Annotated in this window: 52 protein-coding genes (2 of these 52 cut by a window edge); 14 read left to right on the top strand and 38 right to left on the bottom strand. The window is 55.6% G+C overall.

What is annotated here, in order from left to right:
* The 3 genes from ACYVHC_RS07455 to ACYVHC_RS07445 all read right to left on the bottom strand — a co-directional run.
* On the bottom strand, positions 1–686 hold the 5' portion of the coding sequence (locus tag ACYVHC_RS07455; RefSeq protein WP_460613041.1) for a YjjG family noncanonical pyrimidine nucleotidase. Its footprint begins 10 nt before the window's first position; only the first 686 of its 696 coding nucleotides appear in the window; the start codon lies at positions 684–686; the stop codon falls past the left edge of the window.
* A 139-nt stretch (positions 687–825) separates the two neighbouring features.
* Positions 826–1,152, bottom strand: a complete 327-nt coding sequence (locus tag ACYVHC_RS07450; RefSeq protein WP_460613040.1) for a (2Fe-2S) ferredoxin domain-containing protein — start codon at positions 1,150–1,152, stop codon at positions 826–828.
* A gap of 37 nt (positions 1,153–1,189) precedes the next feature.
* Positions 1,190–1,588 (bottom strand): ArsR/SmtB family transcription factor, encoded by a 399-nt coding sequence (locus ACYVHC_RS07445; protein ID WP_460613039.1) that lies wholly within the window; start codon positions 1,586–1,588, stop codon positions 1,190–1,192.
* A 126-nt stretch (positions 1,589–1,714) separates the two neighbouring features.
* Between ACYVHC_RS07445 and ACYVHC_RS07440 the strand changes: the two genes are divergently transcribed.
* Together ACYVHC_RS07440 and ACYVHC_RS07435 are read left to right on the top strand one after the other, a co-directional pair.
* Positions 1,715–2,398: a carboxypeptidase-like regulatory domain-containing protein gene (locus ACYVHC_RS07440; protein WP_460613038.1), complete on the top strand. Its 684-nt coding sequence runs from the start codon at positions 1,715–1,717 to the stop codon at positions 2,396–2,398.
* Positions 2,399–2,556: 158 nt separating this feature from the next.
* Positions 2,557–3,939: an NAD(P)/FAD-dependent oxidoreductase gene (locus tag ACYVHC_RS07435; RefSeq protein ID WP_460613037.1), complete on the top strand. Its 1,383-nt coding sequence runs from the start codon at positions 2,557–2,559 to the stop codon at positions 3,937–3,939.
* Positions 3,940–4,665: 726 nt separating this feature from the next.
* Here ACYVHC_RS07435 and ACYVHC_RS07430 read toward each other — a convergent pair.
* The 5 genes from ACYVHC_RS07430 to ACYVHC_RS07410 all read right to left on the bottom strand — a co-directional run bounded on the left by ACYVHC_RS07430 (position 4,666) and on the right by ACYVHC_RS07410 (position 9,757).
* Entirely contained in the window at positions 4,666–5,307 is a 642-nt protein-coding gene (locus tag ACYVHC_RS07430) for a beta/alpha barrel domain-containing protein (protein ID WP_460613036.1), read from the bottom strand.
* Between the two features lie 88 nt (positions 5,308–5,395).
* Positions 5,396–5,770 carry a PH domain-containing protein gene (locus ACYVHC_RS07425; protein WP_460613035.1) on the bottom strand — a complete coding sequence of 125 codons (375 nt, stop codon included), beginning with the start codon at positions 5,768–5,770 and terminating at the stop codon, positions 5,396–5,398.
* 194 nt (positions 5,771–5,964) lie between these two features.
* The gene (locus tag ACYVHC_RS07420) at positions 5,965–6,276 is read right to left on the bottom strand and encodes a hypothetical protein (RefSeq protein WP_460613034.1); all 312 of its coding nucleotides are present in this window, start codon (positions 6,274–6,276) and stop codon (positions 5,965–5,967) included.
* 316 nt (positions 6,277–6,592) lie between these two features.
* Entirely contained in the window at positions 6,593–8,953 is a 2,361-nt protein-coding gene (locus ACYVHC_RS07415) for a M1 family metallopeptidase (protein ID WP_460613033.1), read from the bottom strand.
* Positions 8,954–9,145: 192 nt separating this feature from the next.
* Entirely contained in the window at positions 9,146–9,757 is a 612-nt protein-coding gene (locus tag ACYVHC_RS07410) for a HupE/UreJ family protein (RefSeq protein ID WP_460613032.1), read from the bottom strand.
* Between the two features lie 150 nt (positions 9,758–9,907).
* On the opposite strand from ACYVHC_RS07410, the gene ACYVHC_RS07405 reads away from it, so the two are divergent.
* Positions 9,908–10,852, top strand: coding sequence for a hypothetical protein (locus ACYVHC_RS07405; protein WP_460613031.1), 945 nt, complete (start codon positions 9,908–9,910; stop codon positions 10,850–10,852).
* 688 nt (positions 10,853–11,540) lie between these two features.
* On the opposite strand, the gene clpB is transcribed toward ACYVHC_RS07405, so the two are convergent.
* The 11 genes from clpB to ACYVHC_RS07350 all read right to left on the bottom strand — a co-directional run bounded on the left by clpB (position 11,541) and on the right by ACYVHC_RS07350 (position 22,882).
* Entirely contained in the window at positions 11,541–14,156 is a 2,616-nt protein-coding gene (gene clpB, locus ACYVHC_RS07400; RefSeq protein ID WP_460613030.1) for an ATP-dependent Clp protease ATP-binding subunit, read from the bottom strand.
* A 203-nt stretch (positions 14,157–14,359) separates the two neighbouring features.
* Positions 14,360–14,947 (bottom strand): hypothetical protein, encoded by a 588-nt coding sequence (locus tag ACYVHC_RS07395; RefSeq protein WP_460613029.1) that lies wholly within the window; start codon positions 14,945–14,947, stop codon positions 14,360–14,362.
* 403 nt (positions 14,948–15,350) lie between these two features.
* Positions 15,351–15,815, bottom strand: coding sequence for a hypothetical protein (locus ACYVHC_RS07390; RefSeq protein ID WP_460613028.1), 465 nt, complete (start codon positions 15,813–15,815; stop codon positions 15,351–15,353).
* 50 nt (positions 15,816–15,865) lie between these two features.
* Positions 15,866–16,441, bottom strand: coding sequence for a hypothetical protein (locus ACYVHC_RS07385; protein WP_460613027.1), 576 nt, complete (start codon positions 16,439–16,441; stop codon positions 15,866–15,868).
* A gap of 87 nt (positions 16,442–16,528) precedes the next feature.
* Positions 16,529–17,380, bottom strand: coding sequence for an MBL fold metallo-hydrolase (gene bla / locus ACYVHC_RS07380; RefSeq protein WP_460613026.1), 852 nt, complete (start codon positions 17,378–17,380; stop codon positions 16,529–16,531).
* A gap of 210 nt (positions 17,381–17,590) precedes the next feature.
* On the bottom strand, positions 17,591–17,920 hold the full coding sequence (locus ACYVHC_RS07375) for a hypothetical protein (protein WP_460613025.1): 330 nt from the start codon (positions 17,918–17,920) through the stop codon (positions 17,591–17,593).
* 92 nt (positions 17,921–18,012) lie between these two features.
* Positions 18,013–18,750, bottom strand: a complete 738-nt coding sequence (locus tag ACYVHC_RS07370; RefSeq protein WP_460613024.1) for a glycosyltransferase family 2 protein — start codon at positions 18,748–18,750, stop codon at positions 18,013–18,015.
* Positions 18,751–18,795: 45 nt separating this feature from the next.
* Positions 18,796–20,868, bottom strand: a complete 2,073-nt coding sequence (locus ACYVHC_RS07365) for a hypothetical protein (RefSeq protein ID WP_460613023.1) — start codon at positions 20,866–20,868, stop codon at positions 18,796–18,798.
* A gap of 428 nt (positions 20,869–21,296) precedes the next feature.
* Positions 21,297–21,479 carry a hypothetical protein gene (locus ACYVHC_RS07360; RefSeq protein WP_460613022.1) on the bottom strand — a complete coding sequence of 61 codons (183 nt, stop codon included), beginning with the start codon at positions 21,477–21,479 and terminating at the stop codon, positions 21,297–21,299.
* Positions 21,479–22,426 carry an ATP-binding cassette domain-containing protein gene (locus ACYVHC_RS07355; RefSeq protein ID WP_460613021.1) on the bottom strand — a complete coding sequence of 316 codons (948 nt, stop codon included), beginning with the start codon at positions 22,424–22,426 and terminating at the stop codon, positions 21,479–21,481. Before ACYVHC_RS07355 ends, ACYVHC_RS07360 begins: the two co-directional genes overlap by 1 nt.
* A gap of 24 nt (positions 22,427–22,450) precedes the next feature.
* Positions 22,451–22,882 carry an ATP-binding cassette domain-containing protein gene (locus tag ACYVHC_RS07350; protein ID WP_460613020.1) on the bottom strand — a complete coding sequence of 144 codons (432 nt, stop codon included), beginning with the start codon at positions 22,880–22,882 and terminating at the stop codon, positions 22,451–22,453.
* A gap of 226 nt (positions 22,883–23,108) precedes the next feature.
* Between ACYVHC_RS07350 and ACYVHC_RS07345 the strand changes: the two genes are divergently transcribed.
* Positions 23,109–23,393 carry a TIGR03643 family protein gene (locus ACYVHC_RS07345; protein WP_460613019.1) on the top strand — a complete coding sequence of 95 codons (285 nt, stop codon included), beginning with the start codon at positions 23,109–23,111 and terminating at the stop codon, positions 23,391–23,393.
* A gap of 214 nt (positions 23,394–23,607) precedes the next feature.
* The gene (locus ACYVHC_RS07340) at positions 23,608–23,982 is read left to right on the top strand and encodes a cupin domain-containing protein (RefSeq protein ID WP_460613018.1); all 375 of its coding nucleotides are present in this window, start codon (positions 23,608–23,610) and stop codon (positions 23,980–23,982) included.
* 113 nt (positions 23,983–24,095) lie between these two features.
* Here ACYVHC_RS07340 and ACYVHC_RS07335 read toward each other — a convergent pair whose 3' ends face one another.
* From ACYVHC_RS07335 to ACYVHC_RS07300, 8 genes are all read right to left on the bottom strand, one after another.
* Positions 24,096–24,887 carry an SDR family NAD(P)-dependent oxidoreductase gene (locus ACYVHC_RS07335; RefSeq protein ID WP_460613017.1) on the bottom strand — a complete coding sequence of 264 codons (792 nt, stop codon included), beginning with the start codon at positions 24,885–24,887 and terminating at the stop codon, positions 24,096–24,098.
* Between the two features lie 281 nt (positions 24,888–25,168).
* Positions 25,169–27,406: a xanthine dehydrogenase family protein molybdopterin-binding subunit gene (locus tag ACYVHC_RS07330; protein ID WP_460613016.1), complete on the bottom strand. Its 2,238-nt coding sequence runs from the start codon at positions 27,404–27,406 to the stop codon at positions 25,169–25,171.
* A gap of 12 nt (positions 27,407–27,418) precedes the next feature.
* Positions 27,419–28,402: an FAD binding domain-containing protein gene (locus ACYVHC_RS07325; protein ID WP_460613015.1), complete on the bottom strand. Its 984-nt coding sequence runs from the start codon at positions 28,400–28,402 to the stop codon at positions 27,419–27,421.
* A gap of 12 nt (positions 28,403–28,414) precedes the next feature.
* A complete protein-coding gene (locus ACYVHC_RS07320) occupies positions 28,415–29,059 on the bottom strand; it encodes a (2Fe-2S)-binding protein (RefSeq protein ID WP_460613014.1) in 645 nt (214 codons plus the stop codon).
* Between the two features lie 318 nt (positions 29,060–29,377).
* Entirely contained in the window at positions 29,378–30,328 is a 951-nt protein-coding gene (locus tag ACYVHC_RS07315; RefSeq protein ID WP_460613013.1) for a 1-phosphofructokinase family hexose kinase, read from the bottom strand.
* A 127-nt stretch (positions 30,329–30,455) separates the two neighbouring features.
* Positions 30,456–31,229: a DUF3891 family protein gene (locus ACYVHC_RS07310; protein WP_460613012.1), complete on the bottom strand. Its 774-nt coding sequence runs from the start codon at positions 31,227–31,229 to the stop codon at positions 30,456–30,458.
* A 77-nt stretch (positions 31,230–31,306) separates the two neighbouring features.
* Complete coding sequence (locus ACYVHC_RS07305) at positions 31,307–31,708, bottom strand: NUDIX hydrolase (RefSeq protein ID WP_460613011.1); 402 nt, start codon at positions 31,706–31,708, stop codon at positions 31,307–31,309.
* Between the two features lie 92 nt (positions 31,709–31,800).
* Positions 31,801–33,924: a prolyl oligopeptidase family serine peptidase gene (locus ACYVHC_RS07300; RefSeq protein WP_460613010.1), complete on the bottom strand. Its 2,124-nt coding sequence runs from the start codon at positions 33,922–33,924 to the stop codon at positions 31,801–31,803.
* Positions 33,925–34,168: 244 nt separating this feature from the next.
* On the opposite strand from ACYVHC_RS07300, the gene ACYVHC_RS07295 reads away from it, so the two are divergent.
* Entirely contained in the window at positions 34,169–34,909 is a 741-nt protein-coding gene (locus ACYVHC_RS07295) for a DUF72 domain-containing protein (RefSeq protein WP_460613009.1), read from the top strand.
* 84 nt (positions 34,910–34,993) lie between these two features.
* On the opposite strand, the gene ACYVHC_RS07290 is transcribed toward ACYVHC_RS07295, so the two are convergent.
* Entirely contained in the window at positions 34,994–35,287 is a 294-nt protein-coding gene (locus ACYVHC_RS07290; protein WP_460613008.1) for a hypothetical protein, read from the bottom strand.
* Between the two features lie 506 nt (positions 35,288–35,793).
* Between ACYVHC_RS07290 and ACYVHC_RS07285 the strand changes: the two genes are divergently transcribed.
* Both ACYVHC_RS07285 and ACYVHC_RS07280 read left to right on the top strand, forming a co-directional pair.
* Positions 35,794–36,288 carry a DUF2243 domain-containing protein gene (locus tag ACYVHC_RS07285; RefSeq protein ID WP_460613007.1) on the top strand — a complete coding sequence of 165 codons (495 nt, stop codon included), beginning with the start codon at positions 35,794–35,796 and terminating at the stop codon, positions 36,286–36,288.
* Positions 36,289–36,306: 18 nt separating this feature from the next.
* Positions 36,307–37,074, top strand: coding sequence for a DUF72 domain-containing protein (locus tag ACYVHC_RS07280; protein ID WP_460613006.1), 768 nt, complete (start codon positions 36,307–36,309; stop codon positions 37,072–37,074).
* Here the strand turns inward: ACYVHC_RS07280 and ACYVHC_RS07275 are convergent.
* Positions 37,046–37,627, bottom strand: coding sequence for an HPP family protein (locus ACYVHC_RS07275; protein ID WP_460613005.1), 582 nt, complete (start codon positions 37,625–37,627; stop codon positions 37,046–37,048). The two genes, ACYVHC_RS07280 and ACYVHC_RS07275, sit on opposite strands and share 29 nt — an antisense overlap.
* Positions 37,628–37,826: 199 nt before the next feature.
* On the opposite strand from ACYVHC_RS07275, the gene ACYVHC_RS07270 reads away from it, so the two are divergent.
* Positions 37,827–37,967, top strand: a complete 141-nt coding sequence (locus tag ACYVHC_RS07270; RefSeq protein ID WP_460613004.1) for a hypothetical protein — start codon at positions 37,827–37,829, stop codon at positions 37,965–37,967.
* 96 nt (positions 37,968–38,063) lie between these two features.
* On the opposite strand, the gene ACYVHC_RS07265 is transcribed toward ACYVHC_RS07270, so the two are convergent.
* The gene (locus tag ACYVHC_RS07265; RefSeq protein WP_460613003.1) at positions 38,064–38,648 is read right to left on the bottom strand and encodes a hypothetical protein; all 585 of its coding nucleotides are present in this window, start codon (positions 38,646–38,648) and stop codon (positions 38,064–38,066) included.
* A 917-nt stretch (positions 38,649–39,565) separates the two neighbouring features.
* Between ACYVHC_RS07265 and ACYVHC_RS07260 the strand changes: the two genes are divergently transcribed.
* Together ACYVHC_RS07260 and ACYVHC_RS07255 are read left to right on the top strand one after the other, a co-directional pair.
* On the top strand, positions 39,566–40,450 hold the full coding sequence (locus ACYVHC_RS07260) for a hypothetical protein (protein ID WP_460613002.1): 885 nt from the start codon (positions 39,566–39,568) through the stop codon (positions 40,448–40,450).
* Between the two features lie 204 nt (positions 40,451–40,654).
* Positions 40,655–41,704, top strand: a complete 1,050-nt coding sequence (locus ACYVHC_RS07255) for a class I SAM-dependent methyltransferase (protein WP_460613001.1) — start codon at positions 40,655–40,657, stop codon at positions 41,702–41,704.
* An 83-nt stretch (positions 41,705–41,787) separates the two neighbouring features.
* Here the strand turns inward: ACYVHC_RS07255 and ACYVHC_RS07250 are convergent, their stop codons facing one another.
* From ACYVHC_RS07250 to ACYVHC_RS07230, 5 genes are all read right to left on the bottom strand, one after another.
* A complete protein-coding gene (locus tag ACYVHC_RS07250) occupies positions 41,788–42,081 on the bottom strand; it encodes a glycine zipper domain-containing protein (protein ID WP_460613000.1) in 294 nt (97 codons plus the stop codon).
* Positions 42,082–42,263: 182 nt separating this feature from the next.
* Positions 42,264–44,711, bottom strand: coding sequence for a S9 family peptidase (locus tag ACYVHC_RS07245; RefSeq protein WP_460612999.1), 2,448 nt, complete (start codon positions 44,709–44,711; stop codon positions 42,264–42,266).
* Positions 44,712–44,913: 202 nt separating this feature from the next.
* Positions 44,914–45,624, bottom strand: a complete 711-nt coding sequence (locus ACYVHC_RS07240) for a pirin family protein (protein WP_460612998.1) — start codon at positions 45,622–45,624, stop codon at positions 44,914–44,916.
* 2 nt (positions 45,625–45,626) lie between these two features.
* Positions 45,627–46,205, bottom strand: coding sequence for a nitroreductase family protein (locus ACYVHC_RS07235; protein WP_460612997.1), 579 nt, complete (start codon positions 46,203–46,205; stop codon positions 45,627–45,629).
* A gap of 191 nt (positions 46,206–46,396) precedes the next feature.
* Positions 46,397–47,110, bottom strand: coding sequence for a pirin family protein (locus tag ACYVHC_RS07230; RefSeq protein ID WP_460612996.1), 714 nt, complete (start codon positions 47,108–47,110; stop codon positions 46,397–46,399).
* A gap of 342 nt (positions 47,111–47,452) precedes the next feature.
* Here ACYVHC_RS07230 and ACYVHC_RS07225 point away from each other — a divergent pair, with 342 nt between their 5' ends.
* From ACYVHC_RS07225 to ACYVHC_RS07215, 3 genes are all read left to right on the top strand, one after another.
* Complete coding sequence (locus ACYVHC_RS07225) at positions 47,453–48,160, top strand: response regulator transcription factor (protein ID WP_460612995.1); 708 nt, start codon at positions 47,453–47,455, stop codon at positions 48,158–48,160.
* Positions 48,157–49,512: a sensor histidine kinase gene (locus ACYVHC_RS07220; protein ID WP_460612994.1), complete on the top strand. Its 1,356-nt coding sequence runs from the start codon at positions 48,157–48,159 to the stop codon at positions 49,510–49,512. Before ACYVHC_RS07225 ends, ACYVHC_RS07220 begins: the two co-directional genes overlap by 4 nt.
* A gap of 123 nt (positions 49,513–49,635) precedes the next feature.
* Positions 49,636–50,556 carry a nucleotidyl transferase family protein gene (locus tag ACYVHC_RS07215; RefSeq protein ID WP_460612993.1) on the top strand — a complete coding sequence of 307 codons (921 nt, stop codon included), beginning with the start codon at positions 49,636–49,638 and terminating at the stop codon, positions 50,554–50,556.
* Positions 50,557–50,658: 102 nt separating this feature from the next.
* Here the strand turns inward: ACYVHC_RS07215 and ACYVHC_RS07210 are convergent, their stop codons facing one another.
* The 3 genes from ACYVHC_RS07210 to nfi form a co-directional block, all read right to left on the bottom strand.
* Positions 50,659–52,143 (bottom strand): RagB/SusD family nutrient uptake outer membrane protein, encoded by a 1,485-nt coding sequence (locus tag ACYVHC_RS07210; protein WP_460612992.1) that lies wholly within the window; start codon positions 52,141–52,143, stop codon positions 50,659–50,661.
* A gap of 13 nt (positions 52,144–52,156) precedes the next feature.
* Positions 52,157–55,351 (bottom strand): SusC/RagA family TonB-linked outer membrane protein, encoded by a 3,195-nt coding sequence (locus ACYVHC_RS07205; protein ID WP_460612991.1) that lies wholly within the window; start codon positions 55,349–55,351, stop codon positions 52,157–52,159.
* 317 nt (positions 55,352–55,668) lie between these two features.
* Positions 55,669–56,279, bottom strand: the 3' portion of a protein-coding gene (nfi, locus tag ACYVHC_RS07200) for an endonuclease V (RefSeq protein WP_460612990.1). Its footprint extends 76 nt past the window's final position; only the last 611 of its 687 coding nucleotides appear in the window; its start codon lies off the right edge, out of view — the gene reads right to left on this strand; it ends in the stop codon at positions 55,669–55,671.

The following is a 56,279-nucleotide window of genomic DNA, read 5'->3' as shown; positions in this document are numbered from 1 at the left end:
TCCTTCAGTTCGCTGAGGCAGCTGATTTCGTAGGTTATTTCGTTGAAGTGGCGGCGCTTGTCGGGGTTAAAATACACCTGGTCGAGGCCAGCGTTGTAGGCGCCCAGCACGTCGCACTCCAGGTTGTCGCCAATCATAAGGCTTTCTGGGGCGGTGGCGCCGGTACGCTCCAAGGCGTGCTGAAAAATGCGGGTATCGGGCTTAAGATGGCCGCAGCACTCCGAGGTCACAATTTCCTGGAAGTAATCAGTCAGCTTCGAGGAGTTGAGTTTGACGTACTGAATGTCTCGGAAGCCGTTGGTAATCAGGTGCAGCTCGTAGCCTTTGTCGCGCAGGTAATCCAGCACCTCGTAGGTGTGCGGAAACACGGCCGTTTTCAGCGGCAGCAAATCAGTAAACTCCGAGGAGATGTTGGCCGGAGAGTCGGCCTCCGTGAGGCCTAGCTTCACGAAGGTGCGCGGGAAACGGGTGGCCCGCAGCTGCTCCTGCGTGATCTTGCCGCCCTGGTACAGGCGCCACAAGCCGTGGTTAATGTCAGAATAGACCTGAATAAACTGCTCCACGGTGAAGGCACGGTGGCGCTCTAGCTTGTGCAAATCGTAGAGGTGGCGCAGGGTTTCATCGGCGTTGGTTTCAAAGTCCCAAAGCGTATGATCCAGATCAAAAAAAAGATGACGGTATTTCAAGAGACGAGTAGGTCAGAGGAAGGATGATATACTAGGTGCTGGGGCAAGCTAAACCGCTGCAACGAACGGCAGAAGCGCCGCCTAGGTGCCGCCTGTTTGAGCGGGAATAAGGTAGCGTAAGGGTAGTTGAGATGAATACTTAACTTTCTAGCACTAGTCTCTTTACAACCCGGCCCTCGCCCAAGTGTTCGTGTACAATTTCGGCGGCGTCTTTGGGCTTTACGTCGCCGTACACGGTGCCTTCGGGGTAGATGATGAGCGCTGCGCCAGAGCCTTTTTTGCAATGCTTACATAGGTCGAGGCAGTTGCAGGTTTGCACGCGGGTTTTGCGTTTTTCACCCCCTAGCAGCAGGCTTTTTAGGCCTTGTTTTTTCAGCTCGAGTTTCAGGGCCCGGGCTACGTCTTTGCCCACTTCATTTTTTTGGGCGGTGCAAACGAACAGGCGGGTAACGGCGACAGACTTCACAGAATTGGGGTTAAGCAGGAGAGGAGACCTAGCCAACTCAGCGCGGCTCGGGGCTGCCGGTCCAGCGGCGGTTTTGCAGCTTATACGCCGCCAGCTCCCGATTCGACCAGAGCGTTTGGTAAATCTTCTGGTCGTGCACCAACTGTGGGTCGCGCTCCATGTAGCTCAGCAGTTGGTTCAGAAAATCCTGCGCTTCGTCTTTGATGAAATAAAATACCCAATTATCAAGGCGCTTGAAGTTTACGAGGCCCGCATTTTTCAGGTACGCTAGTTGCCGGGAGGTTTTGGTCTGGGTGAAGTCAAGCACCTGCTCGAGGTCAGAAATGCACATTTCCTGGTTGCGCCACAGCAAATGCAGGATGCGCACGCGGCTTTCATCGCCGAGGGCTTTGAATAGTTGCTGGCCGAATGCAACGGTAAAGTGTTTGAGGCGCATCTTTAGACGAAAGCGGGAAATTGAGGAAGCTGAACCAAAGTGGCTAGGCCCGAATTTAGGTTAAACCCACCAGCGGCCCCCGAAAGTGCCGTATCTTTGTCGTCTGTAATGCCTTGTATGTCTGCTGTGGCTCGAATTCATGTTTCTTTTTTGCCGGCCCTGCTAGGGTTTTTGCTGGTAGCGTTGCTGCTAGCTCCCGGTCGGGTGCAGGCGCAAGGCCAGCGCAAAGTGGTGCAGTTTACCGGCATTGTGGCCTCCGGCGACTCCTTGCTGGGTGTGCAGGGTGCCGCCATCTTCGTGCCCAAAGCCGGACGCGGCACCATTTCCAACCCCTACGGCTACTTCTCCCTGCCCGTGTTGGCCGGCGACAGTATAGTTATCCGGAGTTTGGGCTACCGCAATCAGTACGTGGTTATTCCGCCTGATTATCAGCGCCAGAGCTACTCTGTCATCGTGAACCTGAAGGAAGATGCTACTATACTGCCGGAAGTACGCATCTTCCCGTATGCCACCGAAAAGGCCTTTAAAGAAGCCTTCCTGGCCATGAAGGCCCCCGCTGAGCAAGACCGGACCGCCGCCGAAAAGCTCAACGAGCAGGTGATGCGCCGCATGTTCAACACGCTGCCGGCCTCCAGCATGGGCAACTACCGCCAGGCCATGCAAAACCAGCAGTACGATCAGCAGCGGCGCATGGGCTTCGGGGCCACCCCGGCTACCAACAACCCGTTGCTCAACCCTTTCAGCTGGCTTCAGCTTATCAAGCAGGTGAAAGACGGGGAGTTCAAGAAAAAAGAAGGGGTAGACTACTAGCCCTTTTCGCGCGCCAAACCGCTTGTGCCCGCCACGCTGCCTTCGGGCCAGCGTGGTGGGCTTTTTTTATAACCTCAGCCCTGCTTTTTCGGTACAGGATTTTGGCACTGTCGCCTGGGGTTGGTCTCGTCCTGTCCCATCACCTTCTGATACCGATTATGGATACCAATCTTCCGGTTACCTCTCAGCCGCGCGTTGTTATCATTGGCTGCGGCTTTGCGGGGTTGCGGCTGGCCAAAGACCTAGCCGATTCCCCCGTGCAGGTGGTTGTCATCGACCGCAACAACTACCACAACTTCCAGCCCCTGCTGTACCAGGTAGCCACCGGCGCCTTGGAGGCCGACAGTATTGCGTATCCTATCCGAAAGATTTTTGCGGGCCAGACCAACTTCTTTTTTCGCATGGCAGATGTGCAGCGCATTGAGGCCGAGCGCAACACTGTGGTAACCAACATCGGCGACATCCACTACAACCACTTGGTGATTGCCACCGGCTCGCTTACCAACTACTTCGGGTTGGAAAGCATTGAGCGCAACTCCATGCAGATTAAGAGCGTGCCAAATGCCCTGAACCTGCGGAGCTACCTGTTTCAGAATTTCGAGAAAGCCCTGCTCACCGAAGACCCCGCCCAGCGCCAGGCCTTACTGAATGTGGTAGTGGTAGGCGGCGGCCCTACGGGTGTTGAAATATGTGGCTCACTAGCTGAGATGCGCAAAGACGTGCTGCCCCAGGACTACCCCGAGCTGGACCTGAAACAGATGGAAATTTACTTGGTGGAATCAGGTGGCGAAGTGCTGGGGCCGATGTCGAAGGACTCGCAGGTGAAAGCCAAGAAATACCTGGAGGAAATGGGCATTCACGTGCGCCTCAATACCCAGGCCAAGCGCTTCGAGGATGGAAAACTATTCTACTCCGACACCGAATTCATCCGGAGCGAAAACCTGATTTGGGCGGCCGGTGTGAACGGCGCGGCCGTAGAAGGCCTGCCCGAGGAAGTAGTAGCCCGCAACAAGCGCATCAACGTGGATACAGTGAACCGCGTGATGGGCGCCAAAAACATCTATGCCATCGGTGATGTGGCCAACATGGTGACCGAGGAAATGCCGCGCGGCTACCCCATGCTGGCGCCGGTTGCCATTCAGCAGGCCGAGCAGTTAGCCGACAACCTGAAGCGTTTCCTGCGGGGGGACGCACTTAAGCCGTTCAAGTACGTGAACAAAGGCAGCATGGCCATTGTGGGCCGTAACCGCGCCGTAGTAGACCTGCCCGGCGACAAGCACTTTGGCGGTTTCTTCGGGTGGCTTACCTGGCTGTTTGTACACCTCATGACCCTAGTAGGCTTCCGCAACAAAGTCGTTACGTTCATTGGCTGGGCCATCAGCTACTTCAGCTCCGATAAAGCATTGCGCCTTATTATCCGGCCCTACAAGCGCAATGATTTCAAAGATGACAAAGGCAAAACCACGGCTCAGCATAACGCCTCTACGCCTGAGTACAATCCATCCGTACCCGTCCCGAATGCGGCAGTAGTAGGAGGATAGTTGTTCAATTGGTTTGTATAAAAAAACACCCTAGCGTAAGAGCTAGGGTGTTTTTTTGTGGTAGTAGCACTAGCAAGTTCTTTCACCTAACAGTAGCAGCGTGTCTTTTAGGTTGTGTCTGGAAACTCAAGTCCAGTCATGCTTCGGCTGCGCTCAGTATGACCATCAGGAGGATCACAACAACTTTGCAGTCACTTACTTTTTACTGTCTCTCAGGCATAGTTTGCCCAGTACAATCTGTCTCGAGCTACTTTGGGCAGCGTGGGCTCTCTACCACCATTTGCGGTACATCGTAGGTTTGGTAGATGGCTAGGCAGGGGCGGGGTGTCGCTTCAGTAGCCGTTGCCGTTCGCAGCGCAACTACTAGCTCGTCTCCAGCAACAAGGGTGTCAGGCAACGCAGAATAAGTGCCAACTACATTCGGGTAAAGGGTGCCTTGATAGGTAATAGTTTTACCTCCCTTATTGTCTTCCTGAATCTGAAGTAGGGTTCCGTTGCAGCTTGGCCCTAGCATCTTCACACGGGTGCACGGCACTACTACCGAGGGCGCGGGGTCCTCGCGGCAGCTTGCAAAGCTCAGGACACATAAGCCAACTAGTGCAATGGAGTAAGTAAGCTTCATAATTTCTTGGGTAGAGGTATGCTCCCAAGAGTCGCTAGGCCTGAGGCAGGTTGCATCTTGCTGAGTCTGCTAGTTCAACAGAACATAACCCACCAGCAACTTGGCTACCGCAAGGCACCTAGTAGCTCAGTCACTTGCGCAGTAAGGCGGCTAGGGTCAGCAGTATCCAGCAGGCGCGCATCCAGGCCAACGCAGGTAGCTCCTGCTTCTTTCCATGCGCTCAGGCTTTCGTGAGTGGGCTGAATGCCGCCCGTCACCATAAGGGGCACGTGGGGCAAGGGGCCGCGCAGAATTTGAAGGTAAGCAGGCGTGAGATACGCTGAGGGAAACAACTTTACCAACGTAGCACCCAAACGGTGGGCCTCATACACTTCGTTCAGGGTTTGGGCGCCAGGTAGCCACGCCAAATCATGGCTGCGGCAAGTGGCAGCCACATCGGGGCTTGTAATCGGCTGAATGATAAAATCAGCTCCAGCATCAATGAAGCGGCCCGCTTCTTCGGCCGTGAAAATGGTGCCGGCGCCGAGCAGCAAATCGGGATAATCAGACTCTACAAAGCGCTGCAGGTTAGCAAAAATGGTGTGCGCCTCGGGGCCCCGGTTGGTAAACTCAAAGAGGCGTACGCCGGCGGCGTAGCTGGCGGCCAGTACGGTGCGCGCATATGCTTCCTGCGCATGGTAAAAAACCGGAATCAGTGGGTGCTGCTGGGCCTGTTTAAGCGTGTAAGCAGCTGGAAAACGAGCCATAGGCAAAAAGAGAAAGCATGGTTGAGCTACCCTCCCTTACGGAGGTTTTCGCATCAGCGCCTTAATCCGGCCGATTTACTAGCCCCGTTTATATCGCAAACTCACTAAGCGCCCGGTACACGTCGTACACGTTTTTGTCGCCGCGGAAGGTTTTGTTGATGGGCTCCGTTTGGCCACGCACCCAAATTTTGAGTTCTGCATCGAGGTCAAAATGGCCGGTAGTTTCCATGGAAAATCGCTCGATGCTGCGGTACGGAATGCTTAGGTACTCGCGCTTTTTGCCCGTTACGCCTTGCTTATCAATCATGATGAGGCGCTTGGTCGTGAACACCATCAGATCGCGGATAACGGCGTAGGCATTGCGCACCTGCTCACCGGGCGCCAGCAGCTGGCTCAGCTCCAGTTGAATTTCATTGGCATCGGTTTGCGAGGCATTACCGAGTAATCCGTCGAGAAGTCCCATGAACATTTCAATTAGATGGAAGGAGCACCAAGCTATAAAGAAAACCCAGACGCAAGCAATTCACGGCACTCACAACCATAGGTTGGCTGACACATAACACTAGCTAAACACCTTCCTTACTATCTCCTTTCACTTGAGCAGGTGCTGTTAATGATACAGCGAGCAGTTCACGGTATGTCTGCCCTGGTAACAAGTTATTGAGTGATGTCAAAATACTCTACTTCAAAAAAATCGTGCTCAACACTTGGCTTGCCTTTTCTCTTAATTACTCTGTTTGCTGTACCAGTAGTGTTATGAAAATTATCTACTTTATAAGTTGTTCGTTGCATATAATTTTTATCCCATAATACTATTTTAGACAATATAGTAGGGTTGAATATTTTGTAAGTGATAGTGTCTATTGAGTTGTCAAAATCATTGTAATAATATTGGAGCCATTTTTTATTAAAGTAAACAGCGCCGTAAACATTGCCATTTTCAAAATTTAAAGCTTCCGCGAAATACATAGTATCAGGAATAATAGTAGTTAAGTTAGCTATTTGGCTGACTCTAATTCTTGCTTTGTGAAATTTGTTCGTGTAATAGCTGTTATTTCCAGTTGCGTTAGAAATGAAATTATCTCTCTTAATTCGTTTGGATGTCTTATGAAAATATTCACTACTGCAGGAGGTCGAAATAAGGCAGAGTACGATGAAAAAAAAATTTCATTTGCGGTAAGCATAAATAGTAAGAACAGAGTAGCCAGGGTTAATGTAGGAAGTTAAACAAATAAAAAAGCCTCCCTTATTAAAGGAAGGCTTTTTTAATGAGCATATCAGGAGGCTAGTTGCCGCCGGCACCCGTAGTGCCACCGCCTTGCTTGGGCTGCTGCGACGACACGTTGCGCTGCTGCATGGGGTTAGTAGCGGGCTGCTGCTGCTGCTGGAACAGCTCGAAGCGCGACGGCGCCAACTTGCGCGGGAAGCCGTTGTTCGAGAGGTCCGTATCGGCGGTTTGCAGGTAGGGGTCGAGGGTGAACGAAGCCACGGGCTTTTCGGTCACGAACACTTTGGTTACCTCTACGTTGTTTTTGCGCCAGATTTCAGCCGGAATGTTCACCACTTCCTGGGTGCCATCGGCGTAGGTCATCTGCACGATAACAGGCATTACGAGGCCACCCAGGTTCTTTAGGCTCATCTGGTAGAAGTTGAGGCCTTTGTTGAGCACTTCTTGCTGCTCGGGCGTGAGTTTGGCTACGTACTGCTGGTAGCGCGCTTTGTCGGCGTCGGTGGTAGTCAGCGGGTCGTAGCCGTTGTAGAAGTCCTTCAGCTCGGGCTTGTCGTCCAGCAGGGTTTTCTTGATGTCCTGCAGGTTGCGCTGCTGCGACAAGGTTTTAGGAGCAGCATTCAGCTCCTCGCGGCGGGCAGCATTCTCAATGTCGGGGTTCTTGGAGTCAACCTTGTACCACTGCACACCTTCGATGCTGATATCGGTGTGCTCGTTGCCGTAGAACCAGCCGCGCCAGAACCAGTCGAGGTCCACGCCGGAGGCGTCTTCCATGGTGCGGAAGAAGTCGGCGGGGGTAGGGTGCTTGTAAGCCCAGCGCTGGGCGTAGGTCTTGAACGCATAGTCGAACAGCTCGCGGCCCATTACCGTTTCGCGCAGAATGTTCAGGGCCGTGGCGGGCTTGCCGTAAGCGTTGTTGCCCAGCTGTAGCACCGACTCCGAGTTGGTCATGATGGCGTTCTGCATGTTCTGGTTCATGCTCATGTAGGGCACGATCTGGGCGGGTTCGCCGCGGCGCGAGGGGTAGCCCCGTTCCCATTCCTGCTCCGTGAGGTACTGCATAAACGTGTTCAGCCCTTCGTCCATCCACGTCCACTGGCGCTCATCGGAGTTCACAATCATCGGGAAGAAGTTATGGCCTACTTCGTGGATAACTACCGAAATCAGACCATACTTCGTGGCTGCCGAGTACGTGCCGTCGGCTTCAGGGCGGTAGCCATTAAAGCTCAGCATCGGGTACTCCATGCCGCCAATGGGGCCGTGCACCGAAATAGCCACGGGGTACTCGTAAGGAATGGTGAATTTCGAGTACGTTTTCAGGGTGTGCGCTACAGCCTGCGTAGAGTACTGACCCCACAGCGGGTTCGCCTCCTTGGGATAGTACGACATAGCCACTACGGGCTTGCCTTCTACTTTCACACCCATGGCATCCCAAATGAACTTCCGCGAAGAAGCCCAGGCAAAGTCACGCACATTTTTGGCCGAATACACCCAGGTTTTAGTGCCTTTGGCGCGGCCTTGCTCGGCTTTCGTAGCCTCCAGCTGCGTTACAATAGCAATGGGCTTGGAGGACGATTTGGCATCATCAAAGCGCTTGCGCTGCGTAGAGCTCAGTACCTGATCGGCGTTCTGGAGCGTACCGGTAGCCCCTACCACGTGGTCGGCGGGAGCGGTGATGGCTACTTTGTAGTCGCCGAAAGGCAAGGTAAATTCGCCTTGGCCCAGGAACTGCTTGTGCTGCCAGCCGTTCACGTCGTCATAAACGGCCATGCGCGGATAGAACTGGGCAATTTCGTAGAGGTAGTTTTTGTCCTGCTCGAAGTACTCGTAGCCCGAGCGGCCGCCAGTAGCCTTCTGGTCGTTCACGGTGTAGTGCCACTTCACCGTGAAGGTTACCGACTGCTTGGGGGCTAGGGCCTGCGGCAGATCCACCCGCATCATGGTGTAGTTCACGGTGTACGGCAGCTGCTTGCCGGCACCCTTCATCCGGATGTCGTCAATCTTAAACGAACCATCGAACCCGGAGCGCTTAATGTAATCCAGCGCCTCAAACGACATCTTGTTCCGCAGCTCCGCCGTCTGGGTCGAGGTCGTCATGGAGTTGGGCGCGTAGATGTTCGCATCCAGCTGCAACCACAGGTAGCTGAGCTTATCAGGCGAGAGGTTGGTGTAGGTAATGTCCTCAGTACCCGTGATGCTCTGGTTGGCGTCGTTGAGCGTGACTTTGATGTTGTAGTCGGCACGCTGCTGCCAGTAGTCGCGGCCCGGAGCGCCCGATGCCGTCCGGAACGAGTTCGGCGTGGGCAGCTCCGTACCGAGCTGGGCAAATTTGTCGGTTCCAGAGTGGGTATTCTGCGCCAGCGTGGGTGTAGCTAGCAGCGCTACCAGTCCGGCAACCAGCAGAGTAGGTTTCAGCATAAAAGAAGGGGAGAAAAGAAGTCGCAAGGAAAAGCGAAGATACATACCAATGGCGCAGTTACCCGCGCGTGCCGCGAAAGACACCAAGTGGCCCGGAGCGTTGCACAATGCTGCAAGTAAATTGCTGCTTAGTAGGCCCCACATGACTAGGCCAACAGGAACGTCAAACCGTCGGTTCGCTAGGGCACTTGGCTACTGCAACTGCCCTAGCAACAGCACCACGGCAATGCCCAGCGCTGCGCCGCTCGTAACCAGCAGCCAGTCGCGGCGCGAAACGTTGAGGATACGCAGCAGCACAAACCCCACCAACAGAATAATGCCCACAATCAGCAGCTGGCCGAGCTCTACGCCTAGGTTAAAGCTCAGCAGTTCCAGCACCGGTCGGCTTTGACGGCCCAGCAGTTCGCGCAGGTAGCTGGAAAACCCTAGGCCATGGATCAGGCCAAACACAGCAGCTAGCAAGTTGGGCAGCGTCAGGAGCAGGGAAGTGGATTTGCGCCGGTCAGTGAGGCGAGCGTTGGCTTTACCAGCCTGCGCCAGGTTCAGGATGCACGTCAGCACAATCGTGACAGGTATTAGCATTTCGATGGCCTTCGCCGAATAGCCTATGCCCCCCAGCGTAGCTAAGGCCAGCGTTATGGAGTGGCCGATGGTAAAGCTCGTTACCAACGCCACTACCTTCCGCCAATCCTGCAGCACATACGGCGCGCACAAGGCCAGCAGGAACACCATATGGTCGTAGGCCTGCAGGTTGAAAATGTGGTGGAACCCGAGCTGAAGGTAGGTAGTGAAAACAGATGGCATCGGGCAAATCTACAAGGTGTTCTTTACTTGGAATAAGGTTTTAAAAAGGAAATCTATACTTCGTTTAAGAAGCTTTGTACGTCACTTTTATGCCCTACCAAACGGGGGTAGTATTGTGGGTTGCATTTACTACTTACTACCTCGTTTTACATGATTACACGTGTACTCTGTTCTGGGTTTCTTGCCAGCATTATGTTCACCGCAAGTACTTTCACCGCAAATGCGCAAGAAATGCCTGCTGTGGGGTCTTCAGCTCCATCGGCCATTCAAGTGCCAGTTACAGCACCTCTCCTGACTCGTGCCGACACCGCGCGGGCCGTACATGAACTGTTTCGGAGCCGGCGCGGAGGTGGCATCGGGTGGTTAGCACTGGGTACGGTAAGCATGCTGGCCTCCATCTTACCCGCGCAGCAGTCTACCAGCGCCGGAGTCTGGACACCCGGGGTAGTAGCTGGTACTGCGTTTGCTGGCATTGGACTAAACAAGCGTATTCAGTTCCGGCGAAGCCGAGAGCGGCTCATACTGCAGGAACTGGCCGCCACCGGCCACTTGCCTGTTGACATCAGCCGACGTTTGAAGGGCAATTTTCTTCCTGTACACGGCACTGCTTCCGAAGAGAATCCACTGCTGTCAACAGAGGTAGCACCTAGTGGTCAGGTGCCTTCTGTCTCGGTTCCTACTCACGCCCAAATGTTGGCTGATGCTCGGCAAGACACACTCGATGCTGTACAGGGGTTTTTCAATGCCAAGCGCCTTGGTGGGCAGCTGCCCATTCTACTGGCGTTGCCAGGGTTACGCCTCATGACCGGGGCCGACGCCAGCAGTAGTTCTGGATCTTCGTATGGACAGCCCCAAAACAGCGAGCCTTCTGGGGGCCAAGTTGCCGCTGGCCTACTGTTGACAGCAGGTGGGCTTACATACATGTTCGTGCACAACGCTCCTTACTCAGATGCTAAGTTTGCTGCGCTACGTGCCAGTTACTTGGCTGGTGCGCCGTTGCCACCAGCTATCCGGTCCCGGCTAAAAGAAAAGCACATTGCTTCAGGACGAACCTACCGCGCAAGGATGGAACGTAAAGCTGCCCGTCGGCGCTAGGCAAGTCATTTTGCTGAAGCAGCTTCCCTACGCAAGGCGCTGTGCCAGCAAATGGAGTGGGAAAAACTGCAAACGTAGATTATGCCTCGCTAATGCTTTCAACAAAGTGTAACTAGTCAAGCATCGTAGCAAGTTTATATATTAGAGGCAGCTAGTTATGCATCTATTTCCCCTTCGTTTATATGAAAAAGCTTATCCTCCTCTTCACCCTAGTAGTAGCACTAGGCGGTGCTAGTTTTGCCCAAACTACAGTGCCTGTAACCGGCTGGTACCCCGTAGATTCTCCGGGCGCCACCGCTGTTCGTGCTCCCTTACTTGATAGCGTCCGGCAAGTGGTGCACAAGCTCTTTAAATGGGGCCGACTATATAGCACAGTTGGGGCCGTTAGCGGGGGCGTTATGGTGGCCAGTGCTATTTCGTACATCGCCAGGCGTGATGATAACTGGACAACCGGAGTAGACCTGGTCTTAGGGGCCAACGCGTTAGCCTTTGGTACAGTAAGTATGGTACGCTTTAGTCGTAAGCGTGAGCGGAAGGTTATCGCTGATTTAGAGCAAGGTCAACCTCTACCGCCCGACGTAGCGGCCTGGGTGCACTTGGTGAGAAATAACCGACGGAAAAATAAATGACTTACTAAAAAGCCCCGCCGACGTAACGTTAGCGGGGCTTTTTAGTAAGTCATTTGCAATTAGCCAACGGCCGGAATCTCCACGTTGTTGAAGCGGATCTGATGACCGTCTTCCAGCACAGCTTCTACCACGGCATCCTTGCTTACGCGGCCCGAGAGGATGTCTTTCGACAACTCATTAAGCACCAGGCGCTGCAGCACGCGCTTGAGTGGCCTAGCACCAAACTGCGGGTCGAAGCCTTGCTCGCCGAGGAAGTCCAGCACCTCGTCGGTAGCCTCCAGTCGGATGCCGGCTTCTTCCAGGCGGTGCTGAATCTGCTTGAACTGGATGTCCACAATCTTGCGAATCTCCTTGCGCTTGAGCGGCTGGAACATCACAATCTCGTCGATGCGGTTCAGGAACTCGGGTCGCATATGCTGCTTCAGGCGCTCCACTACTTCGTCGCGGGTGCGGTCCACCACTTCGTCGTGGTTGTATTCATTCAGCTCTTTAAAGTTCTTCTGAATGATATCAGCCCCCGTGTTCGAGGTCATGATGATGATGGTGTTCTTGAAGTTCGCCACCCGGCCTTTGTTGTCGGTGAGGCGGCCATCATCGAGCACCTGCAGCAAGATGTTGAACACGTCGGGGTGAGCCTTCTCGATTTCGTCGAGCAGAATCACGGAGTACGGCTTGCGGCGCACGGCCTCCGTCAACTGGCCACCTTCATCGTAGCCCACGTAGCCGGGAGGTGCCCCAATCAGGCGCGACACAGCATGGCGCTCCTGGTACTCGCTCATATCAATGCGAACCATGCTGTTCTCATCATTGAACAGGTACTCGGCCAGGGCCTTGGCCAGCTCAGTTTTACCCACGCCGGTGGTGCCCAGGAAGATAAACGAGCCGATGGGCCGCTTAGGGTCCTGTAGGCCTGCCCGGGAGCGGCGCACCGCATCCGAAATAGCCGCAATGGCCTCACTCTGACCCGCTACCCGCTTGCCCAGCTCTTGCTCCAAGTTCAGCAGCTTCTCGCGGTCCGACTGCAGCATTTTGCTTACCGGAATACCAGTCCACTTGGCCACTACTTCCGCAATGTCCTCCTGCGTCACCACTTCCTGCAGCATTGTGCCGCCATCTTTGTTCTCGTTGGCTTCGTCCTGCAGGGCTTTCAGCTTGGCTTCAGCTTCCTGAATCTTGCCGTAGCGCAACTCCGCCACGCGGCCGTAGTCGCCCTGACGCTCGGCTTGGTCGGCTTCCAGCTTGTAACGCTCTATGTTTTCCTTCTCGGTCTGAATGCTGGTGAGGGCCGATTTCTCATTTTCCCACTGGGCTTTCAGCGTGTCGCGCTTGGCGGTCAGCTCGCTGAGCTCCTTACTGAGCACGGCTTCCCGGTCGCGGTTGTCTTCGCGGCGGATGGCTTCGCGCTCAATTTCCAGCTGCATAATGCGGCGCTGCACCTCGTCCAGCTCGGCAGGCATAGAGTTCAGCTCGATACGCAGCTTGGCTGCGGCCTCGTCCATCAAGTCGATGGCTTTGTCGGGCAGGAACCGGTCGGTGATGTAGCGCGAGCTAAGCTCTACGGCCGCAATTACAGCGTCGTCGGTGATGCGCACGCCGTGGTGCAGCTCGTACTTCTCCTTAATGCCGCGCATGATGCTGATGGCGTCCTCAATGCTCGGCTCATCCACCATCACGGCCTGGAAACGGCGCTCTAGGGCCTTATCCTTCTCAATGTACTTCTGGTACTCCTTGAGAGTAGTAGCCCCGATGGAGTGCAGCTCGCCGCGAGCCAGAGCAGGCTTGAGCAGGTTCGCGGCGTCCATGGCGCCTTCGCCACCGCCGCCAGCACCAATCAGGGTGTGCATCTCGTCGATGAACAGGATGATCTGGCCTTCGGAGTCGGTTACTTCCTTGATGACGGACTTGAGGCGCTCCTCAAACTCGCCCTTGTACTTGGCACCCGCAATGAGCAGACCCATATCCAGGGACATAATGATTTTGTCCTTGAGGTTTTCGGGCACGTCGCCGGCCACAATGCGCTGGGCCAGGCCCTCCACAATGGCGGTTTTACCGACGCCGGGCTCACCGAGCAGTACGGGGTTGTTCTTGGTGCGGCGGCTCAGAATCTGGAGTACCCGCCGAATTTCCTCATCGCGGCCGATAACCGGGTCCATCTTGCCGGTACGCACCTGCTCGTTGAGGTTACGGGAGTAGCGGTTGAGGCTCTGGTATTGGTCTTCGGCGGTCTGCGAGGTCACCTTGCGGCCCCCACGCAGCTCCTTAATGGCCGCTTTTAGGTCTTTCTCGTTGAATCCTGCGTCTTTCATCAGGGTAGCCACGGCGTCTTTACCGCCCAGCAGCCCCAGCAGCAGGTGCTCCACCGATACATATTCATCGTCGAACTCCTTCAGGAAGCCAGTAGCGCGCTGGAGAGCGGCAGCAGCTTCGTTGGAGAGGTAGGGCGAGCCCCCGCTTACTTTAGGGTAACCCGCTACAAGAGCATCGAGGCGAGGCGTGAGAATGTTGAGGTTCACACCTAGCTTCTTGGCCAGAAACGACAGCACGTTCTCGTCGCTCTGGAACAGGCCCTTCAGCAGGTGGCCGGTTTCAATGGCTTGCTGCTGGTTGCCCCCGGCAATCTCGGTGGCCTTCTGCACGGCCTCCTGTGCCTTGATCGTATAGTTATTGAAGTTCATGATTGCTAGGTCGTTAGTAGGTGCTTCGGATTAAGAAGTTCTACGAGTGCCCTAGCAAACGGGGTGCAGAAGATGTTTTACTGACTTTGTGGCTGATAATTGTTGAAATAGTTAGATTTAATGTGACAAAATTGCATAAATGAGCTGCTCTTACTGAGCAGTTCGTGCCATATGTACACGTGCTGGGACGTTTCCTGGTGGCACTATATTCTCGGCAGACCTAACAGATACAGCTTTTTCGCCCGGCCGGTGAGCAAGCCTTTTTCCCACGTATAGTTTTCGGCTTCCAGACCGCTTATCAAAATGTCGAGATCTTCCAGGGTGTAGGTTCGGGCGTTAGAAACGGCGCCATCCCAGGCAAAGGAGAAGGGAATAATAGGCAGTCCGTAGGTAAATAGCAGTTGCTTCCAGGTCAAGGGCCGCACAAACGGCGTAATGCACAAGCACATGAGGAATATCATGGGCAGCGAAACCCACCAGAGCGGGGTAGGAAAGCTGTTGTCGCTTATTTCGTAGATACAGATGGGTTGACGGCTGGCTTGGGCGTTGGCAAGAATACGCCGGGCAGTATAGGGCTCCATGTGGTGGAAGCTCCCGACCATAGTGCGCACGCCCTGTAGCTCCGTAGTAACGTCGGCTGCATCTATCGGAGCCAGTGAGTAAGAAAGACCTGGAGTATGGCTGTTAGTTAGTTGCGTTGCGACTTCCACATTCGGGTACAAGTCGGTGAGCAGTAATGTTAGGTTGGCACCTCCCGGCTGGGCCTTCAATGCCGCGAATACTTCCAGCATGGGGCCGCCGCTACCAGAACAGAGGTCAACAATTGTTGGGCTGGATGAATGCTGGAGGGCTCTGGTTAACAGATGGACTAGCTCATGACGGGTGCCTAGCATGTTGTGCATCACCACCATAAGCCGGGTGAGGCAGTTTCTTAGCCACTTCGGAAACCATGAAAAATCCTCTAGCTCAAACAGGTGTATTCTCTTCATGCTACGGGATGTGCGGTGAAGCTGATGCACAAAAATATAGCGGTTAATATATAGAGCATAAATGAGTAGCAATCTATTCAATGCCCTAGCCGATAGTAGTGGAAGCAGCAAACAGCAACGCCCCGGAACCTGAGTGGTCGCGGAGCGTTGCTGTTTGTTGGTTTAAGAGAATGTTTAGCCCATATAGGCCTAGAGATCTACTTTACTAGGCCACCTGCTGGTTTAAGCCTAGGCCACTACCATTGGCGCGGCGAAACAGCAGACCCGATGCCACCCACAGACCGGCAAAGACGGTGTTTAGCACAATAACCCATAGCACACCCAAGTTCATCTCGGGCCGCCAGATGGCCATGGCCACAAAAGGAACGGCAAACTGCGCAAGCGCCGTAGCAAACATGGCCTTCGACATGCCCTGCGGCTGGAGCTTCGCCAAAATGGCCCCAATGAAGCCGACGGCCAGCACCCCAGCATACAGCAGGTTGGCGGGGTTGTCTTCGCTGCCGATGAAGCCCACGGCCAGGTTGCCCCACACGAGTAGGAGGGAAGCAGCCACCGCTATGCCCGCGGCAAATTTATAGGCGCCACTGCGGCCCCGGCTTGTTACCAGCAGGTACACGAGCCCCAGGACAAGCAGTAGGATGCCAGCCATTACAAAGTGCGCTACGGTCATAGGAGTAGTAGGTAAGGTGTAGAGATGATTCAATTTGAAGCTCCGTACTGCTAGGCCAGTTGTTGGCTGGAACCCGAGCCGGTAGCACTGGCGCGGCGAAACAGCCAGCCCGAAACAGCCCATATCGCGGCGAAAGCTCCATTTGCTACCAACACGTTCACTAAGCCTACATTGGGTTCAGCAGCTGCACCTGCGGGCTTCCAGATAAATAGGGCTATTGCCGTAATTATCACATAAGTAAGCGAGGCCGCAAACATAGCGTTGGACATGCCCAGCGGCCGGAAACGCGCTACAAAGGCCCCGATGAGGGCAACCGCCAGCACCCCGACATATAACAGATTTACGGGGTTGTCTTCGCTCCCAACGAGCCCTACCGCCATGTTCGCCCACACGAGCAGGAGCCCGGCCGCCACCGCCACGCCCACGGCTAGCCGGTACGCGGTACTGTTTCCCATTCGTGCAATCAGAACAAACGTGAGGCCCGCGCCGAAGAGCAGGATGCCGGCCGCCACAAAGTCACCGGGGCTCCAGAGCATGCCAGGGACAAACAATTTGGCCGCTAGGGGAATAAGCAGCAGTAGGCCAGTGCCCAGCGCCACGCGCAAAATGCTTTTGGTGAGTGTCATGACAGGAGTGCTTTGTGGTGGAAATGAGGGAGGAAAACTCTTTGGTCTCTGGTAGGTATTCGGTCTGGGCTTTTGGAAGAGGAGCGGCTATTGCTGCTCCTGAAGTGCTTTGCGAAATGCAGCTTCGGCCTTCGTTATATCCTCCAGATACCCTTTCCGGTCAAGAAATGGAGCCACAGAATCGGTTGCGGTGGTGCGTTCTTCAAACTTGCGCTTCAGGCTAAAAGGCCGCGCATGGGAGGATAGGTAGATATCAGCCGGTAGGCTCCGGAGCGTAGCAAAGCTGCGCTCTAGTTCGCGGCGCAGTGGCGCATCGTATGTCCAATTGAACAGAGAAGTAGGCATAGGCAACGACAGGCTGCCCACACTGACAGCTAGCAGTTCCCGGTTGCCATCCTGGACCGGAAATGCCCAAGTGGTGCAGCCCGGGGTGTGGCCAGCCGTCACGTGTGCCGTGAGGCGAATAGGCCCCAGACTGATCTGGGCGCCGTCTTGGAACCGATGGTCTATGCGGGGCGCCGGGTAGCGCATGAGGCCGCTGTATATAAGCCAGTTCAATGGAGCCATATTCCGGTGGCTAACTCCTCCCGAGGCTACCATGTCGGCATCCCCTTCACTTACCCACAATTGCGCGCCGGAGGCTTGCTGCAGTACTGCTAGGCCACCGGCATGGTCGAAGTGGGCGTGGGAGTTAAGCAGGATTTTTACATCAGTAATGCGAAAACCTAGGGTGGCAATGTTCTTCAGAATCATTGGGGCCGTGCCGGGGTAGCCGCCATCAATGAGCACGTGGCCCGCGGGGCCGGTAAGCAAAAAGGATGTTACATCACGGCTGCCCACATAATAGAGGTTACCAGCAATGCGAAACGGCTCCCGGGGCAGCTGTCCGCCATCGTTGATGGCTGCCTTCCACTTAGGCAGTAAAATGAGTGCAGCCACCGCAAGCACAACCGCAGCACCTACTAGGAATCGGCGCTTTAAGCTCCATCTACTTTTGATCCTTGCGGGGCTGGTCATGGCAACAGGAGGACGGATTCTGTGATGTTGTGCTGGGTGATTTATTACGTGAGTAAAAGTACTTTGTTTTTCAAAGTAAGCAAGCAAATCCAGATAAATTTTGCCTCACTTATCTATCAAGTTTGCTGAGAGTTAATCCAGTCGAATAGTTCGCTCTACCTGAAGCTGCTCCAGATAAGCCTTTTCGTGCGATACCACTAACAGAGTGCCGTAGTAGTCTTGCAGAGTTGCTGTCAGGATGTCGAGGTTATTTGTAGTCTCATCCAGGATAATCAGGTCCGGGGCCTGGTAGCTGATCATCAGGCCGCGCAGGAGCAGCCGCATTTTCTCGCCGCCGCTCAAGGTGCGGCAGGGGTTGTCCCAATAGGCCGAGGTAAATGGGAAGCGGGCCAGCCGAATCTTGATTTCGTGCTCCTGCAGTCCCGACGTGTTGAACTGCTGAGTCTGCTCGCCTCCAAGCAATCTGTTAAGTTAGTTCTTGCCGAAACCCTAGAGGCCCAATTACCGGGCACTAGGATAGCAGAAGCAATAGCAGGATATCCTCCTGGTAACCACTACCGTAGCCAATTTAACCGACGGCTGTTTTTGCCAATAATTTTAAGCAGGTTGTACCCCTCCGTGGCTAGTATGCGAGGGTTCATGCGGGAAAAGATAATGCCCGGTTTAAGTTCTACGGGTACGGCGGCTACCCGCAACTGCGGAACTCGAGCCGTACGAAACAGGAACTCCAGATCAAATAGATACCGGTCAACCTGCGTTTGCAGAAATAGCGCCTTGCCCTGTGTGTTGAATCCTTTAATGCCGCATTGAGTGTCGGACACAGGTAACCGCAGCAAATAGCGGGTGAAAAACCGCAAGGTGCGCGAAATGCCTGTGCGTAAGGCAGGTACCTCAGCATAGTAAGCATCATCGCGTACGCCAACTGCAATGTCACAGCACTGCTCCGCTAGCTTGCGAAACACTGCCGCCACGCTGTCTTCCTGATAGGGAAAGTCAATATCAGTGAAAAGGCAATAGGGGTTGACCGCCTGTTGTACCCCATAGCGTAGAGCGTAGCCTTTGCCCCGATTTTGTTCATAGGATAAATAGTGAAACTGCGGCAGTGCTGCCCGAAGCAACGTGATGTCGGCTTCAGTGGGCGGCCTAGAAGAGCCATCGTTAACGACGTACACCGTAAAATCAGCTTCCGGTAGACGCTGCCGCAACCCCTGCAGGCACGTAATAAGGTTGGATGCCCAGCCTTTCGGTGGATTATAGCAGGGAAGAACTAAGTCAGTTGGGATACGCGGCATGAGTAGGTAAGCAGGGTGTTGGAAACAGCAGCCTGGCGGCAGTTTCTAATCCTGTAAAGGCAGATTGTTTTTGCACGGCCTGCCCGACGCAAGGGTCTCGTATACGTCGGTGTAAGCCGGCCGAATAAGTACATCAGCCGCTTCAAACTTCTCGCCATCTAAGTATACTTCCAACCGATTGGTAGGATGTTGAAGCCGGGTGCTGAGTCTATTGCACAGCCAGCCTTGGTACACGTCGGTGGCCTGGGAAAAGTGTATTTCCTGGTTTCTCAACTCTTGGCCGGTTTGTCCATCCAGTTCGCGCAAGTGCAGTACCGGCAGTCTTTCCATCCCTACAGATCGTACCCATACGGAGGCCTCATACGTAGTAGTATCCTGTGCTTGTGGTACCGTGCCCTTCCATAACACCAGGCTGCCGGCGCCAGCTATGCTGGAGTTGCCTAAGGCGGAGCGCCCAGCTGAAGGTTTCCAGGATTGCAGGCGCACTACATCGGGCCGCGGCACATAGGTGGCTAGGGCGCTCAGTGCGGCTCGTCGATAGGGTTCTGCATTTAGGGCCGACAAGGGCAACTCATAGAGTGAGACGCGTTTATCAGTCAGGAGCAAGCGAGCTTTACTTAACAGGTTCCGTTCTGGCTTGCTCAACGGATCTGGTGTTACCAGTAGCAGCAGCGGCTTTTGGTTGGGGAAGTCATGCAATACTTCTTTTGGAAGTACATCGTTGCTGAGAAGCTGAAGGATAGCCGCCGAGCGGCTACGGGAGGCGCGCGACATGTAAGCAGACACCAAAGGCAGACCAGTCTGGAGCGACGCGCGCATGGATTCGTACGGGGAGCTTCCTCCCCCGGGCTGAACCACTTCCGAGCCAATCAGGTAAAACGGCATAGGAAGAATAGCCTGAAAATCACTAGCAGGATGCTTCCAGCTTAAGTGTGCCATATACGAATCCTGGGGCTCCATAAAGTCTTGGGTTTTTTCAGCACCTGGAAATCGTTTGGCAAAAGATGCCGTAGCATTTCGGCCTTCCCAACCCCAAATTACTATTAGTAGGATAGCCAGCGACAACGCAAAGCGTCCTGCCCGCCTAGTGCGCAGATACCGGAAAAGCATGCTAAAATAAAACACTACATATACCGTGTATATGTAATAAAATATCCAGGCGAAACGACCAATGGAGCGAAACTGTTTGAGTGGCTGCAGATATTCCAGTAGCTCCGTGAGGTCCCAAATAAAGGGTACGCCACTAGCGAACAGTGCACAAAGGATACCAGCATGTAGTCCGATGCGCAGCGGGAGGGGCAACACCGGTTTTAGGATTAGGCGCGGCTTGAGGCGGATAAGGTATTGTACTATTCGAATAATGGTCAGGAGTAGCGTGACTAGGCCAATGAGCCCAACATAGGCCCAGCCTTCCCAAATCTCCGAAGGGGCGGCCTTGAGGGCAGTTTTCCAAAATCCGCGTAGTGGTTCTAGTACGGGATAAAAGATGCTGGCAAAGCCTGAGCGATAATATAAGAACCCCCAGGGAGTAGCAGGCCGGTCGGAAATACTATCAGTGACCGCCATGAAAAGCTGGAAAATACCTACCGCGAGTACCCCCGCCAGCATGACGCGCCCGGCCAGACCTTTGGTATAAGAAGAGGCCTTGTTATGCTGCAGTAAGGCTACGAACCCATAAGCCAAGGCTAGCAGCGCGGCCATCGTAACCCAATAGGGATGGAGCAAACCCGCCAGAAAAGCAACTAAAACATAGAGTGCCAAGGGCCTCCAGCTATAGTTTTCTGTACGGGCAAAGGCCTTTATAAGTAAGTACCAGTAGAGCGGAATGATGAAGCCGTACGACAGCGCGTAGTGCGCCAGGATGCGCTCAAATTGCGGCGACATAAAGCTGATCAAAAGCGACCCAATTACCGCTGACCACACGGGTACCAGGTTGGCCCGCAGAATGCGGTACAGCAGAAGCGCCGAGAGCGGGATAGAGGCCAGCATAAGCGCATTCATAAAGCCGAGGCCCGAATGGGGCAATGGTAGGCCCAGACTCTTTAGATAAGCTAGTGGGATAGATAACAAGGGCTGCCCGTCGGCATACACTACATGGTCGCCATACGGGTACATCATCCCATTGAAGTGAGTGTTGTAGCCGTACAGAACATGATATAGGTAGGTGTAATAATTCTTTAGTCCGTCGCCACCGTCATTGAAAAGATAAGATCCCGGATGAACAAAGACATCTTTGCAGGCTGCCTTCAGAAGGAATAACGCAACAAATACTAGTACTATCTCAGGAAACCTGCGGCGGAGAAGCGAGATTATTTTATGAAGCCAAATGGACACAACTGGCGGATAAAAAGGAAGAGATATAGTACAAATATAGGTGTAGTGACGGGTCTAGGTGGAATCATTTGCTTGTGATTGCAAGGCTGGCCGCAGGTGGGCAGTACCGCTGCTTAGTGCTTTCACCTTTCAGTATGGAAGCTGAGCCGCTGATTGTAAGGTATAAAACCTATGCACTCCTCCAGTGAAAGGTAATGAACCATGGATGTGGATTAAGTAAGCCGAAAGGCCAGCTGTACATGCAATTGCTGCAGGAACATCTCATCGTGCGACACGACCAGCAGGGTGGCGTGGTAGTCTTGCAAAGCCACGGTCAGGATGCCCAGATTCTGCAGGTCGAGGTTGTTGGTGGGCTCATCAAGAATGATCAGGTCTGGAGCTTGATAGTTGATCATCAGGCAGCACAGGAGCCGGCGCATTTTCTCGCCGCCACTGAGGGTGCGGCAGGGCTTGTCCAATCAGCGGCGGTAAAAAGGAAGCGGGCCAAGCAAATCTTGACTTCGTGCTCCTGCAGTCCTGATGTGTTGAACTGCTGAGTCTGCTCGTACACCGAGAGCTGGTTGTTAATGAGGGAATATTGGTCGATGAATACGGCTTTGTTTACGGCGCGATAGAGCGTGCCTTGCATAGGCTCCAGGTGGCCTATTAGAAGTTTGATCAGGGCGCTTTTGCCGGAACCGTTCAGCCCGTGCAGCGCCAGCCGCTCACCGCTTTGAATCTGGAAGCTTAGGGCCTCAGACCACAGTAGGCGCGGGCCGTAGCTGTAGTTTAGGTCAGTGGCGGTGAAAAGTATTTTGCCTTTGTGCAGGCTGGAATCATCGAAGCCGAACTTCATTTTGTCGGTATCAGGAAGCTCCTTACGCAACTCGCTCAGCTCCTGGGAGAGCGCGCCTACTTTCTCAGTGTGGATGCCCTTGAGGCGAGAGGTGCTTTGTTCGGCGCTGTCGCGCATCATGTTCAGCATGATGGTGGGTAGGCCTACTTTGTATTGGTTTTTCTTGCCGCGGGCATCTAGCTTTTGTTTACGTTCCAAGGCTTCGCGTTCCGTTTCACGGGCTTTGCGGAGGGCAGTTGCGCGGCTCCTGATATCCTGGTTGAGCGCCTGACTTTCCACTTGCTTTTGCTCGGCATAGACCTCGTAGTTGCCGCCGTATAGCGCAATTCCTCGCTTGCTCAGTTCCGCAACCGTGTCGAGCAGATTCAGCAATTTCCGGTCGTGGCTGACTACTAGCAGCGTGGCAGAGCTGGTCTCGATGAAGTCGTAGAGTAGTTGCCGGCCGGCGGTATCGCGGTAATTGCTAGTCTCATCGAGCAATATCAGTTCGGTCTGATGAATGGCCATGCCAGCCAGGAAAACCTTGGTTTTCTACCCGCCGCTGAGGCTGGCCAGGGGGTGCGTCAGATTCACCTCGGCCAAGCCCCAGTGCCCTAACACTTCCTGGCTCCGTTCCTCAATGGTCCAGTCATCATCCAGCACGGCCATATTGGCTTCGGTGGCCTGATCATCTAGAATGTCCTGCAGGGCCGTGATTTTTGCCTCAATATGCAGTGCCTGGGCCACGGTCAGGTGGTTGAACTGGCCGAAATGCTGCGGAATGCAGTAGGGCGCAGAGCTAGTCTGTACGTGCCCGCTGGATGGCACCAAGAGCCCCGCCATTAGCTGTAGCAGCGTAGACTTTCCGACGCCGTTGTTGCCGATCAGGGCAATCTTCTGGTGACGGTTCACGGCCAGATTCAGACCGTCGAAGAGCACATCTTTATTGAGGTGTGCATACCCGAGGTTTTGCAGCAGTAGCATGAGTTCTTTCTCTAAAAGCAAAAGGATATAGCTACCCGTAGGGTGGGTTGGCTACTCGATTGAGGAAAGAAATCAGCTATTACATAAACCGGTATTTGGGGTTGGTATATGCAAAAATACGGTGGATGGTAGCGGCGCCTTTATGTAAGCGGCAGAAACACTTACCGCCTGTTCAGCTTATAGAGTAGCTGGCCCGAAAGCCAGTAACACTCAAGAAAAAGCAATTATGAAAGAACAAGGCCTGACGGCGGCGGATATTGACCGCATCATAGAAATGGCCTGGGAAGACCGTACCCCGTTTGAAGCCATAAAGCTGCAATTTGGTCTTTCGGAGCAGGAAGTGATTACGCTGATGCGGCGGGAAATGAAGGCCTCGTCGTGGCGTATGTGGCGGGCCAGGGTGCAGGGCCGCGCCACCAAGCACCGGGCCAAAAGTGCCGTAGACGATGGTCGGTTTAAATCTAGCTTGCAGCGCAGCATCACGCTCAATACTATTTCCAAGCGCAGGTAATCATGTGCATGTGATTGAACATGCTGCGTATTTGTGCCACGTTTAGTTGCTTGAAGATTAGCTGAACATACTTTTTTAGCTTCATACTAAATCAGTCGGAGTCGAAGGGCTTGGGTTATTTGAAAAAGCGCAAAGTCGTTGCTAAGAGTGATTTGCGGTGCGGATCAACTATATTGAAGAAGTTCTTCCCCCGTTCAATCCTGCTTATACACCTATGGAAACTGATAACCTGCTAGGCCCTCTGAAGAATGCAACCCGCCGCGAAGTAGGTGGCGTGCAAGTTGACGTAGTGCGCACCGGCAACTCGCGCGTGAAGCGGGTGGTGTATCCGGCGGGCTTTCGGTGGTCGAAGGATATGAAGCCCATTATCGGGACGGACCTGTGCCAGCACGCGCACGTGGGGTTTCTGGCCTCCGGTCGGCTTGCTATTCAGTATGCCGATGGGGTGCAGGAGGAGTACGTAGCGCCACAGGTAGTAGCCATTGCGCCGGGCCACGATGGGTGGGTGGTAGGAGAGGAGCAAGCCGTGCTCATTGAGTTTGACTTCGAAGGTGAGACGGTGGAGCGCCTAGGCCTGACGCGGCCGTAAACCCCTGCTCATCGGTTGGGCAGCCCCACGGCCCTAGTAAACGGCAGCGCCACACGCCACAACGCCTCCGGGCTACCAAGGCCGGGAGGTGTTGTACAGGCCAACGGGCAAGGCTACCTGTGTACGGCGTGTAGCTGCGTGTTCATGAGAGTAGCCAGCACTGAGTCAGGTAGCAGCAGGCTGGAGAAGAAGTTGACTTTGGCTCCCAGCGTGGGCAAAGAGCGGGCGGCACCTTCCATGAGGGCATCGTAGCCTTCCTCAGCTACGGCGCGGGCCGAGGCGGTGTGGGCGGCGGCGCGGGTGTTTTCGGCGTGGGCGGTGCGGAAGAAGTTGGTATCAGTAGGCGGCGGGCACAGAATGGTCATGGTCACGGCTGAGCGTTGCTGCTTAAGCTCGTGCTGCACGGCCTCGGTAAAGCTGAGCACAAACGCTTTGGTGGCAGCATACACGGCCTGGCAGGGGCTAGGCGAAAATGACGCCACGGAGCCTACCTGCAGAATGCGGCCTTCGTTGCGCGCTACCATGTCGCGCAGGTACAGCTTGGTCAGATACACCAAGGAGGCAGCATTTACCTGAATAATACGCAGCTCGGTTTCAACGTCGGTGTCAGTGAAATAGCCGGTTTCGCCAAAACCTGCGTCGTTTACCAGCGCATCAATCCGCAGTCCTCGTTGCGTGGTTTCGGCGTAAAGTTGCTCGGCGGCATCCGGCTGGCTCAGGTCAAAAGGTAGCAGCACAATGTCTACTCCACCAAACTCCTGATGAATCAGACGGGCTGCTTCCTTCAACTCATCGAGGTGGCGGGCTACCAGCACCACGCGGTAATCATCGCGGGCAAAGCACCGGGCCAGCTCAAACCCGATACCGCTGGAGGCACCGGTTATTAAGGCAGTTTGGTCGTTCATGGCCGTAGGGGGTTAAGGTGAATGACACTATGTTTAATATACTGATAAACAGACAATTTATTCTTGAAAAGGTGGCTTCTGGAAGGAGTGAATTTGGGTTTCCACTTGAACATTACCTAGGTGGACGCGGCCCCTCGTTTACTAGGTGCCAGGCATGCCCAAACCTGCTTTAGTTGCACTTGAGCAAAACGCAAAAGCCGCCGCTGTCCGGCAAATTCACGGGCTAGTGAACTTGCCGGACAGCGGCGGCTTGTATGCTTGCTGAACCTAGTAGCGTGGCGCTACACCAGAAGTTTATCGGGCGTGATGGGCAGCTCCCGAATGCGCTGGCCGGTGGCGTTGAAGATGGCGTTGGCAATGGCCGGCGCTACCCCAATAATGGCAATTTCGCCGATGCCTTTAGTGCCCAGCGGATCCACAATCATGTCGGGCTTGTCCACGAAGGCTACCTGAACGGCCGGGGCATCGGCATGGACTGGTACGTGGTAATCGGCTAGATCTTTGGTGACGTAGCGGCCAAACCGGTGGTCCATCACGGCGCCCTCGGTCAGTGCCATCCCAATGCCACCCACGGCACCACCTATCATCTGGCTGCCGGCAGTTTTGTGGTTGATGATAGTGCCCGCATCGGCGCAAGAAACCATGTTGGTTACGCGCACCTCGCCCGTCATGGTATGCACCCGCACCTCGGCAAAGTGCACCGAAAACGAGTACATCGAGTAGTTCTGCCGCTCGTTGCCGGGTTTGGCTTCCGTGGTCACCTCAATGTCCTGCCCGTTGTTCTGCTTGCGCAAATCAGCAAACGAGACGTTGGTACTTGGGGTAGTGCGGAGGCCTAGTTGGCCATTTGCTAAGGTCAGGTCTTCGGGTTTGGCGGCAGCAAAGGCAGCACCGCCCAGTTGCTGCAGCTTTTGCTTAAGCGCCGTACACGCCACCAGCACCGCTGAGCCTACCGTGTTTACGGTAGCCGAGCCGCCTTGCGAGGGGGCCGTCGGGAACGTGGAGTTGCCCAGCTCAAACCGGATTTTGTTGGCGGGCATGCCTAGTGCGTCGGCCGCAATTTGTACCATCACGGTGCCGGTACCGGGCCCGATGTCGGTGGTGGCGCTTTGCAGCACTACCGTGCCATCGGCGAGCAACGCTGCCCGGGCCTTGGCCGCGCCGCGGTTAGCCCCAAAGGTTCCCACACCCATGCCGTAGCCCACCAGCCAGTCGCCGTCGCGTAAGGAGCCGGGCTTCATTTGGCGCTTATTCCAGCCAATGCGCTCGGCTCCCATCTGGTAGCATTCCTTCAGGTACTTCGTCGACCAGGGCTTGTTGTTGTCGGGGTCCACATCGGCATAGTTGCGTAGCCGGAACTCAATGGGGTCGAGGTTCAGCAGGTGCGCCATTTCGTCCATCGCCGACTCCAAGGCAAAGGCACCCGTCGCTTCGCCGGGGCCCCGCATCCAGATGGGCGTGCTAATGTCAAGCCCCAGAATGCGGTAGCGCGTCGAGACGTTGGGGCAGGTGTACATCATGCGCGTCTGCTGCAGCGTCGACTCGGTGAACTCCTCATAGCTCGAGGTCTGGCCCACACTTTCGTGCGTGATGCCTACCAGCTTGCCATCTTTAGTGGCGCCCATCCCGATGCGCTGCCAGGTGTAGGGGCGGTAACCCACCATCGTGAACATCTGCTCGCGCGTGAGCACCAGCTTCACGGGGCGGTTTGTTTTCTTGGCCGCAATGATGGCAGCCGTTTCGTGGGGCCAGTTGTGCAGCCCGTTACCGAAGGCCCCGCCCACAAACGTGGCAATCACCTTCACATTTTCTTCCGGAATGCCCCAGTCTTTGGCAAAGGCTCGTTGGGTACCTTTTACAGCCTGCACCTTGTCGTACACCGTTAGGCGGTCGGGTGCTTCCCAGTGCGCAATAATGGACTGCAGCTCCATGGGGTTGTGCATCTCGGAGGTGTGCACATACTCCACGTCTAGCTTTACAGGTGCCGTCTCGAAGCCGTTTTTCTGGCCCCGATCATAATCGTTCTGCGACGATTTGGGGTTGCGCTTGGCCTGGGTAGGCAGAAACCCGCGCTGCTTGTTTGCCTCAAAATTGGTGCGGTGCTCCTCGGGCGCGTATTGCGCTTTCACAAGCCGGGCGGCGTAGCGGGCCTGCTCCAGCGTGTTGGCCACTACAATGGCAATGGGTTGGTCGTTGAAGTAGATTTTTTCGTCGAAGAACACCCGTAGCGGCTGCCCAATGGTAGGCGGCTCATCGGGGTTCGACTTGGCCGCGAAGCCCGGTACTTTCGGCGAGTTTAGGTGCGTAATTACGGCTAGCACGCCTGGGGCTTTTTCAGCGGCCTTGGTATCGATGCTGGTAATGCGGCCTTTGGCAATGGTGCTGCCTACCAGCGCGCTGTGCACTAGGCCCGGCAGCTCGTATTCAGCCGAGTATTTGGCGGCGCCCGTCACCTTGAGCCGGCCATCGACGCGGTTCATCCGGTCGCCGACGACTTTATCCTGCAGTTGGTCTTTCATATGCGGGTAGGGCTAAGCCACGGAAGTGGCGTTTTTCAGGGCCTGAATGATGGCATTTGGGGCCATTTTCAGCTTGTAGGCGTTGTGCTTGAAGGCTTTGGCCCCTTGCATGGCTATTTCAGCGGCCTGCCGGAAGGTGGCCTCCGTAGCGGGTTTGCCAATCAGGCTTTTCTCGGCTTCCTGAAAACGCCAGGGTTTATGCGCCACACCGCCCATGGCTAGCCTAGCATCCTTAATCATGTTTCCCTCCAAGCTCAACGCCGCCGCCACCGAAACCAACGCAAAGGCATAACTGGCCCGCTCGCGCACTTTCAGGTAATGCACGTTTTTAGTGAACGGGCCATCGGGAATTTCTACGGCCGTAATCAGCTCGCCGGGCTCCAGGTTAGTGTCTTTCTGAGGTGTATCGCCGGGCAGGCGATGGAACTCCAGGAAGGGAATGCGCCGGTCTCCTTTCGGGCCGCTGACCAGCACGGTGGCATCTAGGGCTACTAGGGCCACACTCATGTCAGACGGGTGCACGGCAATGCATTTGTCGGAGAAGCCAAAAATGGCGTGCATGCGGTTGATGCCTTCCAGCGCGCCGCAGCCCGAGCCCGGCTCACGCTTGTTGCAGGGCAGGGCCGTATCGTAGAAGTAGTGGCAGCGGGTGCGTTGCAGCATATTCCCACCTACAGTAGCCATGTTGCGCAATTGGGCCGAGGCGCCGGCATTCAGGGCCTGGGCCAGCAGTGGCTGCCGCTCCAGTACCAGCTTGTCTTCGGCTACGGCACCGTTCAGAGCGAGGGCACCAATGCGCAGACGGCCGTTGTCGCGTTCAATTTTAGTAAGCGGCAGCCGGTTGATGTCGATGAGCTTGGGCGGCTCCATTATGCCACGCTTCATCAGGTCCAGCAGGTTGGTGCCGCCGGCAATAAACTGGGCGTTGGGGGTGCGAGCCAGGGCCTCAATGGCAGCTTGCTGCTTGCTGGGCCGTACGTATTGAAATTGGTTCATACCTGCTAGGCTTTACACTTTTTGTCCACCATTCTTCACTTCCTGAATGGCCGCCACAATGTTGGGGTAGGCGCCGCAGCGGCAAATATTGCCGCTCATAAATTCCTTGATTTCCCCTTCCGAATCGGCGTGCCCCTCCCGGATGCAGGCTACCGCCGACATAATCTGGCCTGGCGTGCAGTAGCCGCACTGGAAGCCATCATGTTTCAGAAAAGCCTCTTGCATGGGGTGGAGCTTGTCGCCTTCGGCTAGGCCTTCGATAGTCGTAACCTTGCGGCCATCTTGCATCACGGCCAGCGTAAGGCAGGAGTTTACGCGTTGGCCATCTACGTGCACGGTGCAGGCGCCGCATTGGCCGTAGTCGCAGCCTTTTTTGGTGCCCGTGAGGTGGAGCTGCTCGCGCAGCAGATCCAGCAGCGTGGTGCGCGGCTCTACCGAGAGCTTATATTTTTTGCCGTTGATTTCCAGCTTAAGCGGCACCTGCTCAATGGCGGCCGCCACTTTTTCATCGAACTCAGCGGCAGCGGCTTGCACCAACGGGCCAGGGGTAAAGGCTAGCGCCGTAAGAACGGACGATTGTTTGAGAAACGTCCGGCGGGCCTCGTTATGAGAGGAGGGCTGGCCGGGGGAAGGGTGGTCTGAATGTTCGTCTGCCATGATGGTCAGGAGTAAGGGCGCAAATCAAAAGGAATAGCCAGAGAAGCGGCGTTCTGCTACTGAATATACGCCACAGACGCCAAGCCGGCCAGTAAGTTGTATGCGCGGCTGAAGTCGTGCCACGCTAGCCTAGCATCGTAGTAGGCTTTGGGGAAGAAACCACCCTAGGCTTGGCATTTTACCAGGTGACACGCCAGCAGCACAACCAAGGCGGCGGAGCCAAAACGCAACAGCATAAAGACCCAGGTAGGCAGCTCAGGCTGTTGGGGGTCTAGGTTCATGTAAGGGCTAGACTAGCGGTTGCAGACAAGTAAAGCCCTAGGCAGCGGCCGCCGGCATAGATTGCAGAAGCCAATGGTAGAGCTTTTCCACGTCCGCCTTTTTGAATAACTCGGTGCCCGGGTTCATGGTAGCGGCTGTACCACAGGCCACACCCAGGCGCACCGTTTCGCGCACCGATAGCCCCGTGGAAAGCCCGTAGACCAGCCCGGCCACCATGCTGTCGCCGGCGCCTACGGTGCTGCGTTTTTTCACGGCCGGGGCCGGAATGTGGTCTACTAGGTCATGGGTAACTACGCAGGCACCCTGCGGGCCCAAGGAGGTTACCACGATTTCGCATTGGCCGTTGCGGACCAGGGAGCGGGCCGTTTCGGCCACGGCTTCGTTATCCAGCTCATCTACGCCAGCCATCTTGCTCAGCTCACCCGCGTTGGGTTTGGCTAGGTATACGCCTTCGGCCAGTACCGCGTGTAGGGCGGGGCCCGAGGTATCAATCACTACTTTAATGCCTAATACTTTCGCGGCCCGCACTATCCGAACCAGAAACTCAGGCTCAACGCCGGGCGGCAAGCTGCCACTGATGACCAGAAACTCGGGAATCTCTGTGAGCCCTTGTAGGGCAGCCAGAATATGCTTTTGCTCCTCCGTATCGAGCAAAGCGCCGGGCATGCCAAAGCGGTATTGCTGGCCCGTAGAAGCATCGACTACGATAAAATTTTCGCGGGTGCGGCTAACGGTCGGGACGGGTAACTGCTCGATGTGTTCCTGGGTCAGGAGCTCCTGCAACAGCATGCCCGAAGGCCCGCCCACCGGAAAAACCGCTATAGAGTCGGCACCGAGCCGCTTCAGCGCCCTCGATACGTTGATGCCGCCACCGCCCGGCTCGAATTTGGGGGTAGCGCACCGCAGTTTTTGGTCAGGCACGATGTGGTCGGCGGTGGTGCTTTTGTCGACGGTAGGGTTCAGGGTAAGTGTAACGATGCGCGACATACAGGCAAAGGTTAGTGAACAGTGGCAGGAGCAGTAGGCGAAGTTGGCTGGAAGTGTTTACTAGGTTATGCCGTCGGGGTTGCCTGGGCGCTTCCCGGAGCTCAGCCGCAGGTACGACCGTAGCGGCTTAGCGGACCAGTTGTACTCGAAGTTCCTGCACGGGCGCGGCGGCAAAACAAGCCGCCAGGCCCGCCGTGGTTAGCGCATCTTTCGGAAGCTCTCGGTAAGGCAAGTCAACGTAAAAGGCCTCGTCGAAGGGGAAAGGCTGCACCTGCACGTGGTGGGTGCTAAGCCAGCGTGCTTGCAGCAGCTGGCCCTGCGAAAAATTGAAGTAATCAGAAAACGGAATGCCCTCGCGGTACCACGGGTGCTCGTGGGCTTTGTCAGTGCCCGGCTCGTTTAGGCACAGGTACAACGAGAGTCGGTCGCAGAACTTGAGCAGCTGCAGGTGAAAGTCGAGGTTGGCTTGCTGAGCGGGGGTAGTAAGCCGGAGCTGGTGGCCCAGCTGGTGCTGGCGGGCCTGCTCTTGCTGCATAAACGCGTGGCCCACCTCTGATTTTGCTAGGTCAGGAAAGCCGGTATAGTGCAGGCTGCACAGCAGGCCGGCATACGGCACCATCTGGGCTACCTCCGTAACTCCCTGCTGGTAGTGCCGGACACGGGGCTCAGTGGGGTGAGTGAGAAAGGAATGCGGAGTTTGGGTCTGCTCGTTCCAGGCGGGTGCGTCGTCAAGCGGAATCCAGCCCCGGTCGTGCTGATAGATGGCGAACTCTACCTCTGGGCGATGAGCAGCATCTTCGAAATACGCTGGCTGCCAGTGCGCTGCCAGCACGCCCGCCACGTGCGCATGGTCGTGCTGGGTGATGCAGATGAAGCGGGTAGGCGTTTCACGAACTATCATGGCGACGGGATGTAGCAGCAGATAAGGTACGCAATACTGGCTCTTTTCGGCTAGGAGGGTTGGCCGGAAAGTAAGACCTAGTCAGAGAGCAGGTGCTGCTGGCGGAGCCAATCGAAAATAAGCTGATCCACGGCCGATACCTCAGGCCGGTGGCGGTACGTGAGCCACAGAACTTCCTCAATTTCGGCGGCCGCTTGCAGCTCCCCGGTGTAGCGAGCCATGTAGCACGTCATCTGAACCAGCACCTCCGGGCCGTGGCCGTGCGCTGGCGCCGTGAATGTTCCGGCGTGCACGAGGCTAGCGGGGTCGAGGTCAACGGTCAGTTCTTCCTTGATTTCGCGCACCAGCGTTTGGGTATCGGTCTCGCCGGCTTCGCGCTTGCCGCCCGGAATGTAATATCGGTCTTTGCCGCGGCTGCGCGTGCTTAGCAGGCGGCCATTGGTGAGGTGCAGCCAGGCTATTTTATCAATGAGGGGCATAGGCCAGGTAGTTTGGGTAGGAAGATGGCTAAAAAAAAGCTTGCCGACCTCAGGAGGTCGGCAAGCTAATAAAACAGCAAAAAGGAAACCGCTTAGTTTACTGCGTTGTACGGCACACCCATGTTCTGGAACAGGAACGCCCACTTGTCGGTCTGCTCACTGATAACCTGGGCCGTGGAGCGGCCGGCGCCGTGGCCGGCCTTCGTCTCGATGCGGATAAGCACCGGGGCGCTGCCCTTCTGGCTTTCCTGCAGCTTGGAGGCAAACTTAAAGGAGTGGGCCGGTACTACACGGTCGTCGTGGTCAGCGGTAGTAACCATGGTAGCAGGGTAGGAGGCGGGCTTTAGGGCGTGGTAGGGCGAGTATTTGTAGAGGTACTCAAACATCTCTTTGGAGTCCTGTGCCGTGCCATAGTCATAGGCCCAGCCAGCACCGGCCGTAAACTGGTTGTAACGCAGCATGTCCATTACGCCTACGGCCGGGAAAGCCACCTTAAACAGGTCGGGGCGTTGGGCCATGGTAGCGCCCACCAGCAAACCACCGTTAGAAGCACCCGAAATAGCCAGGTAGTCCTTCGAGGTGTAGTTGTTTTTCATCAGGTACTCGGCGGCGGCAATAAAGTCGTCGAACACGTTTTGCTTCTGGAGCTTAGTGCCGGCTAGGTGCCATTTCTCGCCATACTCGCCCCCGCCCCGAATGTTAGGAACGGCATAAATACCGCCATTTTCGAGCAGAATGATGGTGCTGGTACCGAAGCTGGGGGTTACGCTGGAATTGAACCCACCGTAGGCATAGAGCAGCGTGGGGTTCTTGCCGTTCATCACCAAGCCTTTTTTGTGGGTGATGATCATCGGGATTTTAGTGCCGTCTTTGGAGGTGTAGAATACCTGCTTCGACTCGAATTTGCTAGGGTCGAACTGCACGCCAGCCTTCTTCCACACCGTGGATTTGCCGGTGGCAATATCGTACTTGAAAATGGTGGGCGGATAGATGTAGGACGTGAAGGTGTAGTACGTTTCCTTCTCGTTTTTCTTGGCGCCGAAGCCGCCGGCCGTACCCACAGAAGGCAACGTGATGGAGCGCTCCTTCTTGCCGCTCATATCATACTGCTCAATGAGGGAGGTAGCGTCTTTCAGGTAATTGGCGAAGATTTTGCCGCCGCCGGTGCTGGCGCGCAGCACGTTTTTGGTTTCCGGAATCAGGTCTTTCCAGTTGGCTGGTTTGGGGTTGGCCGCATCCACGGTTACTACGCGGTTGTTGGGCGCGTTCAGGTTGGTTTCGATGTAGAGCTTGCTGCCCACGTTGTCGAGCACGCCTACTTCGTTTTTCTCATTGTCTACTACCTGTACAATGGGGCTGCCCGGCTTGCTCAGGTCCTGAATGTAGAGCTCGTTGCCGGTGGTGGTATTAGCGCCGCTGATAACCAGGAAACGCTCGTCTTCGGTGAGGTAGGCGCCAATGTAGCGGCGCGGGGTTTTCTCGCCCCCAAACACCAGCTGGTCGGTGCTTTGCTTGGTGCCCAGCTTGTGGTAATAGAGCTTATGAATCTGGGTTTTGCCGGCTAGTTGGCTGCCGGTGGTGGGCTTGTCGTAGGAGCTGTAGTAGAACCCGTCGTTGCCCTTCCAGGCCAAGCCCGAGAACTTCACGTCCTTGAGCGTATCACCGACAATGCTCTTATCGGCCGTTTTCAGCACAATCACCTTGCGCCAGTCGGAGCCGCCCTCCGAAATCTGGTAGGCGGCTAGGCTGCCATCTTTGGTAAAGTTGATGCCCGCCAGCGAGGTAGTCCCGTCTTTGGAAAACTGGTTGGGGTCGAGGAACACCTCAGGTGCGCCCGTGCCTAGCTGCCGGTACAGCACCGACTGGCTTTGCAAACCCGTGTTTTTTGAGAAGTAGGTGTACTTGCCCTCCTTGAAAGGCGCGCCATATTTCTCGTAGTTCCAGAGCGTTTCGAGGCGCTTGCGGATGGCTTCGCGGTACGGAATCTGGGCCAAATAGCCCTGTGTAACCTTGTTTTCTTCCTGCACCCAGGCTTTGGTATCCTCGGCCTGGTCGTTTTCCAGCCAGCGGTAGGGGTCGGCCACTTTGGTGCCGAAGTACGTCGTTACCGTGTCTACCTTTTTGGTTTGGGGGTAGGGCATGGTTTTGATAGGCCCCTGGGCCGCCGCCTGGTAGCCAGCCAGCAGGACTGCCAGCGTTGGAAATAGTCTTTTCATTGGGTAGGAATGGAAAGCAAGAGAAGAAAGCATCTGACCAGCGCAGGCTGTCAGATGCAAGATAAGAAGCGGCGCCGAGCTCTGGCTATGCTCTGGTAAGTACCTAAGAAAACAGGGCGCGCAGGGTTGTGAGCCAATTACTACCTGGCTATAACACCTGAACCGTAGTAGCCAAATGAGCCCCGGCGTGCGTACTGAATCCACTTAGCGTCAGCAAAATGCCTTTTTTACCTTCTCCTTGCTTATGCCTGCTTACTATATCGGTTGTTCCGGCTTTTCCTACCGCGACTGGAAAGGTGTCTTCTATCCGCCGGAGCTGCCGCCGCGTAAGTGGTTTGCGTACTACTGCACCCAGTTCAACACGCTGGAGCTGAACGTAACTTTCTACCGCATGCCCGAGCTGAAGGCCTTCGAGCAGTGGTACGACCAAAGCCCGCCCGATTTTCGGTTTGCTGTGAAAGCCCCGCGGCAGGTGACGCACTACAAGAAGTTTGGCCCCGAAGCCCTGCCCATTCTCGCCGATTTTTACGCCACCGTTCGGGAAGGCCTCAAGGAAAAGCTCGGGCCCATTCTGTTTCAGCTACCCCCTAAATCGGCGTACACCGAAGAATACCTGGACCGGATTCTGGAGGCCATGGATCCGGATTTTTTGAACGTACTGGAGTTGCGGCACCCGAGCTGGTGGGATGGGGAAGTGTTCCGGCGGCTGGCGCGCCACGGCGTCAGTTTCGTGGGCCAGAGCCACCCGTTGCCGCTCCCCGATGAGGTAGTTGCCAATACGCCCACCGTGTACTACCGTTTTCACGGCGTGCCGGAGCTGTACAAGTCGCCGTACAGCCCGGCATTTCTGCAGCGCATTGCCACTGAAATAGAAACGGCTGAGCAGGTGCAGGAAGCGTACGTGTATTTCAACAATGGCGTGGGCGGCGTGGGCGCCCTGAATGCGCTGGAGTTTCAGCAACTTGTAACAGCTGAGCAGCACTAGCCTCGTGTTGTAACCAAACCGGCCTCCGCTAGCTCATTGCTGGCGGAGGCCGGTTTGGCATACACTGAATTGCAGCAAGGGTGCTTAGTCCTCGTTATTCTGGTTGTTGGAGCGCCGACCGCCTTTGTCAGTAGGGCCCGTCATGCCGGTTCCGCTGTCCATGTTGCCGGCTATCTTCTGCTTGAAATCTTCGGGCCGGTTGCCCGTGGCTACGTGCGGTTGGCTTGCCTGCCCTGATAGGCCGCTGCGCACGGACCGATCCTGATCGGTAGAGCCACTGTGCTGTGCCTGCTCCGATGATTGATTGCTGATTTTATCATTCGTGTTAGGTCCGGCCTTGGGGTCGCCCTGACTGCGTTTTCCAGATTGCTTTGACATAGCGGTAGTAGGTTAACGTGACGAAAAGAGCTAATACGCAGCAGTTCTAATGGCTGAGTTTCGCCAGTGCTGCCTCCCCAAATCGTACGCGGCTGGGCTGGTGCTGTTGCATGCGTGGCAGCAAAAAACCTTGTCATAACGCGCGTTATATCTGCTGAAGGTCAGGGGTTTACTGGATTGCTGCGCCAGCGTGCAGTAGTACCAGGGTGCTAGCTCGACATAACCTTCAAAGCCTGCCGCAACGTACCTCCTGGCATACCCTCGTTTCGTTGCTGACTATGCGCAAAAGGCTATTCACTGCTGGGTTTATTTGCTTGTTGCTGCTGCTGGGCCTGCACTTTGGGCCTGCCGCGTATGCCGGCCCAAAGTGCAGGCCCAGATTCATACCGCAGAGTACTCCGCTACTCTGGTGGTTTTGCTTTTGCCTGTTGGGATACTGCTCGTTTTGGGCCTAGGTCTGTTTTACGCGCCAACCCTTCAGAAACACTTTTCAGCCCCTTCTGCTCATGACTGAACCGCTTTACCGTACCCCGCTGATTGCCGCCGGCTTACTGATGGGAGCAGGGCTAGGAGGCTTTGTGGATGGCATTGTGCTGCACCAGATTCTGCAGTGGCACAACATGCTCTCCAATCAGCTGCCGCCTGATACCCTGGTCGCGGCCAAGGTTAATATGTATTGGGATGGGGTTTTCCATGCAGCGGTGTGGGTAATGACGGCCATTGGGCTGCGCCTGCTTTGGGCCGCAGGTAGCCGGCGCGATGTACCATGGTCGGGCCGGACATTTGGCGGGGCGCTGGTGCTGGGCTGGGGCTTGTTCAACGTGCTGGAAGGCATCATCGACCATCAGCTGCTAGGCCTGCACCACGTAGTTGAGTACACGGAGAACAAGCTGCCCGCCGACCTGGCGTTTCTGGGGTTTGGGGCTGCGCAGGTGCTAGGTGGGCTTGGCCTTATCCGGGCGGGGCGCCACGATGCTACCCCGGCGCATTCCGTACGTTAACCTGGTTTTCGGCACTGCATGGCTGCTCCCACCTATCATATTGGCTGCTCGGGGTTTCATTACAAGCACTGGAAAGGCACCTTCTACCCCGAAAAACTACCGCAGCGCCGCTGGTTTGAGTTTTACGGCCAGCATTTCCGGACCCTGGAGCTGAACGTGACGTTTTACCGCTTCCCGCAGCTGTCCTCGCTGGAAAACTGGTGCCAGCAAAGTCCTTCTGATTTTCGGTTCTCGGTAAAAGCACCCCGCCTCATTACGCACTACAAGCAGTTCCACACCACCGAGCAGCTGCTCTCCGATTTCTACGGCATTGTGCAGGAAGGGCTGCGCGAAAAACTGGGGCCAGTGCTGTTTCAGCTGCCGCCGCGCCTGAGCTATTCTGAGGAGCGCCTGCACCGCATCCTGGAAAGCCTGGACCCCGCTTTTCAAAACGTGGTAGAGTTCCGGCACCCAAGCTGGTGGATGGGCCACGTGTACCAGGAGCTCGCTCAGCGGAACATTGCCTTCGTGGGTCAAAGCCACCCGTACCTCCCCGACGAGGTAGTAACCACCACTGGGCTGGTGTACTACCGTTTTCACGGCGTGCCAGAGCTGTATAAGTCGCCGTACAGCCCGGCGTTTCTGCAGCGCATTGCCACCGAAATAGAGGCCGCCCCGGGCGTACAGGAAGCCTACCTGTACTTCAACAACGATATCGATGCCTCTGCCATCAACGATGCCAAGTGCCTGTTAGCCCTGGTTGGAGTACAAACCGAGGCTAGTGGTAGCGGCGCTGCCAGATTTTAAACCAGCTTTTGTTGGCCGGGTAGCTGCGGTGCGTGGTAGCGTTGTTGAAAATGAGGGCCACCAAAAACAGAATGATCACGCCGCTCAACACGGGGCTTACTACATACCAGTACCCTAGCGCTTTCAGCTTCTCAGACCCAATAACGGCCATGAGGGCCGTAGCGCCGCCGGGCGGGTGCAGTGTGCGCGTTACCTGCATCAGAACAATGGATACGGACACGGCCAGCGCCGCCGCTAGCCACAAGGGGTGGGGGAGCTGCTGCTGCACCGTTACGCCTACCAATGCACACAGCACGTGGCCGCCCATCAGGTTGCGCGGCTGGGCCAGTGGGCTATTGATGATGCCATAAATCAGGACGGAAGAAGCGCCGAAGGAGGCAATCAGGAATAGGTTGTCGGTGGGGGAGAGGAAGGTGCTGTTAAGCCAGCCCAACAAGCCAATACCCACAAACGAGCCTAGAAACGTCCAGAGGTGCTCCCGAAAATCGAACAGTGTTTCCTGGTAGAAAATATAGCGCGCCCGGCGCATGCGGTGTCGTAGTTTCTCTCTCATCTGCAACTCCCCCAAGGCAGCTGGGTCCACCGTTCCATGCATGTTGTTGGGGTTACCAGCCGCCGGGGCCCTAGTACGCCTCAAAAGTAAGCACCCCATCGGTTAGGTAAGTACGCGGCGCTACCTACCAACAGACTGGAGGCTTGCATTTTGAAGGTAAATACTTTATCTTCAGCAAGATCCTCTACACATTACTGCCATGGAAACGAGACCAAGAAGATACATGGGCCTGGGCTACCGGCTAACGCACATGCCCTGGTGGGCCTACGCCCTCATGATTCCAGCCGTTTATCTGTTTGGTTGGCTGCTGCGCCTGATCGGCATTATTCCCGGCCACTAGCTCACCTTCCATTCCAACGCCAGCAGCCCGGAACTACCCTCTATGCAGGAGGTAGTTCCGGGCTGCTGGCGTTGCTCTGAATGGATTTCTCGGACCTTACATCACGGGTGGCATTAGGCCTGGGGCAGAAATGGGTGCCAAGCGCTGCAGAAGCGTATAGATCAGGTGGTAGATTTCCTGCAGCTGATCGGGTTCGGTAAGGGCCTGTTCCAGATTGTAGGTTAGCAGCACCTCGGCATTGGGCTCGTGGGTAGCCGGCGAGAGGGTCAGGCGCATTTCGGGGTACTTCAGCAGTGTGGCCCTGATGCTGGGGTCAGCAAGCAGGGCTTGCAGGGCGGCGGCATCATTGGTAGTAATAATAAAAGCCGCATCCACTTCCGGGTCGCCCAGCTCCACGTCGGTCAGGCCCAGTACCTTGCCAATCTCGTGTACCCAATCCTGTTTGTGCAGGGCAAAGTGAAAGGAGGGCCGACCGGGCAGTACCGCCGAAAAGGTGGTGAACTCATAGCCGCCCTCAAAGCCCCCGCCTAGGTCGATATCTAGCTCAAACCAGATGTGGTAGCCTCCCTGATGTAAGTCGGCGCTGTAATCAAGCACGTTCTCCTGCTGCGCCATGTCAGCAGTAATCTGTTGCCACAGGGCTGCTTCCGTATCGGCTGTAAAGGTGCGTATGATGGTCATAGGGGGCAGAAAAATAAGGGAGTAGTACTATCCTGAAATACCTATCAAACCCTGATAAGGTTATGCCGCACCTTTCCTTTTCCTACGTCATGGAAAGCGCGTTCTTGCGTAAATGGGATTGGTTGTACATTATACATAATCGTATAATAAATGGTAACTAAACAATAAAAAAGATTAAAATTATCTGAAATAATGATTGCGTTACACAAGGTTTATGTCTATACTTGAATAGAAGTTGATTTTGTGCTGCGGACCAGTGCTTTATAGGCGCTGGAAATGCCCTACCCATACGCCCTGCCTCTTGGCAACAGGCAGAAGGGGTTGAGGCCAGACCTAAGGCTAGTGAATTCTTACTCCATAATCCTCCCGGGTAATAGCCGGCTGTAGTAATTCAGGGTAGTAACGCCCTTCGGTTTAAGCGCATGAGTGCCCTAGTCCGCGGCAGCTGTTGCCTGAGCCCCAGTACCCCCACACTATCTTTCTTTTCGGCCTGATATGCTCATATCAGTGCATTTGCGGTAAAGGCGGCTTTGTAGCTGCTCTGTACTGCTCGTCATAGCTGCGTCGCGTCGGGGCCCCGACGGATGCAGGCTGTGGCACCTACAGGAGCCGTTTGGTTGGCGCGCAGCCACACGGTCTTCCGGTTCAGGGCACGGCACTGCCTAGGAGTGACCAGAAGCCCTGTCTTCCCTTTATCTGCTGAGCCTGTTGGAGTGGCGTTTGATCCTAGTAGCAGGTCAATCGGTCCCTTGTGTGCCCACGCGCCGCTAGTCTGCCCGCTTGATGCCTCTTCTGCCCCGCTACTTCCCCAGGTGGTTACCATGAAGCCTTGCGTGAAAACGCTTCGCTGGTAGCACGTGCTTTATGCTTCCTGAAAAACAAACTTTAGTGTACCACACACCTTCCCCTCAACCGTTATGAAAACCCTCACCACCTCTCTACTTACACGCTGGCTCAAGCTGCTGCCAGCTGCTTTACTTTCGGCATCCATGGTGTTTACAAGCTGCGACAAGGCCGATGTAGAACCCCAGAAGGACAACGTTAGTGCAGCCGCAAACAGTACTACCAGCAATACCATTGTTAAACAGGCATCTATACCTACTATCAAATGCCTGAGCAGCACCGACCACTCCATTACCATTGAGGTGAAAGCTGGCGCTTCAGGCGCCCCGAAAGGTTTCACCATACAGTGGAAAAAAGACGGTGAAGACTGGAGCAAGTGCCAGACTAAGAGCTATGATATCTGTCTTAAGCCCTATGAGTGCAAGATAATCTGCATTGAAAACCTAGACTGCGGCAAGTGCTACGTATTCCGCGCCTCCACCAATGCCTATACATTAGATGGTTGCTACTATGCCTGCAGCCCCTACAGCTGCGAGATTAAATGCTCCACCAAGCCTTGCCCTCCCAAAGACTTGGGTTGCACCCATACGCAAGGTTACTGGAAAACCCACGGCCCAACCCCAACGGGTAATAACACCAATAAGTGGAAGCTCACTAGTTTAAAGATAGGTACTGTTACCTATTCAGCTTTGCAGCTGCAATCAATTTTCAATACTCCAGTTAAGGGAAATGGCCTGGTTTCGCTAGCCCATCAGCTGATTGCGGCACAACTCAATATTGCCAGTGGTGCTGATGCCACGTCAATCAGCGGTGTCATTGCCCAGGCTAATACATTGATTGGCGGGTTACTAATCCCTCCAACAGGCGGTGGCTATCTGTCGCCTAGCAGCACCAGTGCACTTACCGATGCTCTAGCCAAGTATAATGAAGGCCAAAGCGGGGTTCCCAGCTGCGACTAGTAATGAGTAAATTAGGGTGAACTATTGTTCGTGATAAGAAAGGGCAGCCATTAGGCTGCCCTTTCGTGCTTCGTTAGCTCTCTTCTGCGTACTGCTTGCATTCGTGGCAGGCTGCTTCCGATTTCAAACAAACCACCCTCCGTATTGGTCCGTAGGTGGCAGGCAGCGCCCAAGGCATTCTGGTGGTTACCTTGCTTACATATTATGGAAGAACTCACCCAACAACAGGTCCAGGACTACTACGGCCGTCAGCTGCAAACCCAGCAGGATTTGCAAACCAACGCCTGCTGTACCGATGATATTCCGCTGGAACACCGCCGCATTCTGGCCCAGCTAGAGCCCGAGGTGCTCGACAAATACTACGGCTGTGGTGTAGCCGTACCGCCTGCTGTGGAAGGCTGCACCGTCCTCGACCTGGGCTCGGGTAGCGGCCGCGACGCCTTCCTGCTCTCGAAGCTGGTTGGGGAGTCGGGTCGGGTAATCGGGGTAGACATGACGGAAGAGCAACTGGCCGTAGCCCGCCGCCACGTACAGGCGCACACTACCCGCTTTGGCTATACCAACCCCAACGTTGAGTTTCGCCACGGCTACATCGAGGATCTGCGCACGGCTGACTTGGCCGATAACAGTGTGGATATCGTGGTGAGTAACTGCGTTATCAACCTCAGCACCGATAAAGAAGCCACGTACCGCGAAATATTCCGGGTGCTGAAGCCCGGCGGCGAGCTGCATATCTCCGACGTATTTGCCGACCGCCGCATTCCGGAAAGCCTGCGCCAAGACCCCGTACTTTATGGCGAGTGCCTGAGCGGAGCTCTCTACACCGAGGATTTTCGCCGGCTGCTCGCTCGCTTGGGCATTCAGGACTATCGCCTCACGGCTAGCCGCCGCCTCACCATCGGCAACCCGGAAATTGAGGAGAAAGTAGGCAACATTGTGTTCTACTCGCTTACCGTGCGAGCCTTCAAGTTACCCGAACTAGAAGACCGCTGCGAAGACCACGGGCAGGTGGCCACCTACCTGGGTACGGTACCCGGCCACGCGCATGCCTTTGTGCTCGATGACCACCACCGTTTCGAGACGGGCCGGCCCATGCTGGTCTGCGGCAATACGGCCGCCATGGTTAGCCAGACCCGATACGCCCCACACTTCCGCGTCCTCGGCGACCAAAGCCAGCATTTTGGTTTGTTTGATTGCGGTCCTACTGCCGCAGTCGGTACGCCTGATGCGGCCGCCGGCAGCTGCGGCTGCTAGCCCTCAACCAGGCCCAAACCAACTAAAAAGCCCCCAAGCCACTGCGGCCTGGGGGCTTTTTGCCCGGGTGGGTGATGTACTAGCTAGTCTTTGCGCGTGTATTGCTCGTAGCGGGCGCGGTCTTTCTTTTTGTCTTTCTTACGGCCAATCAAGCCACCAGCTGCAGCACCAGCTACGCCGCCAACTACGGCTCCTTTTGTGCCGCCTACTACAGCGCCGGTTACAACGCCAGCGCCAGCTCCAATGGCAGCGCCTTTGCCTTTTTTGCTCCAGCCTTTGCGGGTTCTGGTTTGGGCTTCAGCTTGTGAGGTTACTACCGTGCTTTCCAGTACAAATAAGGCCGAAAGCATAGCCGCATATATCTTGAAAGTTTTCATGGTTTCGTTCGTTAACACTGAGAGAAACGTGTGTAGAGCTTAAACGCACACCAGAAAAAACGGGTTGTGTATCAGTCCATATTTTACAGTTCAGCTACAAGCAGTTCTTCCGGAATCAGGAAAGGCAAAAAAATACCCCCGAACCAGCGGTCCGGGGGTAGTGATTACTAGGGTGTTGATGCTTATCGAGCGTCAGCCTTGGTGTTATCAGAAGCAGGAGTAGTGCCGGCTTTCTTCACATACGTGTCGAGCCAGGTGTTCATTTCCCACAGCATGTGCATAATGGACTCACGGGCGGCATAGCCGTGCGATTCAGCCGGCAGCACCACGTAACGAACCGTAGCGCCGTTGCCTTTCAGGGCGTTGTAGAACCGCTCGCTCTGGATGGGGAATGTGCCGGAGTTGTTATCGGCCTCGCCGTGGATCAGCAGAATCGGGGTTTTGATTTTGTTGGCGAAGTTGAACGGCGACATGGCATTGTACACCTCCGGGGCTTCCCAGAACGTACGCTCTTCGCCCTGGAAACCGAACGGCGTGAGCGTGCGGTTATACGCGCCGCTGCGGGCAATACCAGCCTTAAACAGGTTGGTATGCGCGAGCAAGTTGGCCGTCATAAAAGCACCATAGCTGTGGCCCATTACCGCCACGCGGTTCGGATCAACTACGCCTAAGCGCTTGCCTTCGTCAATAGCCGCTTTGGCTGAAGCCGTGAGCTGTTCTACGTACGTATCGTTCGGCTCTTTGCTGCCCTCGCCCACAATCGGAATGCTGGTGCCTTGCAGCACGGCATAACCCTGGGTTACCCAGAACACCGGCGAGCCCCAATTGAGGCGCGCGAACGTGTAAGGCGAGCCTTTTACCTGGCTGGCATCTTTCTTATCCTTGAACTCAACGGGGTATGCCTCCATGAGGGTAGGCAAGGGGCCGTCTTCCTTCTTGTAGTTCGGGGGTAGGTAGAGGTTGGCCGTCAGCTCCACACCATCGGCGCGCTTGTACTTCAGCACCTGCTTCTGCAGGTTGCCGATGCTGGCGTAGGGATTCGTGAACTTGGTGAGGGGCGTCAGTTTCAGGCTCGGCGCATCGCGCAGGAAGAAGTTAGGCACCTCCTGAGCTGACTCGCGGCGCGTAACAAACACTCGCTTGGCAGGGTCGAGGATGGCTACTGGTACTTCGTAGTACGGCGCCTCGGAGCGCCACCAACGCTGGCTTTTCTTGGTGCGTACGTTCAGCTCATCAATGAACGGACGGTCGCCTTCCGGCGAAGCTCCATCCCCGATGAAATACACCACGTCGCCGGTGCCATCGGTTGCCAGCACGTAGCGGCCTAGGGCGTTCCGGTGCAGATAGGGCGTGCCGGGGTCGGTGTAGGTGTCTTGCGATGAGCGCTCAAACAGCGGCGTGAGGGAGGTTTTGGTAGCTAGGTCCAGCGTCCAGGTCGTTTCCTTGCGGTCGGCCCAGCGATAGCCTTCTACCAGCGCCAGCTTGTCGTTGCCCCACTGAATGGAGCGGAAGCGCAGGGGTAGTGCGGCCAGTTCCTGGGGTTGCGCGTCAAACGGAGCAGCTACCGCGAAAATCTTGTCGCGCACGGCAGCTTCGGTTTTGGGGTTACCGCCATCCTGAGCTTCTACCCAATACACCGTATTGGGGGCATCTTCGCGCCAGCCGAAGTTGCGTGGGCCGGTTGGCACGGCATCAAAGCTGGTGGGTACGTTATCGGCCAGAGGTACATCGGCCAGCTCCTTTACTATTAGGCCTTCCAAGTTCAGTACTTCCAGGCGTTGCGGGAAGCTGCTTACGGGCAAGGTGTAGGAGTAGGGACGGTGGCGGGTGCGCACCAGCACAAAACGGCCGTTCGGCGAAGGCGACGACTGCTGAATAATGCCTGGCTGACCCAGCGGCGCCATACGGCCATCGAGGCCAACTTTTACTACCTGCGAAAGGGCATAGTAATCGAACAGACGCTCATCAACGGGGCTTTTCAGCAAGTCTTGGTAGGTACGCGCTGCGGAGGTGCGGCCTACGTTCTGCTGAATGGTGGGGCCCTTCGGCGCGTCCAGGGCGCTAGGAGCCTCACCGCGGCCACCCACAACGGCCCGGGCAATAATGGTTTTGCTATCCGAAGTCCACTCGAACGGCATTCCGAAGATGCCATTCAGGAACAGGTTTGGAACCAAGCGAGCGGAGGCAGAGGCCACATCGGCAATCCACAGCTCTACGTGGTTGTTGGTAGTATGCGTGAAGGCTACCTTGGTGTTGTCAGGCGACCATTGCACGTCGCTGATGCGCGCGTTGGCCGGAACGCCCTGAATCAGAAGTTCTTTGCCATCGGGTAGCTTACGCAGGCGCAGGGTAGAGGCATAGGCCACGCGGCTAGGCCCATTGGTGCGGGGATTAATGCGCAGACCAGCCAGCCGAAGCTCGGGTTGGCTAACCTCTGCAATAGAGGGCATGTCGCGCACATCCATCAGCAGCATCCACTGTCCGTTGGAGGCAAAGCTGATGCGAGGCGTTGGAGCAGCCTCTGCCAGGGTAACAATAGCTTTAGGAGGCGTCTGGTAAGGCAAGTCTTGCGCCGTGGCCAAGCTCGACGCACCCACACATAAAGCCAATGTGAGTCGAAGTATTCTCATAGAAGAAGTTAAGCAACAGGAAACTACTGCAAAGGACGGTACATTCTGGCAGATATTCTATAGAATGTGCAACTCTGTTCCTCGTAATTTCGTAGCGCCCAGCTTACCCAAAGTGCAAAAACAAGCCGACCTCTGTCAGCGGAATGACAGAGGTCGGCTTGTTTGTGGCCTTGGCGTTGCTGAAACGCAGCTTTAAGCTAAGCTAGTGATTGATAGGAGCTTCAATCACAATGAATTGGCTATCCCCCTCTATTTGTATCTGTATCAGGTCAGTTTCCCACAGCCCAATGCTTTCCCGCTGTGCTACTACCTGCCCATTTACGGTAAGGCTGCCTTCCATCAGGAAGATAAAAACACATTTATTAAGCGGGTTCAACTGGTATGCTAGGCTCTGCCCGGCATCAAAGGCTCCCAGGCTGAGCTTAGCGTTCTGATTGATCCAGCAATGCGCCGTGCCTTCCTCATTACTCACGATGGTAGTGAGCTGGTTGCGGCGCTTCTCGCGCGGGAAATGACGGCGCTGGTAGCGCGGCGTAATATTTTGGAGCTTGGGCTCAATCCAGATTTGCAGGAAGTTTACCTCATCGTCGCCGATATTATATTCCTCATGGCGCATTCCGCTACCTGCACTCATAATCTGAACCCAGTCCTGAGTTACTTCCTCGGAGTAGCCTAGCGAGTCTTTGTGGTTCATGCTGCCGGCCAGCATTACGGAAATGATTTCCATGTTAGCGTGGGCATGCAGCCCGAAGCCCTTGCCCGCCTGCACAAAATCATCGTTGAAAACGCGCAACAAGCCAAAACCAGCCCGCTCCGGGTTAGCATAAGGCCCAAAGCTGAGCGAGAAATTGCTCTGGAGCCAGCCAATATCTTTCAGGCCTCGGTCGGCGGCGGGGGTTAGGCGAAATGGCATAGCTAGGAAGGTAACTGCCCCTGAAAGGCAAACTCAGAAATGGATTTACGCTGGCGGGCGGCTTTCTCGCGGCTCAGGAACGGCTCCTCTAGCTGCTCGGCGGCGCCTAGGTAGCCTAGCGCAATAAAGGCTACGGGCTGTAAGTTATCGGGTAGGTGGAAGACCTCCTTGGTTTTAGCGGCATCAAAGCCACCCATAAAGTGGCCGTGTAAGCCAAGCGCCGTGGCTTCCAGAATCAGGTTGCCATTGGCCAAACCCAAATCATGAAGGGCGGCGCCATTGGGGGTGCCGTTATCATACTGCGTTTTGGCCAAAGACAGAATCAGCAGGGGCGCGTTCTTGGCCCAGGGCTGGTTGCCGGGCAGCAGACAATCCACCATTTGCTGGAACGTCTCCTGGTCGGCGTGGTGGGCATAAATGTAGCGCCAGGGCTGCTCGTTCATGGCGCTGGCAGCCCACGAAGCAGCCTCAAACACTTGGTCCAGCGTTTCGGGCGCTACGGGGTAGCTGGCGAAGGCCCGGGGGCTCCAGCGTTTACGGATGGTTTCGAGAACCGGAAAATTGGTGGGAGCGTGTTTCATATGAATCTGTAAACCAAACTCCTCGCTATTGTTTGCGCTACGGCCAAACAAAGAGCGAGGGATGGGTTACGCAGTAAAAAAAGTACATGGAAAACGCCTAGGTCTTCAGCAGTCGTAAACCTACCGAAGGCTGCGGCAAGTTGCTACGCCCTACGCTGCCTGGTGGCGGAATGATGCGTAAGGCGCCAGCCTTACAGCGCCATCGGCACTTCCATCAGCAGCAGGCGTGCATTGGAGCCGGCCTGAACCGAGAACGTATCGGTGTCCCAGATGCCGAACCCGTCGCGGCGGTGCAGGGCCTGGCCGCCTATGGTCACGTCGCCGTCCAGCACGAACACATACACGCCGTTACCGGGCTTCTTCACTTGGTACTCGGTAGCAAAACCAGCCTCAAAATCAGCCAGATGAAACCACGCATCCTGATGGATCCAAACACCGGCATCGTCGGGGTTAGGAGAGAGGATTTGCTGAAACTGGTTGTGGCGGTCTTCGGCCCGGAAGGTTTGTTGGTCGTAGCGAGGCTTTACATTGCGCTTATTTGGGAACACCCAAATCTGCAGGAACTTCACTTCCTCGGTATGGCTGTGGTTTTTCTCGCTGTGGGCAATGCCTGTGCCGGCGCTCATTACTTGCACGTCGCCGTTGCGGATAATGCCGTGGTTGCCCGCGTTGTCTTTGTGCTCCAGCGTTCCGGAAAGCGGAATGCTGATGATTTCCATGTTGTCGTGGGGGTGCGTGCCGAAGCCCATGCCACCAGCCACGGTATCATCATTGAGCACGCGTAGCACGCCAAAGTGCATGCGGTCGGGGTTTTGGTAGCCCGCGAAGCTGAACGTGTGGTAAGAATTAAGCCAGCCGTGGTTGGCGTGTCCGCGCGTGTTGGCGGTATGAAGCAGGGTTTGCATGATGTTTCTACCTAGTAAGATGAAGCTGTGCTTGCAATCATATGTACATACATAGATTGTGGCTCAAAGATTCGTTTTCTCCTATGTTTTTCCAAAATAAGTTGACTAGTAGTTGTAAATACATGTGTAAACTACTGACTGTTAATAGATTGTGTTTTACTATAGATTATGCTGTAGTCTGGTCAACTTCAACTTTTGCCAGAGCGCAGCCTGACTTCTGGCAGGAGGAGCGAGCCTTGGCTGTAGAGCAGCTTTAGTTTCCCCATGCTGCTCAGGGTAGCATTGCTGATTTCTGGTGGCGCACGTATGCATCTGGCTACCTCTTTCGGTTAGTTTTGAGCTATGAATGTGCTGATCATTGAAGACGACCGTGCATTAGCGCGGGAGCTAGGCCTGTTTCTCCACGAGGAGCATTACCACTGCGACTTTGCCCGCACCGGGCGTGAGGCGTCGGAAATGCTGTTTGTGAATGAGTATGACTTTGTACTCTTGGATTTGGGCCTACCAGATCAGGATGGGTTGCAACTGCTGGCTCAGGCGCGGCAGGAGCGGAATCAACACGCATCTATTATCATCCTTAGCGCCCGCGGCACCGTTGATGACCGTATCAGCGGCCTCAATCTGGGCGCCGACGACTACCTGCCTAAGCCCTACTCGTTGCTGGAGTTAAGCTCCCGGATGCAGGCTGTAACCCGCCGCAAATACGGCGTGGTGCAGGATACGCTCACCTTCGGTCCGTTTGTGCTCGACCTCAGCGACCGAAGCCTGCGCTACGGCAGCCACCAATTGCTGCTCACCCGGAAGGAGTTTGATTTGCTACACTATCTGTTGCTGCACCGGGGCAAAGTGCTCACGCGCCTCCAGCTAAGCGAGCATATCTGGGGCGGCTCCGTAAATGAAAGCGCCGACCACGACTCAAACTACATTGATGTGCATGTGAAAAATGTGCGCAAAAAGTTGGCCCAGCACCAGCCAGAGGCGGAATGGATTGAAACCGTGCGCGGTATTGGCTACCGCCTGAAACCCGAGCAAACCGAGCCGGAAGCGTGAAGCTGCAGCAAAAGCTGATTCTGCTCAGCGTCCTGTCGAAGGCGCTGATGGCGGCCGTGCTGCTGCTATTGCTGCCGTGGGTAGTAGAAAGCCTTGTGATAAGCCACACCGATGCTGCATTGCGCACGGAGCTGGCGCAAGTGCAGGAGCGCATTCGGCAGGTAGGCCTCGATGAGTTTTTGCCACAAGTAACTACGCAGCGCCGCACGCATTACGACCTGCTTCCCGATGAGTTCATCGACATTGAGCTGACCCACGCCAACCAGCAGCCCGATACCATTGGTACCTTTCCGCGCCTGCAACACGGCACCCCAATTGATTTTCGGGTCTTGCGCCACAACGGCGCGTACAACGGACAAGCCTACACCTGTGAAATCGGGAAAAGCATTGCCTCGTTGGAGGAAGTATACTCGCTGCTACGCACGCTGGCGGCCTTTGTACTAGCCTTTGCGGTGCTGCCAACCCTGCTGTTTGAGCTAGGCGTGATTCGATACTTGCTGCAACCTGTTGACCATATTGTGCAGCGGCTGCGGGCTGTGCGCGGACCTACGCCGCCGCGCCAGCCGCCCTTGCGCACCTCCACCTCCGACTTCCAGTACCTCGATGCCAGTATTCAGGAGATGCTGCTCAAAATTCAGTCGGTGTTTGAGCAGGAGCGGCAGTTTATTGCCAATACTTCGCACGAGCTGCTGACCCCAATTTCGATTCTGCAAAACCGCTTCGAAAATATGTTGCGGGCTGAGTACCTGCCCGAAGAAGCCGAAGCGCAACTCGTGGCCTCCCAGAAAACCCTGCACCGCCTGACTGCCACGCTGCGCACCTTGCTGCTGATTTCGCGGGTAGAAAACGGACAATTTGCCCTCACGGAGCAGGTTTCGATAAGGGAAGTTTTGGCTGATGCGCTGGAGGAACTAGAAGACCGAATCAGTGAGCAGCAGTTGCAAGTACAGTGGCACCTAGCGGATGCGCCGGTGCTGTCGCCCGCGAACCGGTCGTTGATATTCACGCTTCTCTCTAACCTGCTCAGCAACGCCGTGAAATACAACCAACCGGGCGGCCAGATAGAGTTGCGCGGTCAGCGCCTGCCTAATGATGCTTACGAACTGCGTATTCGGAATACTGGCAAGCCAATTCCGCCCGAGCACCTAGCCCACGTGTTTGAGCGGTTTCAGCGCTTCGATACGGATGCGGCGGAAGGTTACGGATTAGGCCTGGCGGTGGTGCAAAGCATTGCCCAGCTACATGGCATTGGCATCAGCGTGACCTCCGATGCGGAACACGGCACCGAGTTCCGGCTGCGGCTAACGGCAGTGCGCTCAAACTCACCGGGGCCGGTGGGGCCTTGGTCGTAATCGAGGACTAGCAACCAGGGTCAGCGCATGTGGTCGGCTTTTGCGGCTGCAATCAGGGCGGCAGGCGTTGCTAGGGCAGGGCGTGGCGGAAAGCCCGGCGGCGAATAGTATTTTGCTGGCGCTATGGCCTTGCTTCAGTTACCCGACTTTCCGGTTGTTTCGCGTTTGGCCCCTACGCCCAGTGGCTTTCTGCACTTGGGCAATGCGGTTAACTTCACGCTTACCTGGCTGCTCACGCGCCGGACTGGCGGCACGCTGCACCTGCGCATCGATGACCTGGACCGCGCCCGGTTTCGTCCCGCCTATCTCGACAACATCTTCCGGACCCTAGACTGGCTAGGCCTCGATTACGACCAAGGCCCCACCGGCCCCGATGAGTTTGAGCGGCATTTCTCCCAGCGCCATTTTCTAGAGGAGTATGAAGCCGTGTTGCAAGCCGCCCGCATAGCGCACCCGGGCTTGTTCTATACCTGCCGCTGCTCCCGCTCTGAGTTGGCCCGCCTTGCCCTACCCGATGGCCGCTACCCCGGCAGCTGTCGCCCCCTCGCGCTACCCCCTGATGCGCCTCAAACCGCCTGGCGTGCCCATGTGCCTAGTAGTACAGAAGTTAGCTTTCCGGATTTGCTGCAGGGGCGGCTCAGCTGTCAGTTGGCGCAACAGCTCGGCGACTTTGTGGTGCGCAAGAAAAACGGCACGGCGGCGTATCAGGTGGCTTCCGTAATAGATGATGTGCGCATGGGCACCACGCTCATTGTGCGCGGCCTCGACTTGCTGCCCAGCACGGCGGCCCAGCTCTGGATGGCACCTTTCCTGCCGGGCCAGGCGAGCTTTGAAACTGTGCATTTTCTGCATCATGGGCTGATAGTAGACGAGGCAGGCCAAAAGCTGTCTAAATCAACGCAGGCAGGTCACCAAAGGGGGATTGTGGAGGAAGCAGCTTCCGTGCAGGTCGTGTACCGGGCCGTGGCGCAAGTGCTAGGGCTGCCTACGCCCACAACCGCTCACCTTTCCCTCCCTGACTTACTGCACGGTTTGGGCGACTAGTAGGCCTAGTAAATGGGATAGAAACCGATGTGAATTCAGGCCATAAAAAAAGCTCCTCCGACAATGTCAGAGGAGCTTTCTAGTGGTTGTAACGTCCGCAGTTTAGTTGCGGGTTACCAGTTTATTGGTCTGGAGTTCCGTTGAAGGAATCGGCCAGATGTAGAGAGTTTCCGAAGGCTGTACTGCACCTACCGAACCTTTGCCAGGGATGGGGGCTAGCAAGCGCATAATGTCGCTATTGCGAATGCCTTCACCCAGGAACTCAATACGGCGCTCCAGCAGAATGGCATCTACCAGGGCAGTAGAGGTCAGGCTTTCCGGAGCGTACACACCTGCCGCGTTAGAGCGGCCACGTACGGCGTTCAGCAATTCCAGAGCCCGAGCATCCGATCCGCCCGTGCGAGCCAACGCTTCGGCCAGGTTCAGCAACACTTCAGAATACCGAATTACTGGTGCTTTGTCGGTGTAAGGCGTGCCCGTCGGGAACTTCTTCAGGAAGGTTTCAGTGCCTACTTTCACCGTCAGGGCCGTACGGCGCTCATCGGTTTCACCAAAGCCAGTGTTAGCCAAAATACCCGCAGGGTTCAGGCTGTACTCACCGTTGCCACCCAAGGAAGCTGGCAGGTAGTAGTAGGCTAGCTGGTTTTGGGTACCAGGCTGGTCCTGCGCCGAGAAGGGGAAGGCCATAATGGTTTCAGTCGTTTCCTGCGGTGGCGCAAAAACAGCTGCAATAGAAGAACTCAGGGCGTGCGGAACGCCACTGGTAGCCGTGAACGGTGCCGATGCCGAAACAATTTTGTTAGCCTCAGTAATCACGTCGGCGTAGCGGCCCATTGCCAGGTACACCCGGGTTTTCAGGGCAATAGCCGTGTTGCGGTGGGCGCGGGTTACGTTCAGCGTAGGCGAGCCTTGCGTGAGCGGCAGGTTCTGCTCGGCAAAGTTCAGGTCAGCCAGAATCTGGTCGTACACCTGCGCTACAGTGGCGCGGGCCAAGTCGTTGTTGTCTTGGCCAGTTTCAGCCTGCAGACGCAGCGGCACACCAGGCTTGCTGCCATTGCCATCAGCATACGGACGAGCATAGTACTGGAGCAAGGCGTAGTAGCTAAGGGCTCGCAGCAAGCGGGCCTCACCCTGGTAGTTGAGGGAGGTAGCCGCAAACGTAGCCGGGAAGCCTGGGGCTACGAAGTTAGCCGAGTTAGCCTCCATGCCTGCCAGAAACACGTTGATCTGGTTAATGCCGGCATAGGCAGCCCCCCACATGCTGATAACATCGTTCTGTGAGGCTTCGGTAAGCGTGTGCTGCCACACGGCCGCGCCAGTAACCAAGTTAGAAGTACGGTTCAGAAAATCATCAGCCCGAATGTCGCCGTACACCTGGTAGCGGCCTCCCATAAAGCTGCCTGACTTCACGAAATCGTACAGGTTGTTTACCTGCAGGGCAATACGCGTGGGGCTAGCAAAGGCTACTTCGCTGAAGATGGATGTTCTCGGCTGTGGGTCCAGGAGTTCTTCCTTACAGGAGAACGTTCCTAAACCCAGTAAAGCCGTGCAGATACCTATAGTAACCTTATGTTTAAATGTCTTCATCAGACGAAATGAATTAGAAGCCAATGTTGAAACCTACCGTGTACGTACGGGCCTGACCTACCGAGTTCCGGTCGACACCGGCACCTAGGTTAGCGCCGCCGTTGGTTGAAATCTCGGGGTCAATACCCGAATATTTCGTCAGCAGGGCGGCATTTTGTACCTGCACATAGAAGCGGGCACTACCTACGCCAATGCGGTTCAACAAATCCTGATTAAGCGTGTAACCCAACGACACGTTGCGCAGACGAGCGAAGTCACCTTTCTCCACGTTATGCGACATAACCAGAGCCGAGCCGTTCGAAACGTTGTCGCCGTACACTACGCGGGGCCACTCGCCGTTCGGGTTCTCAGGAGTCCAACGGTCGAGGATGTCCCGCTCGTTGTTCCAGAAACGCTGATCGTGCAGACCCGATTTGGTACCGTTGTAGATGTAGTTACCACCCGAGAACTGAACGAACACACCCAGATCAATGCCTTTGTAGCGGAAGGTGTTATCCAAGCCACCATACCACGTTGGCAGTACCGGGCCGAAGTATACCCCGTCAGCTAGCTGCGAAGGAGCCGTAGTAGCCGTGCCGTCCAGTCGGGTCCAGCCGCTGCCACCACCTAGGTGGTTGTATTGCACTACCGTAACGCTACCATCAGCATTCTTTTTCTCTACCATCCGACGACCGTTGGCAGGGTTAACCCCTACCGAGCGAACTGCCAGAATCTCACCTACCGAGCGGCCTACTTCTGTGAAGTTTACCGTCTCCAGGCCCGAAGTAGCCGTACCGATGCGCTGGCCTTCCGTAGCCAGAGTCAATACTTCGTTCTTCAATGTGGTGATGTTACCATTCACCGACCAGTTGAAGCTAGGCGTGTTGATGGCCGTTACGCGCAGGTTAAGCTCAACGCCCGTGTTCTGCATAGAGCCCACGTTAGCGAAGATAGAGTTGCCGGGGATACCCTTGGAAGGCGACTGGGGAACACCCAGGATCAGGCCGTCCACCAGGTTTTTGTAGTATCCTACGTCACCCTGGATGCGCTCATCCAGTACCGCGAAGGACAAGCCAACGTCCGTTTTCTTGCTGGTTTCCCAGGTCAGCTGGCGGTTACCCGCGTTGCTGAAGGCAAGGGTAGGAACTGAGGCGTACAGACCCGAGTTGTAGAGGTTCAGCGAAACGAAATCATCGATGCCGTTGCTGTTACCTACCTCGCCGTAGCTACCGGTCAGCTTCAGGAAGTTCACGCGGCTGAGCACCGAAGAGTTCTTCCAGAATTCTTCTTCCGAAATGGCATAGCCCACGGAAGCGCCATAGAAGTTACCCCACTTTTCAGCCCAGGCAGAGTAACCGTCACGACGTACGTTCAACGACGCCAAGTACTTCTTGCTGAAGTTGTAGTCAACCCGACCAAAGTAAGAGAGCAGGTAGTTCTCGCCCTGGAAGTTTCCGTCAACGGCTACGTTGGTGAAGTTACCCTGGAAAGTAGTGAAGAAGGGGTCGGCTACAGCTGTGCGGCTAGCGCCCCAACGGTCGATTTCAGTGTGCTGCTGCTCCATACCACCCAACACCGAGATGTTGTGCTTTTCAGCTAGGCTCACGTCGTACTGAGCCGTGTTCTGCCAGTTCCAGCGCTTGTTGGTGCGGAAGTAGTTCAGCGCTTGTCCACCAGCCGAGAAACCGTCGCCGGCTATCGGAGTGTAGAAGGCTTTGTCTTCGAAGGAGATGTTGTAGATACCGAAGTTGGTACGCAGCTTCAATCCTTTCAGCACTTCCAAGCTAGCGTATACGCTACCCTGAATTTCGTTGCCGTCGGAGTTGAAGTAGTTGTTCTCCAGGTCTACGAGGGGGTTGTAATAACCCGGCAGCAAAGGCGCGCCCGTAGTGGAAGCAGGGTTGAGGTTAGCACCGGGGCCAATGCCAGCACCGCTGGTGTTGTAGCTGCCATCCGGATTGAAAGCAGGCACGTTGGGCGGCAATACCAGGGGCAGACGGCCCAAACCAGCCGTACCGAAGGCACCATCGGCTACGGAGCCGGAGTTAGGCGAGGAGTTGCGGGTGTTGGAGTAGCCTACCCGGGCTCCGATGCTGAACCGGTCGTAGAGTTTGTGGTCGATGTTCAGACGGGCAGAGGCGCGCTTAAAGGTGTTGCGCTCCAGCATACCCTTCTGGTCGGTGTAGCCTACCGAGGTATAATAGGTGGTTTTCTCGGTGCCGCCGCTGAAGTTGATGTTGTTCGACGATGAGAAACCCGTGCGGTAGATATAGTCGTACCAGCGGGTGTCTACGGCATTGCCGTTGGCATCGAGGGTAGGACGGAAGCCTTCTACGTTGGTAGCAGGCTGGCCAATCGCAGCCCGGTTGGCGTTCAGGTTCCGAACAGCTTCGTTCTTAATGCCGATGTACTCCGAAGCATTCAGCATGTCGTACAGGCGCACTGGCTTCGACCAGCCCACCCACGAGTCTAGCGACACTTTGCTCTGGCCGCGCTTACCGCGCTTAGTCGTTACCAGAATAACACCACCCGCTGCCCGCGAACCGTAGATTGCGGTAGCCGATGCATCTTTCAGCACCTCCACGCTCTCAATGTCGTTGGGGTTGATGTTACTGAGCGGGTTATTAGGTACGCTGCCTACGGCCGAGCTGTTGCCGCTAAACGCCGGAATACCGTCGATAACAAACAGCGGCGCGGAGCTCAGGCTGATGGAGTTCACACCCCGGATCCGGATGACGGGCGGGTTGTTCAGTACCCCGTTGGGGGTAGTGATGTTCACGCCGGGAGCCTGACCCTGCAGGGTTTGCTCAAAGCTTTGAACAGGCTTGTTAGCAATTTGGGCGGCACTGATGCTGGATACGGAGCCCGTCAGGTCGCGGCGCGACTGGGTCAGGCCGTAGCCTACTACCACTACTTCATCGAGGCCGGTAGCGCTCGAGGAAAGCGAAACGTTAATAGAGGATTGTCCGCCTATTGCTACTTCCTTGGGGCTGTAGCCAATAAACGAGTATACGAGGGTTGTAGCCGTGGTTGGCACCGATAAGGTGTACCGACCATCACTGTCTGTTGATGTCCCTTGCGAACCTCCCTTCACAATAACGGTAACGCCCGGCAGCGCGGCACCGTCAGCTCCAACTACCCGCCCGGAAACTGTTTGGGTTTGTGCCCATGCTTCCTGGCCAGTGAGTGCCAACACCACAAGAGGGCACAAGAGTAAACTTTTCTTCATGCGTACGGTATTAGGGGTTAATTCAATATCGAGAGCTAATAAAGGTAATAATCATAAGCTGAACAACGGTAGGCAATGTAATTTTTAATATTAATATTCTTTAATTGTAAATATCGCAACAAAAAGCACCTAAAATATGCCCTATATAAAATGTATTAGCGCACCGAATTTAGCGTTGTGAGGTCTTGATAGAAACGAAAATAATGGGCACAAAAAGGCCTTCCCGCTAGTGTAGCGGGGTTTGAGCTGTAATGAGACCTAGGAGAATAAGGGACGGAGCAGCCGCTATATCTGACAGGGAGTACTACTAGAGGCAGCTACCGCAGTTCCTGCTTGAATTGTTCAGCCCAATAATCGGCGAGGCGGGTTGGCTCAGGTAGCTTGTAGCCCCGCAGGCAGGCTAGCGTCAGGCGGGTTGCCGTTGCTTGGTCGCAGCGGTGGCCGGGGCTCACAAACAGCGGGTTTACTTTATCCTTGGAGCGAATGACTTCTCCAAGAAGCTCTCCGCTCTTATCGGTGAGGGGCGTGATGCTGCCTTTCTGCAGCGCCGGCTCTTGGTACGTGCCCGTGAGGCGCTGCTTAGCCACCCCAAACGTGGGCAGGTCAAGCATCACGCCTAGGTGGGCCGCAATGCCCATCCGGCGCGGATGCGCAATGCCATGCCCGTCTACCATAATAATATCGGGCCGGTGCTGCAGCTTCTCGAAGGCCAACAGCAGATTGGGTGCTTCGCGGAAGGCCAGCAGGCCCGGTATATAAGGCAGCGTTACGGGGCTGGTGTGGTATACCTTCTCTACTACTTCCAGGGTGGGAAAGCGTAGCACCACAAAAACCGACAAAACCGTTTCGGGAGTTGGGAAAGAGGAGTCGCAGCCAGCAATAAGCTGCGGCTCCTGCGGAAGGGGTACTAGCTGTACGTGGGTGCGCA

The sequence above is a fragment of the Hymenobacter seoulensis genome (genome assembly GCF_054780535.1).
The sequence above is the reverse complement of the archived record's forward strand: the minus strand, read 5'-3'. Positions and strand labels throughout refer to the sequence as shown.

What these genes read in the sequence shown, in the direction of transcription:
- ACYVHC_RS07385 (WP_460613027.1), bottom strand. Translation starts at nt 16,441, where the DNA reads ATGACACTCACCAAAAGCATTTTGCGCGTGGCGCTGGGCACTGGCCTA.
- ACYVHC_RS07415 (WP_460613033.1), bottom strand. Translation starts at nt 8,953, where the DNA reads ATGCTGAAACCTACTCTGCTGGTTGCCGGACTGGTAGCGCTGCTAGCT.
- ACYVHC_RS07330 (WP_460613016.1), bottom strand. Translation starts at nt 27,406, where the DNA reads ATGAAAGACCAACTGCAGGATAAAGTCGTCGGCGACCGGATGAACCGC.
- ACYVHC_RS07265 (WP_460613003.1), bottom strand. Translation starts at nt 38,648, where the DNA reads ATGACCATCATACGCACCTTTACAGCCGATACGGAAGCAGCCCTGTGG.
- ACYVHC_RS07210 (WP_460612992.1), bottom strand. Translation starts at nt 52,143, where the DNA reads ATGAAGACATTTAAACATAAGGTTACTATAGGTATCTGCACGGCTTTA.
- ACYVHC_RS07350 (WP_460613020.1), bottom strand. Translation starts at nt 22,882, where the DNA reads ATGCTACTGCTGCAAAACCTCGGGTATGCACACCTCAATAAAGATGTG.
- ACYVHC_RS07230 (WP_460612996.1), bottom strand. Translation starts at nt 47,110, where the DNA reads ATGCAAACCCTGCTTCATACCGCCAACACGCGCGGACACGCCAACCAC.
- ACYVHC_RS07365 (WP_460613023.1), bottom strand. Translation starts at nt 20,868, where the DNA reads ATGATGTACCCGTATGGCGACCATGTAGTGTATGCCGACGGGCAGCCC.
- ACYVHC_RS07215 (WP_460612993.1), top strand. Translation starts at nt 49,636, where the DNA reads ATGGCCTTGCTTCAGTTACCCGACTTTCCGGTTGTTTCGCGTTTGGCC.
- ACYVHC_RS07395 (WP_460613029.1), bottom strand. Translation starts at nt 14,947, where the DNA reads ATGCTGGAAGTATTCGCGGCATTGAAGGCCCAGCCGGGAGGTGCCAAC.
- ACYVHC_RS07325 (WP_460613015.1), bottom strand. Translation starts at nt 28,402, where the DNA reads ATGAACCAATTTCAATACGTACGGCCCAGCAAGCAGCAAGCTGCCATT.
- ACYVHC_RS07370 (WP_460613024.1), bottom strand. Translation starts at nt 18,750, where the DNA reads ATGCCGCGTATCCCAACTGACTTAGTTCTTCCCTGCTATAATCCACCG.
- ACYVHC_RS07310 (WP_460613012.1), bottom strand. Translation starts at nt 31,229, where the DNA reads ATGATAGTTCGTGAAACGCCTACCCGCTTCATCTGCATCACCCAGCAC.
- ACYVHC_RS07320 (WP_460613014.1), bottom strand. Translation starts at nt 29,059, where the DNA reads ATGGCAGACGAACATTCAGACCACCCTTCCCCCGGCCAGCCCTCCTCT.
- ACYVHC_RS07295 (WP_460613009.1), top strand. Translation starts at nt 34,169, where the DNA reads ATGCCTGCTTACTATATCGGTTGTTCCGGCTTTTCCTACCGCGACTGG.
- ACYVHC_RS07275 (WP_460613005.1), bottom strand. Translation starts at nt 37,627, where the DNA reads ATGAGAGAGAAACTACGACACCGCATGCGCCGGGCGCGCTATATTTTC.
- ACYVHC_RS07340 (WP_460613018.1), top strand. Translation starts at nt 23,608, where the DNA reads ATGGAAACTGATAACCTGCTAGGCCCTCTGAAGAATGCAACCCGCCGC.
- ACYVHC_RS07445 (WP_460613039.1), bottom strand. Translation starts at nt 1,588, where the DNA reads ATGCGCCTCAAACACTTTACCGTTGCATTCGGCCAGCAACTATTCAAA.
- ACYVHC_RS07270 (WP_460613004.1), top strand. Translation starts at nt 37,827, where the DNA reads ATGGAAACGAGACCAAGAAGATACATGGGCCTGGGCTACCGGCTAACG.
- clpB (WP_460613030.1), bottom strand. Translation starts at nt 14,156, where the DNA reads ATGAACTTCAATAACTATACGATCAAGGCACAGGAGGCCGTGCAGAAG.
- ACYVHC_RS07305 (WP_460613011.1), bottom strand. Translation starts at nt 31,708, where the DNA reads ATGCCCCTCATTGATAAAATAGCCTGGCTGCACCTCACCAATGGCCGC.
- ACYVHC_RS07245 (WP_460612999.1), bottom strand. Translation starts at nt 44,711, where the DNA reads ATGAGAATACTTCGACTCACATTGGCTTTATGTGTGGGTGCGTCGAGC.
- ACYVHC_RS07280 (WP_460613006.1), top strand. Translation starts at nt 36,307, where the DNA reads ATGGCTGCTCCCACCTATCATATTGGCTGCTCGGGGTTTCATTACAAG.
- ACYVHC_RS07430 (WP_460613036.1), bottom strand. Translation starts at nt 5,307, where the DNA reads ATGGCTCGTTTTCCAGCTGCTTACACGCTTAAACAGGCCCAGCAGCAC.
- ACYVHC_RS07260 (WP_460613002.1), top strand. Translation starts at nt 39,566, where the DNA reads ATGAAAACCCTCACCACCTCTCTACTTACACGCTGGCTCAAGCTGCTG.
- ACYVHC_RS07225 (WP_460612995.1), top strand. Translation starts at nt 47,453, where the DNA reads ATGAATGTGCTGATCATTGAAGACGACCGTGCATTAGCGCGGGAGCTA.
- ACYVHC_RS07435 (WP_460613037.1), top strand. Translation starts at nt 2,557, where the DNA reads ATGGATACCAATCTTCCGGTTACCTCTCAGCCGCGCGTTGTTATCATT.
- ACYVHC_RS07285 (WP_460613007.1), top strand. Translation starts at nt 35,794, where the DNA reads ATGACTGAACCGCTTTACCGTACCCCGCTGATTGCCGCCGGCTTACTG.
- ACYVHC_RS07355 (WP_460613021.1), bottom strand. Translation starts at nt 22,426, where the DNA reads ATGGCCATTCATCAGACCGAACTGATATTGCTCGATGAGACTAGCAAT.
- ACYVHC_RS07235 (WP_460612997.1), bottom strand. Translation starts at nt 46,205, where the DNA reads ATGAAACACGCTCCCACCAATTTTCCGGTTCTCGAAACCATCCGTAAA.
- ACYVHC_RS07240 (WP_460612998.1), bottom strand. Translation starts at nt 45,624, where the DNA reads ATGCCATTTCGCCTAACCCCCGCCGCCGACCGAGGCCTGAAAGATATT.
- ACYVHC_RS07315 (WP_460613013.1), bottom strand. Translation starts at nt 30,328, where the DNA reads ATGTCGCGCATCGTTACACTTACCCTGAACCCTACCGTCGACAAAAGC.
- ACYVHC_RS07410 (WP_460613032.1), bottom strand. Translation starts at nt 9,757, where the DNA reads ATGCCATCTGTTTTCACTACCTACCTTCAGCTCGGGTTCCACCACATT.
- ACYVHC_RS07420 (WP_460613034.1), bottom strand. Translation starts at nt 6,276, where the DNA reads ATGTATTTCGCGGAAGCTTTAAATTTTGAAAATGGCAATGTTTACGGC.
- ACYVHC_RS07405 (WP_460613031.1), top strand. Translation starts at nt 9,908, where the DNA reads ATGATTACACGTGTACTCTGTTCTGGGTTTCTTGCCAGCATTATGTTC.
- ACYVHC_RS07345 (WP_460613019.1), top strand. Translation starts at nt 23,109, where the DNA reads ATGAAAGAACAAGGCCTGACGGCGGCGGATATTGACCGCATCATAGAA.
- ACYVHC_RS07205 (WP_460612991.1), bottom strand. Translation starts at nt 55,351, where the DNA reads ATGAAGAAAAGTTTACTCTTGTGCCCTCTTGTGGTGTTGGCACTCACT.
- ACYVHC_RS07250 (WP_460613000.1), bottom strand. Translation starts at nt 42,081, where the DNA reads ATGAAAACTTTCAAGATATATGCGGCTATGCTTTCGGCCTTATTTGTA.
- ACYVHC_RS07360 (WP_460613022.1), bottom strand. Translation starts at nt 21,479, where the DNA reads ATGATCAACTATCAAGCTCCAGACCTGATCATTCTTGATGAGCCCACC.
- ACYVHC_RS07290 (WP_460613008.1), bottom strand. Translation starts at nt 35,287, where the DNA reads ATGTCAAAGCAATCTGGAAAACGCAGTCAGGGCGACCCCAAGGCCGGA.
- ACYVHC_RS07300 (WP_460613010.1), bottom strand. Translation starts at nt 33,924, where the DNA reads ATGAAAAGACTATTTCCAACGCTGGCAGTCCTGCTGGCTGGCTACCAG.
- ACYVHC_RS07425 (WP_460613035.1), bottom strand. Translation starts at nt 5,770, where the DNA reads ATGGGACTTCTCGACGGATTACTCGGTAATGCCTCGCAAACCGATGCC.
- ACYVHC_RS07335 (WP_460613017.1), bottom strand. Translation starts at nt 24,887, where the DNA reads ATGAACGACCAAACTGCCTTAATAACCGGTGCCTCCAGCGGTATCGGG.
- ACYVHC_RS07390 (WP_460613028.1), bottom strand. Translation starts at nt 15,815, where the DNA reads ATGACCGTAGCGCACTTTGTAATGGCTGGCATCCTACTGCTTGTCCTG.
- ACYVHC_RS07255 (WP_460613001.1), top strand. Translation starts at nt 40,655, where the DNA reads ATGGAAGAACTCACCCAACAACAGGTCCAGGACTACTACGGCCGTCAG.